We start from the raw sequence: 55,433 nt of genomic DNA, 5'->3' as shown, positions 1-55,433 counted from the left end.
GGTCGAGGATCACCACGTCGAAACGGAAATGGGCGACCTCGCGCAGCGCCTCCAGGGCCGTGCCGACGCTGCGCACGGTGTGCGCTGCGTCGGTCAGGTGCCGGATGAGGGCGGAGCGCACGAACTGGTCGTCCTCGACCACGAGCACACTTGCCATGGGCGGCACCGTACGCCATCCGGGCGTTTGCGGTCCTCCCCCCGAGTGACCGCGGACTCTGTGGGACAGCGGTGGCGGGTGTGGTGCAGTATGGCCCGCGATGCAACCGATGCCACCGCCACCGCAGCCCCCGGATCCGTCTCGGGTCCCGCACCCGATGCGCCGGGGTCTGGTGCACACGGTGGCCTGGCTGCTGGCCACCGGGGCCGCGGTGACCCTGTCGTGGTGGGGCGTGCACACGGTGATGTCCGGAACGGCGTACGACCCGCCGAGGGCGCTGCCGGTGGTCGCGGCCGACGAGTCCGACTCGGCGTCGCCTCTCTCCTCGTCCACGCACCGGCCGGAGCCGTCGCCGTCCACGACGTCGTCCACGCCCTCGTCGAAGCCGTCGAAGCCGAGCCGGACGCCGTCGGCGACGCCCCGGCCCGGTACGTCGCCGCCCGGCGCCGCGTCCTCCGCCACGGCGTCCGCCGGGAACGTGAAGAGCTATGCGACGGAGGGCGGCCGTGCGGTCTTCGACCTCGGCGAGACGTCGGCGACGCTGGTGTCCGCGACGCCGGGCCCCGGCTGGTCGGTGCAGGTGTGGAAGCAGACGACGTGGATCCGAGTGGAGTTCACGTCCGGAGAGAAGAAGGTGTCGGTGTTCTGCACCTGGCACGACCACCGGCCGACGGTGGAGATCGCCGACTACTGACCGAGGCCTGCCGTCAGCGGAACACGGAGGGCGGCGGCGCAGGGGACGCCTTCGCGGCGGCGTCCGCGACCGGCACGGCTCCGCCCGTGAAGTCCACCAGCGCCCGGCCGTGCTCCACCCGGCCGGGGTGCGGGTCGCCCGCCGCGCGCCGGGTCAGTTCGGCGACCGGCAGCGGCAGCGCCGACGCCACCAGGACCGCGTTGCCGAAGCGCTTGCCGCGCAGCACCGTGGGGTCGGCGATCAGGGCCAGTTCGGGGAAGACGGCCGCGGCGGTGGCGATCTGCGCGCGCAGATACGCGAGGGGCGGGCCGTCGGCGAGGTTGGCGACGTAGGTGCCGGCGGGCCGCAGCACGCGCCGCACCTCGGTGAGGAACTCGGTGGTGGTGAGGTGGGCCGGGGTACGGGCCCCGCTGAACACGTCCGCCACCAGGACGTCGGCCCAGTCGTCGGGCAGCTTGGCGAGGGCGGCGCGGGCGTCCGCCGTCCGGACGCGGATACGGGCTCCGGGGTCCAACGGCAGCGCGGAGCGCACGAGTTGGACGAGGGGGCCGTCGCTCTCCACGATCTGCTGGGTGGCGCGGGGCCGGGTCGCCGCGACGTAGCGGGCCAGGGTGAAGGCGCCGCCCCCGAGGTGCACGGCCTGGACCGGGCGGCCCGGGTCCGCGGCCAGGTCGAGGACGTGGCCGATGCGGCGCTGGTACTCGAAGGAGAGGTGGGCGGGGTCGTCGAGGTCGACGTGCGACTGCGGCGCACCGTCCAGGTACAGGGTCCAGCCGGCCGGCCGGTCCCGGTCGGGTATCAGCTCGGCGAGCCCGCCGTCGACGCTCTGCACGACGGACTCCCGGGATCCCCGGCCGTCCCTGTCGCCCTTGCGCCCCTGATTCCCGCGTGACCTCGCCATCCGGCCATTATCCGTGGGCGCGGTCCGAAGGGCGCCCCGAAGGGGGTTCGAGCAGGGCGCCGGCGGGCGACGGGCGGGCGGACCGGCTCAGCGGCAGTTGTCGGCGGCCTCGATCAGGCGGGCCGCCTCGTCGAGCGCGGCGCGCAGCACGGCCGGGTCGGTGACGAGGTCGCCGTCCGGCGAGGCCGCGGGGTCGGGCGGCAGCAGCCAGCCGGTGCCCTCGACGGGCGGGGCGAGCGAGAGGCCCCGCCCCTGGGTGTGCGTACAGGCGCTGCCCGGCACGTCCCAGCCGTCGGCGGTGCCGGGCGGGACGAGGAAGCCGAGGGTGTCGCCGCCGCCGTCGTGCAACACCGGGCCGACCGGTTCTGTGCTGCCGCGGCGCAGGATGTCGACCGCCTCCAGGCCCTGCCGGGACGGCACCGTCACGAGGTCGCAGGCGCCGGGCGGCTGCGCACTGCGCTCCTCGCTCGGGCAGTGCCGCGCCGTCGACAACGACGCCGCGGGTTGTGACGTCATGGGAAGTGACGCGTCCAACATGTCGGCCCCTCCTCGCTCTTCGCGTACGTGGCTCTCACGCCAGATGGGGTTTCGCCGCATGGTTCAACGCATACGGGCGTCAACGGCTACGGCGGCACGCCGCCGCAAAGGATGGCAGTTCATGGCAGATCGCGGGTGAGATATCCGTTTTGTAGCCAAACACTGCGTGTCGGGACTGTCACAGCCGGTACCTTCGAGCCTCGCCGGAACAAGGGAGTTGCCGACTCGCAGGTGCTGCCCGGCTTCCCGAGTCCGCCCAACTCCCCTGGTCTCCGGCACGGTTCGCACGGGAGGACCCGCCCATGACGTCGTCTCCGTATGTCCCGGCCGCCTCGGAACCCCAGGCCCCGCGGCCGAATCTCGCCTTCCGGCGGCTGCGCGGGCAGCGCTCGCCGGGCGAGTTCGCCGCCGCGGTACGGCGTGCGGCCCGCGAGATCGGCGAGCGGGTCAGCTGCGACGCGCGCTACATCGGCCGCGTGGAGGCGGGCGCGATCCGCTGCCCCAACTACGCGTACGAGCGGGTGTTCCTGCACATGTTCCCGGGCCGGTCGCTCACGGACCTCGGGTTCGCGCCCCGCGCCTCGGTACGCGGCCGGGGCGCGCGCCCACCCGTGGCCACCGCGCACCCGCGCCCCGATGACCCCGAAGTCCCTGAGCACACGCACCACGAGGAGAGCGACGTGCGGCGTCGCGCATTCATGACCGGCATGACCGGCTCGACGGCCACCGTGGCCGTCGCCACCCTGACGCCCTTCGGCGTCCCGCTCGGCGCCGCCCCCGGTGACGCCGCTCTCGACCGGCATCCCGCGCGGGCCGGCGCCGGCGCGGTGGAGGAGGCGATCCGGCGGATCCGGCTGCTCGACGACCGGCACGGCGGCGACGGCCTGTACCGGCGGGCGGCGACGCCGCTGCGCACCGCCTTCGAGCTGCTCGACGCGGGCACCGCGCAGGGCGACGTCGCCGAGCGGCTGACCGCCGGGGCGGGTGAACTGTCCATCTCGGTGGGCTGGTTGGCGCACGACTCGGGCCGGTTCGACGACGCGCGTTCGCACTACGCGGAGGCGCTCGCCACGTCGCGGATGGCGGGTGACGAGGCGCTGGAGGCGCACGCGTTCTGCAACACCGCGTTCCTCGCGCGCGACGCGGGCCGCCCGCGCGAGGCCGTACGGGCGGCGCAGGCGGCGGCCCGGGTGGCGGCGCCGCTCGGTTCGCCGCGGCTGCTCTCGCTGCTCGCGCTGCGGGAGGCGGGCGGCTGGGCCGGGCTCGGCGACCGCCCGGCGTGCGAGCGGTCGCTGGCGCGGGCGCAGGCGTTGTTCGCGCGGGGCGGCTCGGACGCGGACCCGGAGTGGATGTCGTTCTACGGCGAGGCCGAGCTGGAGGGTCTGGAGGCGCAGTGCTGGTCGGCGCTCGGCGAATGGCACCGCGCCGCCCGGCACGCGCGGCGCGCCGCCGCCCTGCAGGATCCGCACTTCACCCGCAACATCGCCCTGTACACCGCCGAACTGGCGGACGACCTGGCCCGCTCCGGCCGGCCCGACGAGGCCGCCGACGCGGGGTCGCGGGCGCTCGGCCTGCTCCGCGATGTGCGGTCCTCCCGGATCGAGTCGATGCTGGCGACCACGGCGCGGGTTCTTCTGCCCCATCGCCGGGCGGCCGGGGTCGCATCCTTCCTGGAGGCACACGCGACGTCGCGCCGCTAGCGGCCCCGCTCCGGTCGCCGGGTGCGGATCGCGCAGTTCGATGAGGCAGCAGCGAAGCTGCATGCCTCAGGGGCGCGGGGAACTGCGCGAGAAGCCCCACCGGGCCGCACCCGCCGACGAAACACCACCCGCAACGGCGCGGACGCGTGACCGGTCAGCCCACCGCCAGGTGCCCCGTCTCGTTCCAGCTCTCCAGCGCCGGCTCCCCATAGGCCCAGCCCAGTACGGACAGCGACGTCGGGTTGAGCCGGATCCGGGACGCGAAGTCGAGGGGGAGGCCGAGCCAGCGTGCCCCGATCGACCGCAGGATGTGCCCGTGCGCGAAGACCAGGACGTCGCGGTCGGCGGACCGGGCCCAGGCCACGACCTCGTCGGCCCGCGCCGTCACCTCGGCGAGCGTCTCACCGTCGGGCACACCGTCGCGCCAGATGAACCAGCCGGGCCGCAGCTCCTGGATCTGCGCCGGGGTGAGGCCCTCGTACGCGCCGTAGTCCCACTCCATGAGCGCGTCCCACGCGGTGGCCCGGTCCCCGAATCCGGCGAGCTCGCACGTCTCGCTCGCCCGCACCAGCGGCGACGTGCGCACCTCCACGTCGGCCAGACCGTCGTAGGGCGCCCGGTGCAGCCGTTCGCCGAGCAGCTTGGCGCCGCGCCGCCCCTCTTCCAGGAGCGGGATGTCCGTCCTGCCGGTGTGCCGTCCGGACAGGGACCATTCCGTCTGTCCGTGCCGGGCCAACAGGATGCGCGGTGCCATGCGGGGACCTTTCACGACGACAGGACATACGGGGTGAACGGGGAGCGAACGGGGAACGTTGCCCCGTCCATCATCGCGCAACCTGATTGCGGACCGCCCGCCGGGCAACCCGGTCAGTGATCTCCGCGTCTACGAGGGTCAGGGGTAAGCCTCCCAGCACCCCGCTTACACCGTAGGGTGACCGATGTGGCCGGAGGCCGCCGGACGAGGAAGAGGGGGAGCGGCCCGAAATGTCGCAGATCGACCACGCACCACGCACGGAGGCGATACCCGGCGCCCGGCTCCGCTGGTGGACCGAACTGCCGCTGCTCGTCCTCGTGTACGGCGCGTACTCGGCGGGCCGGCTGCTCGCCCGCGGCGATGTGAGCACGGCCGTCGACCACGGGCTCGCGATCCTCCGCGCCGAGAAGGCCGTCCACCTCAATCTCGAACACCCGCTGAACCGTCTCTTCACCCGCGAGGCCTGGATCGGCGTCCCCGCCGACTTCTGGTACGCCTCGCTGCACTACGTGGTCACCCCGGCCGTCCTGATCTGGCTCTTCCGCCGCCGCGCCCACCTGTACCGGGCGGCCAGGACCTGGCTGATGACCTCCACGATGATCGGCCTGATCGGCTTCACGCTGCTGCCGACCTGCCCGCCGCGGCTGCTCACCGCGAGCCACGGTTTCGTCGACACGATGGCCCAGTACAGCTCGTACGGCTGGTGGGGCGGCGCGGCCAGCGCGCCCAAGGGCCTGGGCGGCATGACGAACCAGTACGCGGCGATGCCGAGCCTGCACGTCGGGTGGGCGCTGTGGTGCGGGATCATGCTGTGGCGCCACAGCCGCAACCCGTACGTGAAGGCCGCGGGCGTCGCCTACCCGCTGATCACCACGATCGTCGTGATGGGCACGGCCAACCACTACTTCTTCGACGCGCTGGCCGGGGTCGCCGTGATGGGCGCGGGTCTGCTGCTCACGAAGCCGGTGACCAGGCTCGCGGCACGGGCCAGGGACCGGGTGAACGTCATGGCCGCGGGCGGTTCCGAAGCAGCCCCTTCCGCCACACGTTCCTCGATTGTCAGTGGAGAGTGCCAGACTTCCCCGGGTGAGCGAATTCCCCGACAGCGCAAGGCTGCCGCGCCCCGCGACTCAGGCGACGGGGCTGCGGCACCGGCTCGCTGAGCTGCGCGGCCCCGACAATCCGCCGCGCCCGCTGGACGCCCGCGCCCTGGCCGCGCTCGCGGCGAACCCGGGGTGCAGCAGGCGCGCGCTGCTGGACGGCGCGGGAGTGGACAAGGCCCGTCTCGCGGACGCGCTCGGCTCGCCCTCCGCGTTCGGCCAGTCCCAGTTCGCGCTGACCCGCGGCAATGTGTTCGAGGCGCGGGTGAAGGCGGACGGCGGCGCCCAGCTGCTGCACCTGGTGCACGCGCGCGTGGGCGGCGACGCCCCGGAGCCGGCCCCCGAGCTCGTCCGCGCCCCCGACCTGTCGGCGATCGGGCCCGAGGGCCGCACCGAGCGCACGCGCCTCGCGCTGCGCGAGGCGGTGGAGGCCCCCGGCACCTGGACGTTCCTCGACCATCCGATGCTCGCCCTGGACGTGGCGGGCAGCCCGGCGTTCCTGGAGCCGGACGCGGTGGTCGTGCATCCCGACGGGAGCTGGACGGTCGTCGAGATCAAGTCCTTCCCGATGATCGACGGCGCAGCGGACGCGGCGAAGGTGGGCGCGGCGGCCCGCCAGGCGGCGGTGTACGTGCTGGCCCTGGAGCAGCTCGCGGACCGGATGCCGGACATCGCGGTGCGGGTCCGTGACCGCGTCGTCCTGGTCTGCCCGAAGGACTTCTCGAACCTGCCGGCCGCGTCGGCCGTCGACGTGCGCCGGCAGCTGTCGGTGACGCGGCGCCAGTTGCGGCGCCTGACCCGGATCGAGGACATCGCGGCGCAGCTGCCGCCCGGCACCGTCCTCGACCCGGCCCGCTCCCCCGCCGAGCTGACGGCGGCCGTCGAATCGGTGCCCGCGACGTACGCGCCGGAGTGCCTGGCCGCGTGCGAGCTGGCGTTCCACTGCCGTGACCGGTCGCGGGCGGCGGGCGCGGTGACGGCGCTCGGCCGGCCGCTGCGCGCCGAGCTCGGCGGTCTGACCACGGTGGACGCGGTGCTCGCCGCCGCCCACGGCGAGGCGGGCGACCCCGCGGATCCGACGGTGGCGGCGCTGCGGCGGGCGGCGGCGCTGCGGGCCGAGGCATTGGCGGGGGCGCGGTGCTGAACCCTGATGTGACCGGCCTGTCCGAGGAGCCCACCCCGTGAGCCTGATCAACCACCTGGCCCGGCTGGAAGCCACCAGCACCGGCCGCGCCCAGCCCACCGCCACGGTCCGGCACCGGCATCTGTCCCAGCGCCCGCTGGTCCTCGTGCCGCTCATCACCGCGGGCGAGACGGGCGCCCCGCTCGGCGCCCTGGTCGGCACCGAGCGCACCGCACCCCGCCTGCTCGTCGTGCCGCAGCCCCGCGACCGCGACCTGCGCTTCGCCTTCCTGACGCAGCTCGCGGAGACGGTCCTGCCGTACGTCGACGGGTACACCGCCGAGGTCGAGGCCGCCGAGCGCAGCGAGACCGACCCGGAGACCGGCAAGAAGGTCAAGGTCGAGGTCGAACTGTGCGCGGACGCGCCGCAGTTGATCGTGCCGAGCCGCGCGGGCATCGAGTTCGTCCGGCTGCTCGGCCGCTCGATGCGCTTTCGCCGGACGGCCGAGCAGGATCCCGAGACGCCGTACCCGGCGCCGCCGCACGTCCCGCTGCTCGGCCGCTGGCTGACGCACTACGGCGAGCGGGCCAGGGTCCCCGGCTCCTCGCTCCTGCTCGCCATGACGGACCTGCTCTCCCGGCACTGGGCGACGGGGCAGTCGAGCCTGGAGGACCAGCACCTGGGGGCGCTGCTGGCCTGGATCGCCGCGCCGGAGGGCACGTCGGGCGCCGAGGCCGCGCTCCGCGCCGAGCTGGACCGGGGCGCGGACGGCCAGCTGCTGTGCCCGCCGGCCGGCCCGGCCACGGACCCGGCCTTCGACAACAGACTGCTGGCTCCCGCGATCGAGCGCTACGACCGGGCCCGTACGCGGCTGGCCGCCACCGAGGACGCGGTCGAGGCCGACGGCCGCCTGGCCGAACTCACCGCGGCCGAGCGGGAGATCCACGATCTGGTGGAGTCACGGACCCGGCCCACCTGGGACGCGGTGTGGCGCGGACTCGACCTGCTGTGCACGCTGCCCGAGGGCCCGCGCGCCGCGGAGCGCTGGACGCGGGACCGGTGGTCGTTCACCGGGCACCGCGACCGGGTCGCCGCGGGCGAACCGCCGCAGCCGCGCCGCGACGACGCGGTGACCGCGGCCAACAAGCTGGCGACGCGCGAGCGTGAACAGGCCCGCCTGGACGCGCAGGAGGCGCTCGACGACCCGCTGGTGATGGCGGGACGGCGGCTGTCCGGGGAGGCGTTCGCCGGAGAGGTGACCGAGGTCGTGGCGGCGTACAACGACAAGAAGCGCCCGCGGCCGCTGGTCACGGTGCGCACGGAGGACCGGCCGCATCTCGGGGAGCGCGTGAAGGTGTACCGCTCCCTGGCCGGCAAGCCGCAGGCGGCCGAGTTCGTGGGGTACGAGGACGGCGCCGACGGTTCCCCGGGCGCGGTCGTCCTGCGGGTGCTGGACAAGATGGGGCGCGGCAAGGAGCCGGAGGACGGGTCGGTGCCGGGCAAGGGGGACCGGGTGTGCTGGACGCTGTTCGAGCACGAGCAGCGCGGCGGGCCCACACTGCCGGATCCGGAGGAGACCCCGTGGACGCACGGCGGCCCGCCGGGCTCGGCCGCGGAGACACCGGACGCCGTGACCTCGGAGGACCTCCTGTGACCGTGACACCGCTGACCCCGGCCGTCCTCAGCCCGTCCGTCGCCGCCACCCGGGCGACGGAGGCCATCTTGCGCGACACGCTCCACGGCGACGCGCGCGGCGTCGTGGTGGACTCCCCGCCGGGCGCCGGGAAGTCGACCCTGGTGGTGCGGGCCGCGCTCGAACTGGCCGGTGCGGGAAGGCCGTTGATGGTGGTCGCGCAGACGAACGCGCAGGTGGACGACCTCGTCGTACGGCTCCACGAGAAGAACCCGGAGCTGCCCGTCGGCCGGCTGCACAGCAGTGACCCGGACGCGTACGACAAGGCGCTCGACGACCTGGCGAACGTGCGAACGTCGACGAAGGCGGGCGATCTGGCACCGCTGCCGGTGGTGATCTCGACCGCCGCGAAATGGGCCCATGTGAAGGGCGTCGATCCGTGGCGGCACGCCATCGTGGACGAGGCGTACCAGATGCGGTCCGACGCGCTGCTGGCCGTGGCCGGGCTGTTCGAGCGGGCGCTGTTCGTGGGCGATCCGGGGCAGTTGGACCCGTTCGCGATCGTCGGCTCGGAGCAGTGGGCGGGGCTGTCGTACGACCCGTCGGCGTCGGCGGTGTCGACGCTGCTGGCCCACAACCCCGACCTGCCGCAGCACCGGCTGCCGGTGTCGTGGCGGCTGCCGGCGTCGGCGGCGCCGCTGGTGTCGGGGGCGTTCTATCCGTTCACTCCGTTCCGCAGCGGCACCGACGAGGGCGACCGGGAGCTGAGCTTCCGTGCGGCGTCGGACGGTTCGGGCCCCGACCGGGTCATCGACGAGGCGGCCGAGTCGGGCTGGGGCCTGCTCGAACTGCCCGCCGCGCACACGCCCCGGACCGATCCGGAGGCGGTGCGGGCGGTGGCGCTCGTGGTGCGGCGGCTGCTGGACCGGGAGGGCGTCACGCGTTCCGAGCGGGGTCCGCGGGAGGCTCCGCTGACGGCGGACCGGATCTGTGTCGGCACCGCGCACCGCGACCAGGCGGCGGCGGTGCGGGCCGCGCTGGCCGAGCTGGGCGTCACGGACGTCACCGTGGACACGGCGAACCGGCTGCAGGGCCGGGAGTTCGACGTGACCGTGGTGCTGCACCCGCTGTCCGGGCGGCCGGACGCGACGGCGTTCCACCTGGAGACGGGCCGGCTGTGCGTGCTCGCGTCCCGGCACCGGCATGCGTGCATCGTGGTGTGCCGGGAGGGGGTCGCCGATCTGCTGGACGAGCATCCGTCGACGGAGCCGGTGCAGCTGGGAGTGACTGTGAAGTTCCCGGACGGCTGGGAGGCCAATCACTCCGTGCTGGCCCGGCTGTCGGAGCACCGGGTGGCCTGGAGACCGTAGGCAGGGCCCCCTTGCGTCCCCGGGGACAATGGAAGATGGCCCCGGCACGGACCGCGGGGCCGCACGTCTGCACGAGGAGGAACCACCATGGCGGAGCCCGAGCGGCCCCGTACCCCGCAGCCGCGGCTGCGGCCCGCCCCGCTGATCTTCGAGCCCGCGCAGGCCGCCGCCGACCCGGAGCACTTCTTCGACCTGGAGTCCCTGGAGGACCCTCGCGAGCTGCTGGCCCGCGCCACAGAGCTGACGCACGCGTTCCGCGCGGCGACCGACCGGTCCGTCGAGTTCCAGGCGATCGCGGCCGCCCAGCTCGCCGACCCGCGCCGCTTCGACCGGCTCACCACGGCCGACATCGCGGAGCGCGCGGAGTGGACCGAGGACTATGCGAAGAAGATGGTCGAATTCGGCCGTGACCTGCTGCGCGGCACCACCGAGCAGACCCCGTAAAGATCTTTTGGCATATGCCAGAGGGGCAAGATACTCCACCCCGCCCCCTCCTGTCCCGGTTTCCCGCAACCGTTGGGAGCTATGCGTGCACGCCCTGTAGATGTGGGTGGCATGAGCAGCGCACACCCCCACCTTGCCCCTGCCCCCGGCAACCTCGACGACCGCTTCGACGTCAGCGGAGTCACTCCGGAGGGCGCCGCCTGGCTCGCATCCGCAGGATCGTATCCGCGCTCCACGCTGGCCCACTGGGAGTCCCGGCCCACGGCCCCCGTGGTGCTGCCCTGCGGCTCCGTCTTCGACGTGGTGAACGTCCCGGCGATCTTCGGCCGCCGCATGTTAGACCGGCTCTGGGACGAAGGCCCCGGCTCCGGCCCGGTCGCCGCCCACCGCGGCCGCATGCTGCTGTTCACCGCGCCGGGCACCGCCCAGCGCCTGCCCTCGCTCCTCGAATGGGAGGAGTGGGGCCCCGCGGTGCCGCCCCTGCTCTGTCACGGCACCGGCGACGCGGTCACCGTGCCCGCGCCCGCGCCCGGCTCCGACCAGCGCCTGGAGTCCCGCTGGGTGGTCGCCCCCGACACCCGGCGCCCCTGGTTGCCGGGCCCCGAGGTCCTGCTCTGGGCCTGCGTCCGGGCGGCCCGGGCCAGCGCCCACGCGGCGGTGCGGATATCGATTTTTCCTGCCGCCGATCAGGATGCTAAGGTCTACGACGTCAGCAGGCGCCGCTAGCTCAGTTGGTTAGAGCAGCTGACTCTTAATCAGCGGGTCCGGGGTTCGAGTCCCTGGCGGCGCACAGACGATCGAAGGCCTCTCGCATCAGCGGGGGGCCTTCGGTGTTGGACCGGTTCCGCCTCGGCACCCTTCGCGGCTGGGGGTCCGGGGGTTACCCCCCGGGAGAAAGCAGCATCAGCGGGTCCGGGGTTCGAGTCCCTGGCGGCGCACGTTGTCGGTGGCGGGATGTGTTCGCGGAAAGCGCGAATCGTCCCGCCACCGTTGTTTTTGCGCGACTGCGTCGCGCGTTGTGGGGGCTCCGCCACCCACACCCCCAGCGCGGGGTCGCCGCCCGGGGCGCTGTCACTCGCACCGTCCACACACAGACGCCGCACAGGCCAGCCGGTGGCGGGAGCTCGTTGCCTCCCGCCCCCAGCAGGGCCACAGCTCAGACCGATGAGTGGCGGGCCGGATCAGCCCGTCGTCACCTTGACCGTCCAGGCGCCCGAGGCCGTCCGGTCCTCCACCTCGATCCGGACCTTCTCGCCCGCCGCCGTGTAGCTCTCCCCGACCCCGACCGGCGCGTCCGCGAGTGGTGGGTACACCGAGTCGCCGTAGCAGGCCTCGGTGTCCGGGTGGGCGTCGAGGACCTGGACGGGGCCGCCGCCGGACGAGGAGTCGCTGCGTACCCGGTAGGCGAGGACGCCCTGGCTGCAGGTGGCGCTGTCGTTGCCGCCCCCGCCGCGGGCCTCCAGGGCGATGGCGGTGGCCGGACCGGTTCGTACGACCGCCAGCTTGGTGCCGTCGCCGGTGCCGAACGGGGCGCCGGCCCGGTGCGGCGCCGTGCTCAGCGGCTCCAGCGTCAGCCGGGTCGACCCCGTACGGGACACGCACGCCACCTGCCGCGGATCGAGCCAGCCGAGCTTCCACTTGTGCCAGCCGAAGAAGTCGGGCGCCAGCCCGAACTGGCTGCCCATGACGTCCCAGTCACCGACGTAGGTGTCCCAGTCGCCCTTGCCGTCGGACGGCCGGTGGTAGAGGTCGGGCAGGTCGAAGACGTGCCCCGTCTCGTGCGCGAGGACGTTGCGGTCCGGCGGATGCTGCTCGAAGACCGTGACGATGCGGCGGATGTCCGTGCCGTCCGCCCGCATCGGCCGGTCGAAGTTCACCACCTTCGTGGCGTCCGAGTCGACGCCCGGCGCGTCCGGGTCGGCGACGAAGTAGACGACGTCGTACTTGCTGAAGTCCGTGTGCGGGTCCGCCACTCGCAGCGCGTCGCGCAGGTACGCGCTGCGGTGCGCCGCGTCCCAGTCACGCCGTATCGCGTACGCCGTCGAGTCCTTCGGCATCTCCAGCCAGGTGCGCTGCGGGTGCGGCTCCAGCCGGAACTTGCCGTACGAGGCCCGCTCGAAGAAGCGGCTGGTGGCCGGGAAGTAGTCGGCCGTCAGTTCCTCGGGCGTGGTCAGCGGGGCCGAGTCCGGGAACGAGAGGAAGACCATCACCGCGTTCAGGGTCTTCTTGGGGCGCGGATAGGCCGCGTTCCAGGTGTCCAGGCCTTCGGAGTGGTGGGCCGCGGTGCGCTCCAGTGCGCACGGGCCCGCGTACGGAGCGGCGGCCGCCGGGCCCGCTACGAGGCCTGTGGCCGCCAGGGCGGTGAGAGCGGTCAGCGCCGCCGCGGTGGCGCGCAGGCGGGGCTTGTCCACTCCCCCGGGTGGCTGCGGACGCGGCAAGTCGACCTCCGGGAGGGGAATGTGAGACACCCAACCCAGAGTGTGGGTATTTGTAGTCCTTCGCCCTGTTTATCTGGCCCGGATGAGTGAGGGACCGACACCCCGAACGGTCACGGAACGTCACAGTTGATCGAGGTGCGGCAGCAGCCCGACCGGATGCGGGCAGAAACGATCTGACAGGCCCGGGTCCGTCCGGCTGGAACCCCACTGCCCCGTGGACGAGGCTGGATAGGCCCTCCGACCGGCCTCTATGATCGGCACTCTTCCCTGCCGGGACCCGGCCGCAGCAGACCACGCGACCAGACGACGCACCATGGGAGCGAGCGGTGAGCGCACAGCCCGAAGGGCCCACGACCGCGGCGGAGGTGTCCCCGCCCGGCCCGCGCCCCGAATTCCTCACGGAGAGTGGCCGGCCACACGAGCACCGCCCGAAGGGTGTGCACGGGGCCGCGTTCCTCGCCGCGCCCCAGCCCATGCTGCTCGTCGGCCGCGACGGTGTGATCGTCGGTGCCAACGCGGCCGCGCTCGCGCTGCTGCACGGCGAGGGCACCCGGCCGCTCGTCGGCCGCGACGCCGCCGAACTGCTCGACCTGACCTCCGACCCGCGCACCCGGGACGCCTACGCCGAGGTGCTCCGCGGCCGGCAGGCCCGGCTCGGCCGCACCCGCCGCCTCAAGCACGCCGCGGGCCACTCCATGTGGGTACGGATCACGGTGTCGCCCGTGCCCGGCGCGGACGTCGTCCTGCTCTCGCTCAGCGACATCGGCGAGCACCGCGACCTCCAGGCCCGGCTGCGCCATCTGCAGATGCACGACCCGGTGACCCGGCTGCCCAACCGTGCCCTGTTCTTCGAGCGGCTGACCGCCGCCCTGGAGGCCGGTACGTACGAGGGCTCGGGCACGACCGGCCGGGTGGGCCTGTGCTATCTCGACCTCGACGGGTTCAAGGCGGTCAACGACACCCTCGGCCACCATGTCGGCGACCGGCTGCTCGCCGCCGTCGCCGAGCGGCTCACGCACTGCGCGGACCTGGCCCGGCACGCCACCGGCGCCCCGCTGGTGGCCCGGCTCGGCGGCGACGAGTTCGCGCTCCTCGTGGAGGACTCGACCGGTACGGAACAGCTGGCGGATCTGGCGGAGGCGGTGCTCAGGGCGCTGCAGGAGCCGTTCGACCTGTCCGGGCAGCGGCTGTCGGTCTCGGCCTCGATCGGGATCGTCGAGCGGCAGGTCGCGGGCACCACCGCGACGGGCCTGATGCAGGCCGCGGACACCACGCTGTACTGGGCGAAGGCCGACGGCAAGGCGCGCTGGACGCTGTTCGACCCGGAGCGCAACGCCCGTCGGATGACCCGTCAGACCCTGTCGTCCGGGCTGCGGCCGGCCGTCGAGCGGGGCGAGTTCGTGCTGGAGTACCAGCCGTTGGTGCGTCTTGAGGACGGTGGGCTGCGCGGCGTGGAGGCGCTGGTGCGCTGGCGGCACCCGCAGTTCGGCCTGCTCACGCCGAATCGGTTCATCGGGCTCGCCGAGGAGGACGGCTCCATCGTGCAGTTGGGACGGTGGGTGCTGCGGACCGCGTGCGAGCAGGCGCGGCGCTGGCAGGAGGAGCACCCCGGGGTGCCGCCGCTGGTGGTGAGCGTCAATGTGGCGGTGCGTCAGGTGTGGGACTCGGATCTGGTGGCCGATGTGGCGCAGATCCTGGAGGAGACACAACTGGCTCCCGAGATACTGCAGTTGGAGCTCACCGAGTCGGGTGTGATGGGCTCGGCCGGCCGCCCGCTGCAGGCGTTGCGGGCGCTCAGCGACATGGGCGTGAGCATCGCCATCGACGACTTCGGCACCGGCTACTCCAACCTCGCGTATCTGAGCCGGCTGCCGGTGTCGGTGTTGAAGCTGGACGGGGCGTTCGTGCGGGGGTTCCAGGACGACGAGGCGCAGGGCGCGCCCGCGGACCCGGCCGACGCGGTGATCGTGGAGGCGCTGGTGCAGCTGGCCCACCGGCTCGGGCTGACCGTGACCGCGGAGTGCGTGGAGACGGTGGAGCAGGCGGAGCGGTTGCGGTCCCTCGGGTGCGACACGGGGCAGGGGTGGCTGTACTCGCGTCCCGTCGAGGCCGAGCGGATCGCGCACCTGCTCGCCGTCGGGTCCAGGAACCGCTGACGGAGTCGTCCCGCACCGTCCGGCACGCCGCCCCGAAATCGCTCACCCCGCGCACCGGGCGGTGGGCGACGTCGGGGCGCCGGCAGAAGCGGGGCCGGCCAGCAGGGCGGCGACGTACGGCTGGTCGCGGGGCCGGTGACGGTCATGAAGATGCCGCCGCCCCTCGCCGTGCATGTGCGGCGAGGGGCGGCGCCCGTGTCAGGCCTGCGGCAACCCGTAGGCGTCCGCGATGAGTTCGTACGAGCGCAGGCGCACCTCGCCGCTGTGGGCGTTGGCGGTGAGCATCAGCTCGTCGACGCCGGTGCGCTTGTGCAGGTCGTCGAGGCCGGAGCGGACCTCGTCGACGGTGCCGTGGATGACGTTGGAGTTCCAGGAGTCGATGAAGTCCCGCTCCATCTCGCTGAACCGGTGCGCCTCCGCCTCCTCGGGCGTGGGGACCAGTCCGGGGCGGCCGGTGCGCAGCCGGACCATGTTGAGGGCGGCGGCCATCACCTGGCGACGGGCCTCGGTGCCGTCGTCGTCGGTGGCGAGCGCGGAGACGCCGATCAGGGCGTACGGCTTGTCGAGGACCTCGGAGGGCCGGAACGACTCGCGGTACAGGTCGAGCGCCGGGATGGTGTTCTGCGCGGAGAAGTGGTGCGCGAACGCGAAGGGCAGGCCGAGGACCCCGGCGAGGCGCGCGCTGAAGCCGGAGGAGCCGAGCAGCCAGACCGGCGGGCGGTGCGGGTCCTGGACGCCGCCGGGCGACGTGGCCTGGACCGGGCCCGGGACCGCGTGGATGCGGGAGTAGGGGTGGCCGTCGGGGAAGTCGTCGTCGAGGAAGCGGGTCAGCTCGGCGAGCTGCTGCGGGAAGTCGTCGGCGCCTTCGTTCAGGCGGTCGGTGCGGCGCAGGGCGGCGGCGGTGGCGCCGTCGGTGCCGGGGGCGCGGCCGAGGCCGAGGTCGATCCGGCCCGGGGCCATGGCCTCCAACGTGCCGAACTGCTCGGCGATCACCAGCGGGGCGTGGTTGGGCAGCATGACGCCGCCGGAGCCGAGGCGGACGCGCTCGGTGTGGGCGGCCAGGTGGGCCAGGATCACGGCCGGGGAGGACGAGGCCACCCCGGGCATGGAGTGGTGCTCGGCGACCCAGTAGCGGTGGAAGCCGCGGCGCTCGGCGAGGCGCGCGATGTCGACGCTGGTGCGCAGGGCCTGCGTGGCGGTGCGGCCCGCGCCCACGGTGACCAGGTCCAGGACGGAGAGGGGGGTCGGCGCGGTGCCGTGGGCGGTGCCGCGGATCTCGTCGTGGTTGGCCGGCACGGGGTCCTCCTGGTGACGTGGGTCTGTGTAACCCCGACGTAACGGAGGCTTACTCCGCTTTATTCCCCGTGCTCCCCGCCGGCTCCCGGCACGACCCCCCGGCCCGGCTACACCTGGACCACCGGCTCCTTCGTGAAGAGGGCGCCGAGCGCCGGGGCGTTCACCCGGCGGCCCACCAGGCGCAGCGCCTCCCAGACGGTGACCTGATTGGCCGTGAGGACCGGCTTGCCCAGCTCGCTCTCCAGGTCACGGACGTACGCGGCCGTGTGCAGCGCCGTGTCGGGCAGGAGCACCGCCTCGGCGTCCGGATGGTCACCGGCCCGGGCCATCGCCAGGACCTCGTCCCAGCCCCAGGTGCCGACCTCCGCGGCCGTGATGATCCCGCTGCCCCGCACCGAGAGCACCTCGGCGCCGGCGGCCTTCAGGAACGTGGCGAAATGGTCCGCGACATCCGCCGGGTACGTCGCGGCGACCGCCACCCGGCGCACCCCGAGCTCGCGCACCGCGTGGGCGAAGGCGAACGAGGTGCTGGAGGCGGGCAGGCCCGCGGTCCGGGCCAGCTCCCTGACCTGGTCGTGCGCGCCGTCCCAGCCGAAGACGAAGCTGGCGGACGTGCACGCCCACACCACCGCCTCCGCGCCGGAGAGCCTGAGCTCCTCGACGCCCGCGGCCAGCCGCCCGGCCGAGCCCATCTCGAGCAGCGCGTCGACCCGGTGCGCGTCCTCACCGATGTCCGTGTGGACGACGGACAGCCGGACGTCACTGTCGATCAGCATCTCGATGCGCGGATAGTCGTCCTCGGCGGAATGTCCTGGGTAGAGAAATCCGAGCGCGGTCATGTCCTATGCCCACCCTTCCTGGCCCTCCGGGAGCTCCGGAAGGCCTTGTCCGGGCCGGAGCCCTTGGTCCGGCAGGGGCCACTGCGCTCGCGCCGCCGGATCGAGCAGCGCCTGGTAGGGCCCCACCGCTCGCGTACCCAGTCGGCGCAGGGCTGCCCACATCGTGACCTGGTTGGCCGAGATCACCGGCATCCGCAGCTCGGCCTCCAGCTGCGGGATGACGTCGTACGTGGGCAGGTTCGTGCAGCTGATGAACAGCGCGTCGGCCGCCCCGCCCACCGCCTGCCGCGCCATCTCCGCGACGTCCCGGTAGGGGACCTTCCAGATGTGCCGGGTCAGGCCGAGGTAGGCGCGTCCGGTGACCGCGATGCCGGCCTGGGCCAGGTAGTCCTCCAGCGACTCGGTGACCGACTGGGTGTAGGGCGTGACGAGCGCGATGCGGCGCGCCCCGAGCTCGTCCAGCGCCTCCAGGAGTGCGCCGGAGGTGGTGAGGGCCGGCAGTTCGCCGGCCCGGCGCATCGCTTCGCACATGGCGCGCTCGCCCGCGATGCCGCCGACGAAGCTGCCCGAGGTACAGGCGTAGGCGAGCACCTTCGGTTCGGTGGCGCCGAGCGCCCGTACCGCCTCGCCGAGCGTCTCGTGCTCGCTGACCAGACGCGCCAGGTCGAGGCTGACCTCGACCGGGACGAACGGGGTGCGGGTGAGGTGGAGGGAGATCTCGTCGGGGACCCAGCGCCACAGCTCACGGTCGAGGGCGAAGTCGAACGGTGCGACGACGCCGACGCCGCACTGCGGCTGCGGTCCCCCCAGGAAAGAGACGTCCATAGAGCATGCCCCAAGTTCAGACGACGTGTGGATGTCGATGCGGTGCTTGAGCCGGCGGACCGCCGCCGGGACGTCGGGACAGCGAAGAGGAGGGGAACCCGCTGACGCAGTGCCCCTGTTGACGAAGGTAGGTTCAGGTGCCAGCGTGGTCAATCCGCCCATGTCAGATGGATGCCGCGAGGCGGCTCGCACGCCATGATCGCGACGTTCCCGACGTGTCTCCCCCAAGGAAAGCGGAGCTTCGTTGCGAAACGATTTCCCTGCCGTGTCCGGCCCTGACGGCTCCGGCCCCGAGGAGGCCGACCGCGACCGGCCCACCCTCCTCGTCCTGGACGCCGCGCCGCCCGCGCCGCCGCCCCGGCTGGGCAGTCTCACCGGCCGGGCCCGGGTGCTGCACGCCGCGGACGCGAGCGAGCTGCGCGCTCGACTCCCCGAGGCGGACGCGCTGTTGGTGTGGGACTTCCTTTCCGACGTGGTGCGCGAGGCCTGGCCCGGCGAGGGGCCCCGGCCGCGCTGGGTGCACACCGCGAGCGCGGGCGTGGACCGGCTGATGTTCCCCGAACTCGTCGACTCCGACGCGGTGTTGACCAACGCCCGCGGGATCTTCGACCAGCCCATCGCCGAGTACGTCGCCGCGCTGGTGCTCGCGATGGGCAAGGACCTGCCGCGCACCCTCGCCCTGCAGGCGTCCCGCGAATGGCGGCACCGCGAGTCGCAGCGCATCGCCGGGACCCGGGCCTGCGTGATCGGCTCGGGGCCCATCGGGCACGCGATCACCGCCCAGCTGAAGGCGCTGGGCATCACCTCGGCGCTGGTCGGGCGGCGGGCACGGGCCGGCATCCACGGCCCCGCCGACCTCGACCGGCTGCTCGCGCGCGCCGACTGGGTGGTGTGCGCGGCGCCGTTGACCGAGGACACACGGGGCATGTTCGACGCGCGCCGGTTCGGCGTGATGCAGCCCTCCGCCCGCTTCATCAACGTGGGGCGCGGGCAGCTGGTCGTGGAGTCCGACCTGGTGGACGCGCTGCACAAGCGGTGGATCGCGGGCGCGGCGCTCGATGTCTTCGAGCACGAACCGCTGGCCGAGGACAGCCCGCTGTGGACGGCTCCCGGACTGATCGTCTCCCCGCACATGAGCGGCGACACGGTCGGCTGGCGGGACGAACTGGGGCGCCAGTTCGTCGAGTTGTACGGCCGCTGGGAGGCCGGCCGGCCACTGACGAATGTAGTCGACAAGAAACGTGGGTATGTCCCCGGGAACTGATCCTGATCGCTGATCCATGGCGCTGACCCATGGTGTGGAGGGGCGGATGACGACCGAGCTCACCGGACTGACCGCGCAGGACCTTCTCGACGGCTACCGCAAGGGCGAGTTCAGCCCTGTCGACGCCACCCGGGCGGTGCTCGCCCGGATCGAGGAGACCGAGCCGGGGCTGAACGCGTTCGTACGGACCGACGCGGCGGGCGCGCTCGCGCAGGCGGAGGCGAGCGCGGAGCGTTGGCGGCGCGGGGAGCCACAGGGGCTGGTCGACGGTGTGCCGGTGACGGTGAAGGACATCCTGCTGCAGCGCGGCGGGCCCACCCTGCGCGGCTCCAGGACGGTGCGCGAGGAGGGGGCCTGGGACGAGGACGCGCCCTCCGTCGCCCGGCTGCGCGAGCACGGGGCGGTGTTCGTCGGCCGGACCACCACGCCCGAGTTCGGCTGGAAGGGCGTCACCGACTCACCACTGTCCGGGGTGACCCGCAATCCGTACGACACCGCGCGCACGGCCGGCGGGTCGAGCGGCGGGAGCGCGGCGGCCGTCGCGGTCGGCGCGGGCCCGCTGTCGCTGGGCACGGACGGCGGCGGCTCGGTCCGCATCCCGGCCTCGTTCTGCGGGATCTTCGGGCTGAAGCCGACGTACGGGCGGGTGCCGCTGTATCCGGCGTCCGCGTTCGGGACGCTGGCGCACGTGGGGCCGATGACGCGCAGCGCGGCCGACGCGGCGCTGATGATGGACGTGATCTCCGGCCCGGACCCGCGCGACTGGTCGGGGCTGTCCCCCGCGGCCGGGAGCTTCCGGGAGGGGCTGCGGGGCGGGGTGCGCGGGCTGCGGGTGGCGTTCTCGCCGTCGCTCGGCGGGCAGGTGGCGGTGCGTCCGGACGTCGCGGCGCGGGTGCGGGAGGCGGTGACGCGGCTCGCGGGGCTCGGCGCGTACGTGGAGGAGGTCGACCCCGACTTCACCGATCCGGTCGAGGCGTTCCACGTGCTGTGGTTCAGCGGGGCCGCCCGGGTGGTGCAGCATCTGTCGCCCGCGCAGCGGGAGTTGCTGGACCCGGGGCTGCAGGAGATCTGCGCGCAGGGCGCCCGGTACAGCGCGCTCGACTATCTGGCGGCGGTGGACACGCGAATGGCGCTCGGCCGGCGGATGGGCCTGTTCCACTCGACGTACGACGTGCTGGTGACGCCGTCGCTGCCGCTGACCGCGTTCGAGGCGGGGGTGGAGGTGCCGCGGCGCTCGGGGCTGCGGCGCTGGACGGGCTGGACCCCGTTCACCTACCCCTTCAACCTGACCCAGCAGCCGGCGGCGTCCGTCCCGGTCGGGGCCGACGGGGACGGACTGCCGGTGGGCCTGCAGGTCGTCGGGGCCCGCCATCGGGACGGGCTGGTGCTGCGGGTCGCCGACGCGCTCTACGAGGCGGGGATCGCGGCGGACCCCCGGGCGGTCGTCACACCCGCCTGAATCCGAGCGTCTCCCCCACCGCCCCGGCCCGCCACAGGTCCTGGCAGGCCGCGGCCATCTCGTCCAGTCCTTCCACCACCTGCCCCCAGACGATCCCGGGCACCCAGCCCACGTCGCCGTTCATCAACAGGTTGTTGCGCTCGTAGAACAGCGCGAGGTCGATGACGGGAGTGCCGGCCGCCAGCGCGGCCCCGCTCCCGTACCCGTAGGACTGGCTGCCCAACTGCGTCCCGTTGAAGGAGAAATAGCAGAGGTCACCCGGAATGGGAGTCACCGTCGGATTCTCCAGCGGTGGCTCCTGTTCCGCGAATGCCGGGAACAGGGCGTAGATCTCGTTGCGGGCGTATTTGGCGTGGTAGACGTCCGAGACGAGCGGCAGCGCGTCCCACACCGCCGCGCAGGTGAGCGGCGCGCGGTCGTCGAGCAGCTTCGCCGTACAGGCAACTCCCCGCTTGGCCAGGGAGACTTCGATGAATCGATCCGATGAGTCAGCCATGCGCTCCATGGTCGGCCTCATCCACCCCGGTGGGTCAAGACCGCCTCGCCCGCATCAGGGGCGTGAATTGATCGGCATAGTTCGAATCGAGTCGGGTAGCCGCGCGCCCATGGCTCCGACTCCTCAAAGACGAAACCGGCGAGATCCAAGCGGCATAGCCCGCAGAACACTTCTGGCGGGTGCCGCGGCACTCGGTACGGCGGTGGCCGTGGGCGGTGCGAGCGGCTGCAGCAGGATCGACAAGGGCAACACCCTTGAACGACTGAAGGCCCAGGGAGTGGTCCGGCTGGGCATCGCCGGAGAGGTTCCCTTCGGCTACGTCGACAAGGACGGCGAGTTCACCGGCGAGGCGCCGGAACTGGCGAAAGTGGTCTTCAAGCGGCTCGGCATCGAGAAGGTCCAGCCCGTGGCCACCGAGTTCGGCTCCCTGATCCCGGGGCTCAACTCACAGCAGTTCGACGTCGTCTCGGCGGGGATGTACATCAACGCCGAACGCTGCGAACAGGTCATCTTCGCCGATCCCGAGTACCAGATGCTGGACGCGTTCATCGTGCGCAAGGGCAATCCGCTCGGCATCCGGAACTACAAGGACGTCGTGGAGAAGAAGGCCAGGTTCGCCACCGGCACCGGCTACGCCGAGATCGGGTACGCGACGGGGGCCGGCTACCCCGAGAAGAAGATCACGATCCTCAGTGACCAGGTGGCGGGACGCGATGCCGTCGAGGCGGGCCGGGTGGACGTCTTCGCGGGCACCGCGCTCACCGTGCGCACCGTGGTGAAGGGCAGCAACAGGGTCGAGGCGACGGCGGCGTTCGCCCCGCTCGTCGACGGCAAGGAGCACGTGGACGGCGGCGGCTTCGCCTTCCGGCCCACGGACACGGATCTGCGCGACGCGTTCAACCGCGAGATCGGCAAGATGAAGAAGAGCGGCGAACTCCTCGACATCCTGCGCCCGTTCGGCTTCACCGAGAAGGAAATGACGACCCTGACGGCGAAGGAGCTCTGCGGCGCATGACGAGCGGACTCTGGCAGCACTGGATCCTTCCCGGCATCTGGATCACCATCCAGCTGACGATCTACAGCGCCGCCCTGGCGACCGCGGTGGCCTTCGGCATCGGCATGGCCCGCACCCACCGCCTCAAGGTCGTCCGGTTCCTGGCCGGCTTCTACACCGAGCTCTTCCGCGGAACCTCTGCCCTGGTGCTGATGTTCTGGATGTTCTTCGTCATCCCCGTGCTCTTCGGCTGGCAGCTGGTCCCCCTGTGGGCGGCCGTCCTCGCGCTCGGCCTGTCCTACGGGGCGTACGGCGCGGAGGTGGTGCGCGGTGCGCTCAACTCCGTGGCCCCGGCGCAGCGGGAAGCGGGCATCGCCCTGAGCTTCACGCCCTGGCAGCGGATGCGGCTGATCCTGCTCCCGCAGGCCGTCCCGGAGATGATCCCGCCGTTCAGCAACCTGCTGATCGAACTCCTCAAGGGCACCGCGCTGGTGTCCCTGCTGGGCGTCGCCGACACCTCGTTCGCCGCGAACCTGGTGCGTCTGGCGACCCAGGAGAGCGCCAAGATCTACTCGATCAGCCTGGTCATCTACTTCGTCATCGCCTTCGTGCTGTCCCGCGGGATGCGGAGCCTGGAGCGGAAGACCAAGGCGAACATCGGTCAGCCCAGTGAGCCCGGCTTCTTCAAGAACCTGTCGACGAGCCGTACGACCGACCTCGACAAGGACGTGGCCAAGACCGGAGGTGTCGCGTGAACAGCTGGGACTGGTCGGCCGTCGGCGACTTCATGCCGACCTTCTGGGACGGCGTCCTCGTCACCCTGCAGGCAGTGGTGCTGGGTTCGCTGATCTCCTTCGCCCTCGGGCTCGTGTGGGCCATCGCCTTCCGGGCGCCCACCCGGTTCGTCCGCTGGCCGGTGGGCGTGATCACCGAGTTCATCCGCAACACCCCGCTGCTGGTGCAGCTCTTCTTCATCTTCTACGTGCTGCCGGAGTGGAACATCCAGTTCTCTCCCCTGACCACCGGCATCGTGGCCATCGGCCTGCACTACTCGACGTACACGATGCAGGTGTACCGGGCGGGGATCGAGGCGGTTCCGGCGGGCCAGTGGGAGGCCGCGACCGCGCTGAGCCTGCCGGTCCGGCGCACCTGGACCGCGGTGATCCTGCCGCAGGCGATCCGCCGGGTGGTCCCGGCGCTCGGCAACTACGTGATCTCCATGCTCAAGGACACACCGATGCTGCTCGGCATCGGCGTCCTGGAGATGCTGAACGAAGCGAAGCTGGAGGGCGCCGCCACGTTCCAGTTCGCCGAGCCGATCACCGTCGTGGGCATCGCCTTCATCCTCATCGCCTACCCCGCATCCCTTCTCGTCCGAGTTCTGGAGCGTCGCCTTGTCCGCTGACAGCAGCACTTCCCAAGAGATCAGAAACCCCGCCGTCGACGGCAGCGAACTCATCCGGTTCGACCACGTCACCAAGCGGTTCGGGGCCAACACCGTCCTCGACGAGCTGGACTTCTCCGTCGCCTCCGGCAAGCACGTCACGCTGATCGGCCCGTCCGGCTCCGGCAAGACGACGATCCTGCGGCTGCTCATGACCCTGATCAAGCCCGACGAGGGCACGATCAAGGTCGGCGGCGACTACCTCACGCACGAGGAGAAGAACGGCAAGCTGGTCCCGGCCGGCGAGAAGCACGTCCGCGAGGTCCGCAAGAACATCGGGATGGTCTTCCAGCAGTTCAACCTCTTCCCGAACATGAAGGTCCTGCGCAACGTCATGGAGGCGCCGGTCACCGTGCTCGGCCTGTCCAAGGACGAGGCGGAGCAGCGGGCCCGCGAGCTGCTCGACATGGTGGGCCTCGGCGATCGCTGCGACGCGTACCCGACGCAGCTCTCCGGCGGCCAGCAGCAGCGCGTCGCCATCGCGCGGGCGCTCGCGATGCGCCCGCAGGTGCTGCTGCTCGACGAGGTGACCTCCGCGCTCGACCCGGAGCTGGTGGCCGGTGTCCTCGACGTCCTGCGGGACATCGCGCACACCACCGACATCACCATGCTCTGTGTCACCCACGAGATGAACTTCGCGCGGGACATCTCGGACCAGGTGCTGATGTTCGACGCGGGCCGAGTGATCGAGTCCGGTTCGCCGGAGAAGATCTTCACCGAGCCGGAGCACGAGCGGACGCGTGAGTTCCTGAGCGCGGTGCTGTGACCAGCCACGCACCGAATGGGGCATGACTTTGGCATATGCCACGGTGGCGCGTTCCTGCTGAGAGGCATGGAACGCGCCACCAATCTCGTCAACAGGCGCCCCGATTGGGTGCGTTGGCGGCTATCGTGGACGGAGCCAGCTGTCCGGAACCGATCCTTGCAGGGGGATGCCGTGGCGCTGAAGCACGAGCAGGACGCCTCGTCGTACCAGCCGCACCGATCGGTGCAGCGCGCTCTTCGCGTGCTGGAAGCCGTCGCCCACCGTGGCGTCGGCATCACCGACACCGAGCTGGCACAGGTCGCGGACCTGCCCGCCGACCAGCTGACCGCGCTGCTGCGCATGCTCCGCCGCGAGGGGTACGTCCAGCAGACCGCCGACGGCGCGTACGTCACCGGCGAGACGCTGACCAGGCTGGGTTCCGCCGAGGGCCGCGCGGCCGCCCTCACCGACAAGCTCCAGGACACGCTCGACGAGCTGCGCGACTCCGTCGGCGCCGCGGTCTACATCAGCCGGTACATCGACGGCGAGGTCCAGATCACGCAGTACGCGTCCGGCCCGGAGACCCCCGCGGTGAACGAGTGGGTGGACTTCCGGGTCTCGGCCCACGCGAGCGCCGTCGGCAAGAGCCTCCTCGGCCAGCTGGACCTGAACGGCCGGCGCGACCACCTCGCCCGCCACAAGATGGCCCGCCTCACCTCGCGCACCATCACGAACGAGAAGGTGCTGCTCTCCAAGCTGGCCGCCCAGCCGGCGACGGTCCCGGTCCTCGACCTCCAGGAGTACGCGGTGGGCACGGTCTGCGCGGCCGTCCCGATCACCGCGGGCTCCGCGGTCGGCTGCCTGGCCCTCTCCCTCCCGGTCGAGCACGCCCACCGCCTGCACAACGCGGCGGACCGCCTGAACAAGAGCGCGGCACCGGTACTGCTGTCACTGACGATCTGACCCCGCACACACCGAAGGCCCCTCGCTCTCACGAGGGGCCTTCGACAGATGGGGGGTGCGGGTGGCGGAGCCCCCGCAACGCGCGACGCAGTCGCGCAAAAACAACGATGGCGGGACGGTTCGCGTTTTCCGCGAACACATCCCGCCACCGACAACGTGCGCCGCCAGGGACTCGAACCCCGGACCCGCTGATTAAGAGTCAGCTGCTCTAACCAACTGAGCTAGCGGCGCGTGCTGACTCGTAAATAGTACCTGGTCCGGAGGGTGCTGGTGACCAAGATCGTCAGGGGGTCGGGAGCAGGCCCTCGCGGCCCTGTTCCCGGTAGGTGTCCACCAGGGCGGACCGCTCGTCCGGCGTCAGCCGCCGGTACGTCACCTCGCCGGCCGGGCGCCACCAGACTTCTCCCCCGCTCCAGAACCCCTCGCGGCGCAGCTCCCCGCGCCGCACCTTGTTCGTCGCCGTCACCGGCATCCGCTCCACCACGCGTACGAAGCGGGGCGCCATCTTCGTGCCGAGGTCGCCCTGGGTCAGCAGGAACTCGCCGAAGGCCAGCGGGTCGAACGCGGCCTTCGCGCGGGGCGCCACGGTCGCCATCACCTGGTCCCCGGAGACCGGGTCGGGCACCCCGTACACCGCGACGGCCGCGGCGTCGGGCCAGCGGGCGAGGATGTTCTCGATCATGGCGGGGGCGAGGTTCTCGCTGTCCACCCGGATCTTGTCGTCGCCGCGCCCCGCGAAGTACAGGAAGCCGGCCGCGTCCCGGTAGAAGAGGTCGCCCGTCCAGTACCAGCCGTCCCGCCGGACCCGCTCGGCGTACGCGGCGTCGTTGCGCCAGTACCCCTCGAACGGCGAGCGCCCGCGGTTGACCAGCTCGCCGATCGCCTCGGCGCCGTTGACCAGCCGCCCGGCCGCGTCGAACGCGGCGGGCGGGCACGGCTCCCGCGTCTCCGGGTCGAGCACCACGAGGTCGTCGCCGGGCGCCGCGCGGCCGATCGCGCCGGGCGGGGTGTCGGCGGTCCGCTGCACGGCGGCGCCGCCCTCGGAGGAGCCGTACCCCTCGACGAGCCGCACCCCGAACCGCTCCTCGAAGCGGACCGCGTCCACCGCCCCCGCCTCGGTGCCGAAGCCGACGCGCAGCGGGTTGTCCCGGTCGTCGGGGCGTTCGTCGGTGGCCAGGATGTACTGCACGGCGCGTCCCACGTACGTGAAGTAGGTGGCCCGGAACTTCCGCACGTCGGTCAGGAAGTGGGATGCCGAGAAGCGCCTGCGCAGTGCCACGCCCGCTCCCGCCGCCATCGCGGGGGCCCAGTCGGCGATGACGGCGTTGCCGTGGAAGAGCGGCATGCAGATGTAGTGCACGTCGTCGGCGCGTACGCCGAAGTGGTCGACCAGGGAGCGTCCGGCCGCGGCGAGGCGCCCCTGGGTGCAGATGGCGGCCTTGGGCGCGCCGGTCGACCCGGAGGTGAAGTAGAGCAGCATCCGGGTGCCGGGCCCGACCCCGGCGGCGCTCTCCGGTTTCGTGCCCTCGTACGGGGCGAGCAGTTCGTCGTACGCCCCGGTGTCGGTCACGAGGACGCGCACACCGGGCAGCTTCAGGCCGTCGAGCAGGGGCAGATGGGCCCGCTCGGTGACGAGGACCCGGCATTCGGTGTGCGTGATGTCGCGGGCCAGTTCGGCGCCGCGCCGGGTCGGGTTGATCCCGGCGACGGCGGCTCCGGCGAGCGCCGCCGCGCCCAGCCACTGGGGGAACTCGGGGGTGTTGTCGAGCAGCACCCCGAGGTGCGGCTCGGCGCCGCGGGGCAGCAGATCGGCGAGGAGTGCCGACCGCGCCGCCGCCCCCGCGGCGACCTGGTGGTGGCTGAGGACCTGATCGTCGTACGCGAGCCCGGGCCGGTGGTCCCCCCATCGCTCCTGGACGAGTTCCGCGAAGGTGCGCGTCATGGATCCCATGGCGGCGCACGGTAATTGACGTGTCGTCAGATGTGGAGGGGCGTGCGCCTCCGGCTCACCAGTACTGGACGGTCACCTTGGCCAGGATGATCACTCCGACCGCGATCACCACGAGGCCGAACACCGTGCCGAACATGTCCTTGCCCGGCTGCGGCTCGGAGGCGGTGGCCTTCTCGGGGTCTGCGGCCACGTAGTACACGAGCGTCTCGTCGCCCCGGCCGCGGCTCGCGGGCCCGCCGGACTCCTTGAACCGCACGGCCCGGCCGCCCTCGGTGGTGAAGTCGTACTCGTGCCACTGGATGCGCCGGGCCACGTTGTTGACCATCTGCACCCGCACGTACGCGGCCACGACCCGGGCCTGCGCGGTGAGCCCGCTCTCCCAGGCCGCCCGCCGCTCCCTGGCGCGGCGCACGATCGCGTACGCGGCCCAGATCAGCAGCACTATGAGCAGCGGGAAACATATGTGGAAGACGAAGCCGTCCATGGCCGCGGGACCCCCGGTTCAGAAGTGTTCGGTGGGCAGATCGGCCACGAAGAATACGCAGAAGGCCACGACCAGTCCCACGAATCCGAGCAGCAGCACCGTCCCCGCCACGTTCACCGCGGGGCGCGGCGCGTGGGCCGTGGCGTGCTCGGGGCGGTCCGGCGCGTAGCGCACGACCACCACGTCGCCCTGGACCGTCACGGCGGGGCCACCCGCCTCGTCGATGCGGACGGTACGGCCGTCGCCGGTGGTGAACTCGTAGACGTGGTGCTGTGTCGTGTGCGGGCGGTCGCCGCCGCTCGTCCGGGTGTACGCGCGCAGGCAGCGCGCCTCGGCGGTGAGCCCGCCGCGCCAGGCGGTGCGCAGACGCAGCGACTGCCGCGCCACCGCCCACCCCATGCACAGCGCCACCCCGGCGATGAACACCGGCACGAGATAGAAGAACAGGTCCATGGCACTCCCCCGTAGTCGTGCTTCCCCTGCACACCGCCCCGCGATCGGGCGGTGTGCGGGGAAGCTACCCGCGTCCGGGGCGAAAGCGCCTCAAGAGAACCTCAGAACGTCAGAACGTGACGTCCGAGCATGCGTAGAACGCGTTCGCCGTGTCCGCGATCGTCCACACCGCGAGGATCACGTGGTGGCCGGACTTGCCGGAGGGCAGGGTGCCGGAGTGCGAGAGGGTGGCCGGCGGCTGGCCGCTGTAGGGCACCGTGAGGAACGGGGTGGTGTCCAGGGCGGACCGGGTCAGCGCCTTGCTGTCGTCCCAGCCGTTCTTGGTGACGTAGTAGCGGAAGTCCGTGGTGGAGTGTCTGGCGGTGAACTGCCAGCGGAACGTGTAGCTCTGACCGCCCGTCACCTTGGTGGTGGGCCAGGCCGAGCCGTTCGGCTGCTTGGGCGCGTTGAGCTGCCCGAACTCGCCGTGGTTGGCCGAACAGATCTGGCCGTCGGCGGGACCGGCGGCCGGGAAGCCCTTGGGGCCCTCGACGCTCTGCGGCTCCCACTGGATGTTGCCGCAGTTGGCGACGGTGCCGTTGGCGCAGAGCTTCTGCCGGCTGATGGGCAGGTCGGTGTAGCCGTGGCCGCTCGCGCCTCCGGCCGAGAGCGCGAACGCCCCCGCGGTCGTGAGGCCGAGCAGGGCCGCGTAGGTCTTGGTACGTCGGGAGGTCTTCCGCATGCTGCCGCTCCTGGGGGTGTGGGGAGTGCCGGAAGCCGTGCGCACAGCGATATTCCAGGTCTAGACCAACCCCCAATGTATTGCCGGGAGTTGGCCGTGTCCAGACAAAGACGTGACCGTACCGATCCTTGACCGGCCCACACCCTCGGGTTCGGTGCCCGTCACTCACCCCGGCCCGTGTAGAACGCCACCGTCAGGTCCTTCACCAGCGCCCTGCGCTCGTAGTCGTCCAGCTCGACCAGACCCCGGGTGGTCAGCCTCGTCACCGTGTCCTCCACCGAGTCCACGACCGAGGTCAGCACACTGTCGCGGTGCTGCGCGTCGAGCGCCGCGATCCGGCGGCGCTGCATCGCGGCCGCCACCTCGGGCGCGTACTCGATCCGCGTCGGCTGCGCCGAGAACACCTCGATGCCGACCGGTTCGGCGTCCGTGGCCAGGCGCCGGGTGAGCAGATCGCCGACGGCCTCGGCGTTGCGCAGCGTCGGGGCGTCCGTGTGGAAGGCGTCGGCGGGCAGCTGGGACAGGACCCGGGCCAGCCCCGCCTCGACGCACTCGCGCAGGTACTCCTCGTGGTCCTCCACGCCGAGCGTGGCCCGTGCCGTGTCCTTGATCCGCCACACGACGAGCACGACGACGCGCAGCGCGACCCCGTTCGCGTCGACCGCGGGCATCGGCTCGCTGCGCCAGTGACGCAGCCGCAGGTCGACACGGCGGCGCAGCAGCAGCGGGTTCACCCACAGCAGCCCGGACCTGCGCACACTCCCCCGGTAGCGCCCGAACAGGGTGAGCACCCAGGCCCGCCCGGCCCGGCCGCGGGCGAGCCCGCCGAACCCGAACAGGGCGAGCGCGCCGGAGCCCGCGAGCGCCGCCCACTGGGCAGCGCCGAGCCCCACGCCCTCGTACCCGGGCAGCCCGGCGATCTCCGTCATGATCCGCGGCAGCGCCCCGGCCCACCCGAGGGAGACCGCGGCGCCGGCCGCGCCCACGGCCCCGCCGAACACCCCGACCGCACCGGGCAGCACCCGCCCGGCTCGCTCCCCGAGGTCCGGGTCGAGGGACGGCACCGGCCGGGCCGGTGTGCGCAGGTGCGGGCGCGGCGCGGGGCGGCCGCCGCCGGTGCCGGTGCCCACGACGGCGGGCCGCAGCGGCACCGCCACCGGTTCCGGGTCGTCCCGGAACAGCAGGTGCAGGGGGATCTCGGTGGTCGCCTCGTTGTGAATGAGCCGGGTGCCCCGGCCCGCGGGCGGTCCGGCACCCGGGACCGGCCCCGCTCCCTCCCGCCCGGACTCGGCCCGGCCGGACCGCTCGGTCCTGCCGCCGGCGCCGCTCCGGTCGTCGGCCGCGCTCCGGCCGCCCGTCGCGCGGTCGTCGTCGGCCTCCGGCGCCGGGCGCTCCGCTGCCCGTTCCGGCTGTTCCGCCGTCGTACTCATCCTCGCCTCCGTACTGAGATGTCGCCGCCTGCCGCCTGCTCACCACTGGGCCGCCTCACCGGCCCGCACCGTTCACGAGAAGAGCCGCCGCCATGTCTCCGGCCCCGGGTATCCGTCGGCCGCCGCGCCCCGCCAGCCCTGGGCCCGCTGGAACGCCTCGACATTGCGCCGGTCCGCCTCGCCCCAGCGCGGGCCCGGACCCTGGGTGTAGTACTTGCCGAAACCTTTCTTCGCGAGCTGCTTGCCGAGCTGGGTGACCGAGGCACTGCTCACGCCGGGCCGGAACGTGGCCGCCCCCGGGAACGCCGGTACCTTGCTCCCCTTGGCGCCGCCGCTCCCACCACTGCCGCCGCCGCTGCCGCTGCCGCTGCCGGGGATGTCCTTGCCCTTGCCGCTGACCAGGTACGACCAGGTCGTCGGCCCGGGAATGCCGTCCGCGTCGGCGCCGGTCCAGCCCTGCGCCTTCTGGAACGCCTGCGTCGCCTTGCGGTCCGCTTCGCCCCAGCGCGGGCCGGGCCCCTCGCTGTAGAACCGCTTGCCGCCGCGCTCCACGAGCAGCTTGCCGAGCTGGGTCACGTACGCGTTGTTCGCGCCGGGCCCGAAGGACGCGGCTCCCGGGTACTTCGTCGTCGCCGACGCGTCGGAGCCCGAGGTGGTGCCCGCCTTCACGCCTTTGTAGCGGTAGGCGAGGTACTTGCTGGAATTGCTCCAGTACGCATACGGGGTGGACTGCTTGCGGGTGCCGGGGCGGGTCTGCTCGTAGGCGATGTAGTAGCTGCGCGTGTAGTCGGTCCAGCCGCCGAAGATCGTGACGTGGGAGCCCTTCTCCGGGTCGGCGGGGTTGTGGAAGAGCAGGATGTCGCCGGGCTGCAGCTGGGCCTTGGTGATCCGGGTGCCGTAGGCGGCGAGGCTGCCCGTCCACTCGTTGCCCGGCAGGTCCCATGCCATGGAGACGAACCCCGAGCAGTCCTGGCGGTAGCCGTCCTTCCAGAACTTGTCCATGCTGTACGGCACCTTCGCCGCGACCCAGGTCTTGGCGCGGTTGATGATCGCGGCCCGGGTCGTGGTGCGCAGCGCGCTCTGCCGGGCGAGGTCTACGGTTTCCGCCGCGGAGCCGGGGGCGCCGGGTGCCCCGTGCAGCGCGCTGGTGCCGCCCTGCGGAGTGGAGGTCCCGTCGGGGCCGGGGTCCTGGGGTCTGGCCTCGTGGTGTCCGGCCGCGATCGCCGGGGCCTGCTGGAGGCCGCCGATGACGGTGCCGGCCGCGGCGGCGGCGACCAGCATGTGCCGGGCGCCGACCTTGGTGCGCACCGGGTGCGGGACGGTGCGGCGCCACTGGGCGCAGCCCGCGCAGCCGCAGTCGCCCGCCGGGTCGATCTCCTCGAAGACCGGAGTCTCCATGCGCTCCCTGCCCTCGCCGCGATCCATGCGATTCCCCTCACACTCCGGTGCCGACCGTTGGACTGATGAGCCTCGTGCTCGCACGCAGGAAGCGTCTCAACTCTCTACGCAAATCGCATGTTGACGGTCCGAATGATGGAAATCGGCACAAATCGACCCCTCCTTCGGCGCGTCGAGTGGTCAGGAGCACCCCTGGAGGTCGGGTAAAGTTATGCAGGTCAGCAGGCGCCGCTAGCTCAGTTGGTTAGAGCAGCTGACTCTTAATCAGCGGGTCCGGGGTTCGAGTCCCTGGCGGCGCACAGACGATCGAAGGCCTCTCGCATCAGCGGGGGGCCTTCGGTGTTGGACCGATTCCGCCTCGGCACCCTTCGCGGCTGGGGGTCCGGGGGGTGGCTCCGCCACCCACACCCCCCGCGCGGGGTCGCCGCCCGCACCACAGATGCCGCAGAGCCCGACCCCCGACCGGGGTCCCTGCCCCCGTCGTACGGCTAACGTGACCCCATGCCGCGTGACCTCCAGGAACAGATCAAGAAGCTGATCGTCGACCGGCGGCTTCCGCCGGGGGCCTCGCTGCCCACCGAGCCCGAGTTGATGGAACTCCTCGGCGTCAGTCGCAACTCCGTTCGGGAAGCGCTCAAGGCCCTCCAGGCGATGGGCATCGTCGAGATCCGGCACGGTTTCGGCACCTACGTGGGGTCCATGTCGATGGCCCCGATGGTCGAGGGCCTCACCTTCCGCACCGTCGCCGCGCACTACCGCGGCGAGGACGGCCTGCTCCAGCTGCTCGAACTGCGCGAGGCCGTGGAGACCGGGCTCGTGGCGCGCCTCGCGGGCAAGGTGCCGGACTCCGACCTCGCCGAACTCGACGCCCTGGTCGCGCAGATGGAGAAGGAAGCCGCAGCCCCGGACGCGGCGGTCGCTGCGGCCACCGACCGCGCCTTTCACGCCACCCTCTACCGCAGCCTGGGCAACCCGCTGCTCGGCGAGGTCATGGAGGCCTTCTGGGAGGCCTTCCACCGGGTGCGCACCGACCTCGTGGACGTGCCGCAGGACCCGGTCGTGACCTGCCGTCAGCACCGGGAGATCCTCGACGCGGTGCGCTCCGGGGACATGATCCGGGCGGAGCGGGCGATACATGATCACTTCGGGAACATTCGGCTCCGATTGGCAGCAACCCCACAGCAAGACCGGTAAACACCATGTTTCGCTGCGTATCGCCCTTGCGATCATGATGCGGGGCGCAGCACCCTATCCTGGAGCCATTGGCTCCAATGAGGCTTACGGTGCAAGGCAGTTGGAGGCCGCACCGAGGCCCGTACGGCGGGAACACGGCACGATCCGGTTGCTGAAGGCACGGGTATGGGGGTCCCGTTCATGAAGCGATGCCGAGGGGGGCATCATGCAACCGGAAGGTTGTCGTTCCAGTCTTAGAGAGGGTGGGACGGTGGCCTGCCACTGATACGCCCGGAACGGTCGAGGGGGACCGGCCCGGGTGCGAACCGACGACCACGCGGTGACTCGCGTGCGGGGGGATGACTCATGACGTCGACGCCGACCGGCGCCCGGCACAACTTCGACGCGTCCGAAACGACCCAGCTGCGCGTACCGCCGCACCGCACCGGCGGCTTCAGACGCATCAAGAAGTCGCTGCCGCGGTACGACTACGAGCACTACAGCCGCCTCGCCGGACCCCTCACGCAGCCCGATCCGACGAAGCCGTACGAGGTCCAGTACCGCTCCCTGCTCTCGCAGGAGCCGCACCGGCTCCGTGCCGCGCTCATGCTGGGCGCCGCCCCGCTGCTCTCCCTCGTGCTGCTGTTCTGGCTGCTGCAGCCCGAGCACTGGACCGAGCGCGACTACGTGAAGTACGACTTCCTGCCGGCGCTCGACATCGTCATGCTCGTCTCGATCGGCCTGATCGAGTTCTTCCGCTGCATGAACGTGCTGTCGAACGCGCACGCCACGCTGGTCGCCCGCGACCCGATCCCGGTGGTGCCCGAGACCGGCACGAGAGTCGCGTTCCTGACCTCGTTCGTGCCCGGCAAGGAGCCGATCGAGATGGTGACGAAGACCCTGGAGGCGGCGGTCAAGCTGCGCCACCGGGGCCTTCTGCACATCTGGCTGCTCGACGAGGGCGACGACGCCGAGGTCAAGGCGGTCTGCGAGCGGCTCGGCGTGCACCACTTCTCCCGCAAGGGCGTCGCGAAGTGGAACCAGCCGAAGGGCCCGCACCGGGCCAAGACCAAGCACGGCAACTACAACGCCTGGCTGGACGCGCACGGCGACGACTACGACTTCTTCGCCTCGGTCGACACCGACCACGTGCCGATGCCCAACTACCTGGAGCGGATGCTCGGCTTCTTCCGCGACCCGAACGTCGGCTTCGTCATCGGCCCGCAGGTCTACGGCAACTACGACAACTTCGTCACCAAGGCCGCCGAGTCCCAGCAGTTCCTCTTCCACGCGCTGATCCAGCGCGCCGGCAACCGCTACGGCGCGCCCATGTTCGTCGGCACGTCGAACGCCGTGCGCATCAAGGCGCTCAAGCAGATCGGCGGCCTGTACGACTCGATCACCGAGGACATGGCGACCGGTTTCGAGATCCACCGCCACAAGAACCCGGCCACCGGCAAGAAGTGGCGCTCGGTCTACACGCCGGACGTGCTCGCCGTCGGTGAGGGCCCGAGCGCCTGGACGGACTTCTTCACGCAGCAGATGCGCTGGTCGCGCGGTACGTACGAGACGATCCTCAAGCAGTACTGGAAGGGCTTCTTCACGCTCCCGCCGAGCAAGCTCTTCAACTACACGATGATGATCATCTTCTACCCGATGGCGGCGATGAACTGGATCCTGGCGGCGCTGAGCTGTGCGCTGTTCCTGGGTCTGGGCGCCTCGGGTGTGAACATCGACCCGACCATCTGGCTGATGCTGTACGGCAACGCGTCGGCGCTGCAGATCGGCCTGTACATCTGGAACCGCCGGCACAACGTCTCGCCGCACGAGCCGGAGGGCTCCGGCGGCGTCGCCGGTATGGTGATGTCCGCGCTGTCCGCGCCGCTGTACGCGAAGGCGCTGATCGACTCGATGCTGCGCCGCAAGAGCAAGTTCGTGGTCACCCCCAAGGGCGACTCGGCCAGCCCCGACCGGTGGTTCGGGACGTTCCGGTACCACTGGTACTTCATCTTGATCTTCGCCGGGTCGATCGCCGCCGGCTTCGTGTTCGGCCACTCCCACCCGGCGATGATCACCTGGGCGTGCTTCGCCCTGCTGATCACCGCGCTGCCGATGTTCGCCTGGCGGTACATGCTGCGGCAGGACAAGAAGAAGCCGAAGCACGCCGCCGAGGCGCCCCAGCAGCCGGGGCTGCCTCAGCAGGCCGCGCAGCCGCACGGTGCGCCGCAGCCGAAGCCCAGTTGGGCCGCGGACGGGGGCAACGACCAGACCATGCAGATCTCCCTGGGGGGACGTAACAAGTGAAAGACGGTGCGAGCCGCCGCCGTGCCCGACGGATAGCCATCGGCACGGTGGTGGTACTGGCGCTGGCCGGGATGAACGGACCCTGGCTGTATCGCTTCGGGTCGGCCAAGTACCACGACTACAAGATCAACAGACCCGAGTACAAGGCCGAGAACGGCAAGTGGGACGTCATCGACTTCCCCAAGGACATGCGCCTCAACACGATCCACGCGGCGCTGCTCCGCACCGGCAAGATCCTGCTGGTGGCCGGTTCGGGCAACAACCAGAAGAACTTCGACGCGAAGAAGTTCGACACCCGGTTGTACGACCCGGTGAAGAAGACGATCAAGAAGATCCCGACGCCGAGCGACCTGTTCTGCACGGGCCACACGCAGCTGGCCAACGGGAACCTGCTGATCGCGGGCGGCACCAAGAAGTACGAGAAGCTCAAGGGCGACGTCACCAAGGCCGGCGGCCTGATGATCGTCCACAACGAGGACCCGGACGCGCCCAAGACCATCAAGGCCGGTACGAAGTTCACCGGCAAGGAGAACGGCAAGACGTTCGTCTCGGACATCAACATCACCGTCGAGCGGGCCAAGAAGGTCTTCGACCCGCAGACCGGCAAGTTCCTGCGCAACGACCCGGGGATCGGCCGGGTCTACGTCGAGGCGCAGAAGAGCGGCACCAAGTACGAGACCGGCACCCAGGACAACTACCGGGTGCAGGGCCTCACCGGCGCCGACGCGCGCAATGTGTACGGCATCGCGCAGAAGCTCGCCCTCGACAAGAAGGACTTCCAGGGGATCAAGGACTCCTACGAGTTCGACCCGGTCGCCGAGAAGTACATCAAGGTCGACCCGATGAACGAGGCGCGCTGGTACCCCACGCTGACCACGCTCTCGGACGGCAAGGTCCTCTCGGTCTCCGGCCTCGACGAGATCGGGCAGCTGGTGCCCGGCAAGAACGAGGTGTACGACCCGAAGACGAAGAAGTGGACGTACCTCAAGGACGTCCGCCAGTTCCCGACGTACCCGGCGCTGTTCCAGATGGAGAACGGCAAGATCTTCTACTCGGGTGCCAACGCGGGCTACGGACCGGACAACGTCGGCCGCAAGCCCGGCATCTGGGACCTGACGACGAACAAGTTCCAGAAGATCCCGGGGCTCTCCGACGCCAACATGATGGAGACGGCCAATACGGTCGAGCTGCCGCCCGCGCAGAACCAGAAGTACATGGTGGTCGGCGGCGGCGGGGTCGGCGAGTCCAAGCTGTCCAGCAAGAAGACCCGGATCGTCGACCTCAAGGCCGCCGACCCGACGTTCGTGGACGGCCCCGAGCTGGAGAAGGGCACCCGCTATCCGCAGGCCTCGGTCCTGCCCGACGACAGCGTGCTGATCTCCGGCGGCTCCGAGGACTACCGCGGGCGCGGGGACTCCAACATCCACCAGGCGCGGATCTACGACACGAAGACGAACTCGTTCAAGCGCGTCGCGGACCCGCTGGTGGGCCGCAACTACCACTCCGGGTCGCTGCTGCTGCCCGACGGGCGCGTGCTGTTCTTCGGCTCCGACTCGCTCTACGCGGACAAGGCGAACACCAAGCCCGGCGAGTTCGAGCAGCGCATCGAGATCTACACGCCGCCCTATCTGTACCGGGACTCGCGGCCCACGCTGCAGGGCGGCGAGAAGACGATCGCGCGGGGCTCCTCGGCGACGTACCGGACGGACCACGCGTCGTCGATCACGACGGCCCGGCTGATCCGGCCGAGCGCGTCGACGCATGTCACGGACGTCGACCAGACGTCGATCGCTCTCGACCTGAAGAAGTCCGACGACTCGGTCACGGTGACCGTGCCGAAGAACCGCTCGCTGGTCGAATCGGGCTGGTACATGCTGTTCGTGACGGATGATCAGGGCACGCCCAGCAAGGCCCAGTGGGTGCACGTGCCGTAACAGGCTTCAGGGGCGCGGGAGTTGTCTCCCGCGCCCCTGCATCGTGTCTGCCTGCCCGGTCAGTTGGCGGCGTCGGCGAGCTTCATCGCGTACGCGCCCCACCACTCCCCGGCCTTGGGGCCGCCCTTGCACGTGCCGTCGGACTCGCCGGGACGCTTGACCCAGAGGTACGCCTTCACCAGCGGGTCGCCGGTCTTCGTGGTCGGGGTCTCGCCCAGCGCCCGCCCGGGCGGATTGCACCAGCGCTCGTCGGCGGAGCCGGCCGTGTACGGTCCGTTCCCGTTCCGGCTGGTGTCGATGACGAACGGCTTGTTGCCGACCTTCGCCGACAGTTCCTTGCCGTACTTCACGGAGTCGTCGGTGGTGTAGAAGTTCGACACGTTCACCGAGAAGCCGTCGGCCTGGTCGATGCCGGACCACTGCAGCGGCTGGAAGATCTGGTCGGGCTTGCCCCAGCCCGCGTTGCCCGCGTCCAGGTAGACCGTCGTGTTCTTCAGCGACTGGAGCTTGCCGATGGCGCCCTTGAGCAGGTCGTAGCGCTCCTCGTGGAACTGCTCCGGCGTACAGTTGTCCACCATGTGCTGGACGGCGTCCGGCTCCAGGATCACCGTGGCGGGCCGGTCGCCGATGCCCGCCGCCACCTGGTCGATCCACTCCCGGTACGCGTTCCCGTCGGCGGCGCCGCCGCCGGAGTACTGGCCGCAGTCGCGGTGCGGGATGTTGTAGAGGACGAGCAGCGCGTCCCGGTCCGCCTTCTCGGCGGCCTCCGTGTAGCCGCGCGCCTGCTCCTGCGCGTTCTCCGGCAGGATCCACTCGCCGCTGGGCTGCTCGGCGATCTTGCGGACCTTGTCGGCCTCGTCGCCCTTGCCGTCCTCCTCCAGGGCCGCGACGGCCTGAGCGGCCTTGCTGTCCGGGTTGACCCAGAACGGATCGGCGCTCTTCGGCTGCTGCTTCACCGGAGGGCTCGATGAGCCGTCCTTGTCCTTGCCTCCGGAGGAACACGCGGACACCAGCAGCGCCGCCCCCACGACGACTGCCCCGGCCCTCAGTTTCCGGTACATCCACTCCCCCTTGGGTGCACTGTCTGGTCTCCAATCGTGACATACGTCCAGCTCGGACCACGAGGTCGGACCTCGCTTGTCAAAGACCTGTTACAGCCCGCCGCAACGGGGTAGGCGGCGATCAGCGGACGTCTCTCCCGAGGGACGAAAGGGGCAGGGCCATGGCGGAGGGAACCCTCGAACTGCGGTTGGCTTCAGCCCTGCTGGAGTGCGTGGACACGCTCCTCGACGACTTCGACGTCGCCCGCTACCTGCGGCGGCTGGCCGACTCCTGCGCGGAGCTGGCCGGTTCGCGGGGCGCCGGCGTGTTCCTGCGCCGCCCCGAGGGCCCCGTGCTGGTCGCGCAGAGCACCGAACAGGACGCCTGTGCCGGGAGGTTGCTGCGGGGCGACTGGTCCACGAGTCCGGCGCGCGACAGCCTGGAGACCGGGAAGGCCGTGCCGCCGGTCGCCCTGGACTCCGAGGAGGCCGTGGCCCGCTGGCCCGCGTTCGCGTCGGCCGCCCACGGGGTCGCCGCCGCCTGCGCGGTGCCGCTGCGCCGGCGCGAGGACGTGTTCGGCGTGCTCGGCATCACGCTGCCCGAACTCCCCCGGAGCGAACGCGGATTGGCATTCGCACAGACACTGGCCGACGCCGCGGCCGTCGGTCTGTACAACCAGCGCGCTTACGCCCAGTACAAGGAGCTTTCACGGCAGCTGCAAGGGGCACTTGCCAGCCGCGTGCGCATCGAGCAGGCAAAGGGCATACTCGCCGAGCGCTGGGACAGTACACCGGACGCGGCCTTCACGATATTGCGCCAGTACGCACGCAGGAACCGGCTGCCCATGGGCCAGGTCGCGCACTCCGTGATCCATCGCACCCTGACCGACGGGGAGTTGCGTCACGACAAGTCCGGACCTTCCTGAAAAGTGCCGTCCACCTGCGATGACCACGCTGTGCCACCAGCCTCGTACTTGGCGTCAAACGCCCTCTAGGCTGCGCGCCCCATCCGTTCTAAAGTCGGTGCCAGTGGCCCAAGACCTCGGCCCGCAGGACCGGACGACCCCTCGAACCTCCCGCGCCGACGCCGGGTTACTCCCGCAACCCGTAGCGCGCGCGGTCGAGGACCAGCCCGGCCGACGGCTCCGGGGGGAGCGGGTCGTCGGCCGGGCCGGGTGCCGCATATGTCAGCTCTCCCGCTTCGGCGCCTCGTCGATCCCGGTCAGATAGGCGGAGACGACGACGTTCGCGGTGTACGTACGCGACGCCTTGTCGAAGGTTCCGCCGCAGGTGATCAGGCGCAGTTCGGCGCGGTCGGAGCGGTGCTGTCCGTACGCCCGGTGCGGGTCGAAGGAGTCGCGGGAGAAGACCTGGACGTCGTCGACGGTGAACTCGGCGACCGAGCCGTCGTCGCGCACCACCCGCACCGTGTCGCCGGGTTTGGCCTCGCTGAGGTGGAAGAAGACGGCGGGCTTGCTCTCGGTGTCGACGTGCCCGACGAACAGGGATGTGCCGCGCTCGCCGGGCCGGGCGCCGGCGCCGTACCAGCCGACGACTCCGGCCTGGCTGTAGGGCGGCGGGTCGACGGCGCCGCCGCCGTCCAGGCCACGGGCCACGACGGGGGCCTGGATGCGCAGGGCGGCGACGTCGATGCGCTGCGGCTTCGCCGCCTTGACGGGTTTGTGGGCGGCGGGCAGCTCGACGCCGAGGGGGCGGCCGACGGCGGCCGCGTCGCCGGTGGTCGGCGAGGAGAGGTTCACGTCGGTGATGCCGCGGCCCCACAGCCACAGGCCGAGCAGCAGGACCGCCCAGGCGACGCCGGTGATCAGCCGCCCGACGCCGTGCGACGACCGGTCGCTCATGGCGCGCTCACTCCTGCGGGGTCCGGCGGCGCCGGACGCTGCGGAAGGCCACGGCCACGGCGGCGATCGCGGCGAGCACCAGGCCGATGACGGCGTGCCGGGTGCCGGGGCCGTCGGCCATGGCGGCGCGCGGCGCGGTGTGCGCGGCGGCGAGTCCGGTGGCCGCGCCGCCGCCTCCGGCGTGCACGGGCGCGGTCGGCGTCGGTGCCGGCGAGGGGCTGTTCGCCTGCACCCGGACGGTGCCCTTGACCTTGGCGTCGACGCCGTCGCAGGTCACCTTGATCTCGTAGTCGCCCGGGGCGGTGGACGACTTCACGCGGGCCTCCGCGAACAGCGTCGGCCGGTCCGCGGAGGGGGCGAGCACGCCGGGCGTGACGAAGGCGTCGGAGGAGGCGCGGCCGGTGGTGCCGTCGCAGCCGCTCACGCGCAGGTCGACCTCGGTGCCGGCGGGTACCGCGGCGGGGGTGACGGCGACGGAGCCGCCGCGGTCGGCGGCCCGGGCGGTGGCGACCGGCCCCACCGGCACGGTCACCAGGGCGACGGCCGCCGCCGCGGCACTCAGAGCAAGCAGACCAGCACGCATCGTGAACCTCCTGATACTGGCAGGTTCACGCGTCCGGCGGCTTTCCGCATCCCGGGAGGGGCCGGGCGCGGGTCAGACCAGGTCGACGAGGTCGGCGATGGAGTCGACGACGTGCGAGGGGGTGAACGGGTACTTCGCGATATCGGCGTCACTGGTCAGACCGGTGCGCACGAGGAAGGTCTGCATGCCCGCCTCCAGGCCGGCCAGCACGTCGGTGTCCATCCGGTCGCCGATCATGGCGCTGGTCTCGGAGTGCGCCCCGATGGCGTTCAGCCCGGTGCGCATCATCAGGGGGTTGGGCTTGCCCGCGAAGTAGGGCTGCTTGCCCGTCGCCTTGGTGATCAGGGCGGCGACGGCGCCGGTGGCGGGCAGCGGGCCCTCGGTGGAGGGGCCGGTCTCGTCGGGGTTGGTGCAGATGAAGCGCGCGCCGCCGTTGATGAGGCGGACGGCCTTGGTCATGGCCTCGAAGGAGTAGGTGCGGGTCTCGCCGAGGACCACGTAGTCGGGGGCGTGGTCGGTCAGCACGTAGCCGATGTCGTGCAGGGCCGTGGTCAGGCCCGCCTCGCCGATGACGTACGCGGTGCCGCCGGGCCGCTGGGCGTCCAGGAACTTGGCGGTGGCCAGGGCCGACGTCCAGATGTTGCCGACCGGGACCTCCAGGCCCATGCGGGTGAGGCGGGCCTGGAGGTCGCGGGCGGTGTAGATGGAGTTGTTGGTCAGCACCAGGAACGGCTTGCCGGAGTCGCGGAGCTTCTTGATGAAGGCGTCGGCGCCCGGGATCGGGACTCCTTCATGGATGAGCACCCCGTCCATGTCGGTGAGCCACGAATCGATGGGCTTGCGCTCTGCCATGGGGTGCACTCCTGCGGTTCGCCGTGAATCTAGTGAGCTGAGGGGCGCCGGGACGACTCTGTGCCGACGCCCACAGCCTAATCAGGAAGTGCTGATCTTGACCCCGTCGATCGTCCAGAACCAGTTGTTGCCGCCCGTGTACCGGAAGCGGACCTTCGCCCTGGTCACGCCGCTGGGAACGGACAGGGCGACGGTCTCGGTGCGGGAGGGGACGTCGGCGGTGTACGTCTTCACGGAGACCGGGGTGCCGCCGTCGTAGGAGACGAGGACCTCGCCCTTCTGCGGCGACTCCTGCCGGTAGAAGGTGGTGTACGTGAGCGTGGCCGGGCGCCCGCCGGTGACCGGGAAGTCGGGGCTGACCAGGGTGGAGTCGAAGGTGCCGGAGACGGTCCTGTCGGACCATTCGTCGCCGTCGGCGACCGCGAAGACGTTCCGGGCCCGTACGTTGCACTCGCGCTGCTGGTCGCGTTCGGCCTTGGTCCAGAACTCGTCGGTGGTGAAGGACCAGCCGCGCCACTCGGTGACGCCGCCGGTGCCCATCGCGGAGTTGTCGACGCTCCAGCCGCTGGGCGGGGTGTGTGTGAAGCCGACGGTGCCCGCGCCGATGCCGGTCTCGTCCACCGGGCCGGTGAGCCGGGCGCGCAGGGTGTCGAAGTCGTCCGGGGCCGGCTGCTGGACCGGGCGGCCGTCCAGGCCCCAGGCCGGGTCGATCGCGATGCCGAGGTGGGCGAGGGCGGTGGCGGCGATGTCGGGCATCTTGACGTCGTAGCGGGTGGAGCCGGCGGTGATCGTGCCGCCGACGGCGATCATGAACGTCTGCCGTTCCTGCCAGGTGGAGCCGCCGTGGCCGCCCGGGTCGGTGTGCCCGTGGTCGGCGGTGACGAGGATCAGCCAGTCCTCGTTGCCGTACGTGGCACGGGACTTCACCGCGTCGACCAGCTGCCCGACCTGCCCGTCGACGCCGTGGATCGCGTCCAGGTACTGCCGGCTGGCGGCGCCGTAGGAGTGTCCGGCGTGGTCGACGTTGTCGAGCTGGACGAAGACGGCGTCGGGGTTCGCGCTCGTGAGCCGGTCCACGGCGCGGCTGGTGGTGCCGGTGTCGTACTCGGCGCTCGGGGTCGAGACGCGGGTGTCGACCTTCGACGAGAAGACCGTGTCCGTGAGCGGCGCCCAGGAGGAGACGGCGTACGTCGACAGGTTCGGCTTCGCGGTCTCGACGCGGGTGAGGAAGTCCGGGTACTGGGCGAACTTGTGGCCGGTGAAGTTGTTGTCCTTCACGTGGTGCTTGTCGGGCCAGACGCCGGTGATCAGCGTCGACCAGCCGGGCCCCGACATGGTGGGCGCCATCGGGTCGGCGTAGATCGAGCTGGGCGCGGTGAGGCCGGCCGCCATCAAGGCCTTCAGGCGGGGCGCGTCGGCGTCCTTGATTCTGCTGAGGAGCGTGCCGTCGAGGCCGATGACCAGGACCTTGGGGGCCTTGGCCGCGGCGAGCGCGCTGTTCGCGAGGGGGCCGGCCACCGCGAACGCGGCGACGGTGGCGGACAGGACGGTGCGGCGGGATATGCCGTGGCGGGACATGTCTTCCTCCAGGGGCGTACGAGTACGGGTCCGGGCCAACTCCCCCAGTACAGCGAGGATTTGGACCAGACCCGTTATCTTCTGGTGACGTGGGAGCGAAGGGCCATGGACATTCGTGCCGGCCCGATGGACTCGGGCCCGGTGGACCGGCGGACAGGTCTCAGCTGCCGGTCGCGGACTTCCAGTCGTCGACGTACGTCTGGAGGTTCTTGTCGATGTCGTTCCAGTCCGGCTCGAAGATCTCCACACCGTCCATGATCTTGGCGAGCGCGAGGGCGTTCTCGTCGGTGGCCTTGACGTCCTTGCGGGCCGAGAAGCCGCCGCCGACGGCGCTGACCTGCCGCTGCTGCTCGGCGGCGAGCATGAAGTCGAGGAGCTTCTTGCCGTTCGCGGTGTGCGGGGCGTTCTTCACGAGGCCGGCCGCGTACGGGAGGGCGAAGGAGGTGGGCTTGCCGCCTTCGGCCTTCGGGAACCAGATGCCGAGGTTCGGCATGTCCTTGGACTGGGCGTAGTTCATCTGCACATCGCCGTTGGCGACGAGGAGTTCGCCCTTGTCGACCTTGGGGGCGAGCTTGCCGGTGGAGGCGGACGGGCCGACGTTGTTGGCCTGGAGCTTCTTCAGGTAGTCCATGGCCTGCTGCTTGCCGCCGAGGTCGTGCATGGCCTTGACGACGACGGCCGTGCCGTCGCCGGCCACGCCCGGGGTGGAGTACTGCAGCTTGTTCTTGTACTTCCCGTCGAGCAGTTCCTCCCACGTCGTGGGCGCCGTCTTGAGCTCCTTCTTGTTGTAGATGAAGCCGAAGTAGTTGTTCACGACCGAGGTCCAGGTGCCGTCGGCGGCCTTGTCCGCGCCGTCGACCTGGTCGGAGCCCTCGGGCGCGTACGTGGCGAGCAGGCCCTTGCCGTCGGCCTGCTGGATGAACGGCGGCAGGGTGACGAGGACGTCGGCCTGGGTGTTGGTCTTCTCGCGGACGGCGCGCTGCACGACCTCGCCGGAGCCGCCCTCGACGTACTTGACCTTGATGCCGGTCTTCTTGGTGAAGTCCTTGAAGACCTGGTCGTACCAGCCGTCGCCGTTCTCGCCCTTGAGGCCGTCGGCGCTGTAGACGGTGACGGCCTTCTCGTCGGAGGCGGCGGAGCTGCCGCCGCAGGCGGTCAGGGAGGCGGCGAGGGCGAGGCTGCCGGTGACGGCGCCGATGGTGGTGAGCGTGTTTCTGCGCATGGCGAGGTGAACTCCGTTGCGTGATACGAGGGTCAGCGGTACGAGGCCTTGGTGCGGATCCGGGAGACGGCGAGCAGCACGATCAGGGTCGCGGCCATCAGGACCACCGCGATCGCGGATCCGGTGAACAGCGAGCCGCGGTCGGTGGTCGCGTAGATCTGCACCGGCAGCGGCATCCAGTCCGGCGGGTAGAGCATCATGGTGGCGCTCAACTCGCCCATGGACAGGGCGAAGCAGAGCCCGGCGGCCGCGTTCAGGGAGGGCAGCAGCAGGGGCAGCTTCACCTTCCACAGGACGTACGCGGGCCGGGCGCCGAGCGACGCCGCGGCCTGCTCGTACGCCGGGTCGAGACGCACGATGGCCGCCGAGACCGACTGGTAGGCGAACGCGGTGACAAGAATCGTGTGCGCGATGATGACGATCCAGCGCGTGCCGTTGAGCAGCATCGGCGGCTTGCTGAACGCGACGAGCACGGCGAGGCCGACGACGACGGACGGCACGGCGACGGGCAGCATGAACAGGGCGTCCATCGCCCGGCGCCCGCCCTTCCTCAGCGACGCGGCGGCGAGCGCGGCCCACCCGCCCACGACCAGCGCGAGCACACTCGCCGTGACGGCCGTGACGAGGCTGGTGGTCAGCGCGGTGAGCGAGTCCCCGCTGGTGGCGGCCTGGTAGTGCCCGCCGGTGAACCCGGAGGGCAGGGCCCCGGACCAGTTCGTGGCGAACGAGGCGGCGACGATGACGAGAAGAGGCAGCGCGAAGAGCGGAAGGAAGAGGAGGAAGAAGACGGCCCAGGTGGCCCACTTGCCCTTCTTGCTATGCACCAGCATGAGACTTCACCCCAGGGAGGACAGCGCCCTGAAGGGGCGCGGGGAACTGCGCGCTCAGCCACGACGAACCCGCGGACAAGGAACACTCACGCGCCGGCACGACGGCTCACCACCCGGTAGAGCCCGTAGAGGCCGACGGATATGAGGACGTTGACCACGGCCACGACGCAGGCCCCCGGATAGTCGGACTCCAGGATCGCCTTGCTGTACACGAGCATCGGAAGCGTCGTGACCCCCTTGGCCCCGGTGAACAGCACGATGCCGAACTCGTTCAGGCACATGACGAGGACCAGCGAACCGCCGGCGGCCAGCGCGGGCAGCGCCTCGGGCAGGATGACCTGCCGCACGATCCGCGCGGGCCGCGCGCCCAGCGACGAGGCGACCTCCAGCTGAGCCGTGTCGACCTGGGAGAACGCGGCGAGCAGCGGCCGCATCACGAACGGCGTGAAGTACGTGACCTCGGCGAGCAGGACGCCCCAGGGCGTGGTCAGGAACTGGAAGGGGCCGGTGGCGGCGCCCGTCACGTCCGTCCACAGCCCGTTGGCCATGCCGACCTGCCCGTAGACGAAGAGCAGGGCGAGCGTGATGAGGAAGGACGGGAAGGACAGGAACACGTCGATGAACTTGGCGACGGCCTTCCCGCCGGGGAACGGCACGAACGCGATGACCAGCGCGAGCACGAACCCGAGGACGAGGCAGCCGACGGTCGAGCCGACGGCGAGCCACACCGTGGTGCCGAGCGCCTCGCGGAACGCGGACGAGGCGAACACATCGGCGTACGGCTCGATCGACGTGCCGCCGGTGTCGGGCCGGAGGGACTGCTGGACGACGAGGCCGAGGGGGTAGAGGAAGACGACGGCGAGGGCGGCGACCGGCGGCACCGCCCACACCCAGCCGCCCGCGATGCGGCGCGACGTGGTGACGGTCCCGGCCGGCGTGGCGAGGGCGGCGCTAGCCATCCTTGCTCACCCCCGCGGCGACTTCGGCGGCCAGCAGCACCGCGTCCTGGGGCGCGAAGTGCACGGTGACCCGCTCGCCCAGGGCGGGCGGCTCCCTCAGCTCGCGCAGGTCGGCCTTGACGCGGTGCCCGTCCACGTCGACGTAGAGCCGGTGCGTCGAGCCGCGCCACTGGACCTCGGCGACCTCGCCCGTCAGGGAGTTGGGGCCGTCGCCGAGTCCGACGAGGTGCGGGCGCACGCACAGGGTGGCCGTGACGCCGGGCGCGACGTCGCCGGTGGGCACCTCGAGCTCGGCCTGTCCGAAGGAGACGGCGCCGGAACCGACGGTGACCGGAAGGAGGTTGGCGTTGCCGACGAAGGAGGCGGTGAACTCGGTGCGCGGCCTGCGGTACAGGTCCTGGGGCGTGCCCACGTCCTGCAGCCGTGCCTTGTCCATGACGGCGATCCGGTCGGCCAGGGTGAGCGCCTCGACCTGGTCGTGGGTGACGTAGAGGATGGAGACGTCGGGCAACTCGCGGTGCAGGCGTGCCAGTTCGGCCAGCATGCCGGACCTGAGCTGTGCGTCGAGCGCGGACAGCGGCTCGTCGAGGAGCAGGACGCCGGGGCGGATGGCGAGCGCGCGGGCGATGGCGACGCGCTGCTGCTGTCCGCCGGAGAGTTCGCGCGGGTACCGCTTGGCGTAGGCCGCCATGCCGGTCAGGTCCAGCGCCTCGGCGACGCGCGCCGGGATCTCGCCCTTCGGCACCTTCTGCGCGCGCATCCCGAAGGCGACGTTGTCCTCGACCCTCATGTGCGGGAACAGGGCGTACTGCTGCACGACCATGCCGATGCCGCGCCGGTGCGGCGGCAGGCCGGTGACGTCGCGCCCGCCGATGAGGACGCGCCCGGCGGCGGGCCGTACGAATCCGGCGACCGCGCGCAGGGCCGTCGTCTTGCCGGAGCCGGAGGGCCCGAGGAGGGCCATCACCTCGCCCGGTTCGACGGTCAGGTCGAGGGAGTCGAGGACGGTGTTCCCGCCGTAGGCGACGGAGACCCGGTCGAACCGGATGCCGCTGCGGGGGTCGGGTATCGGGTCGGTCACCTTTCCCACCGGTCCTGCTCGTCGGCGGTCTGTTCGGTCGGCACGACCTCGCGGCCGCATTGCTCTGCGTGCCGGGCGTGCGTGGTGCCCACCACGCCGGCTCCTACGACGATGACTCTCACGGCGGCAACGCTCCTTGGGGCGGGTGTCCCGCAGGGGTCCGGGCACCAACGGGACGGTGAACGGCCACCCAAGGTTGGCCTAGACCCGTTACGCTCTCGTTATCGACGTGAGTCGTGGAGAGTCAACTGACCGCGATATATGCGTAGTTACCGCTCGTCGCCGCCCAAACGCGTGGTGAACGAGAACCGGTCCCCGCGGTAAAGCGTTCGCACGCGCTCGGTGGCCCGGCCCCCGGTGTCGTACGAGACACGGTGGATCAGCAGCATCGGCAGGGCGGGCGGTGTCCCGATGAGCAGGGCCTCGCGCGGCGTCGCGAGCACCGTCTCGATGCGTTCGTCGGCCGAGCCGAAGTCGATGCCGAGGCGTTCGTGGACGTACGAGTAGAAGGACGAGTCGGGGTCGAAGTCGGTGTCGAGGCGCGGCATCCGTGCGACGGCCACGTACGTGGACTCCAGGCCGACCCGCTCGTCGTCGGCGAGCAGGACGCGCTCCATGTGCCAGACGGGCTCGCCGCGCTCCAGGCCGATCTCGGCGGCGAGCGCGGGCGGGCACGGGAAGCGGTCGAGGCCGATGAGGTTGCGGCCCGGCCGCCTGCCCTGGCGGCGTACGCCCTCGGTGTACGAGGCGAGGGAGAGGGGCTGTTCCAGCTTGGGGCCCGCGACGACCGTGCCCCGGCCCTGGCGCCGCAGCCGTCCTTCGAGCAGCAGCTCGCGCAGGGCCTGCCGCACGGTCTCCCGCGAGACCTCGTAGCGGACGGCGAGGTCGCGCTCGGTGGGGAGCGTCTCGCCGCCGGCCAGCTCCCCGATGAGGGTGCTGAGCCGGGCCTTCACCGCGTAGTACTTCGGGATGCGGCCGTGCTCGGGGATGCCGTCGCGCACGGGGGCGCCGGGTGCCTGGTCGTTCGGGTAGTCCACGCAGGGATGGTCGCAGACGCCGGTGAACGCCCCGGGGCGGGACGTGGTGCGGGCCGGGTGCCGGGGTCAGCGCCGGCCGGGGCGCAGGCGGCGGGATCCGGCCATGAGGGCGACGCCGCCGAGGAGCAGGGCGACGGAGGTGGCCCCGAGTCCGAGCAGTGCGCCGCCCGGTCCCGTCCTGGCGAGCTGCCCCGGGAGGCCGGAGCCGAGGCGGTCCCCGTACCCGTCGCCGCCCTCGTCCGGGACGATGTCGAAGGGGTAGTCGTCGGACTCCCCCACCCAGTCGCCGTCGTCGTCCCGGCGCTGCACGAGCGCGGCGTCGACGACGACGTGGTCGGGCCGGGTGTCGGAGGTGAACGCGAGCCGGACCTGCACGGTGACCGTCTCGCCGGGGCCGACCGAGAAGCCCGGGAAGCCGTCGTCGAAGACGCCCACGTGCTCGTGCCGGCCGGTCTCCTCGAACCGCACCGGACGCCAGCGCGTGCCGTCGTCGAACTCCAGCTGGATCTGCCGGGGCCGCAACGACCGCTGCCGGTCGACGAAGACGAGGACCGGGTGGACGGCGCTGCAGGCGGAGGCGGTCGTGTTGGTCAGATCGAGCGACCAGCGCCCGTACCCGCCGCCGGGGTGGTAGTCGCTCGGCCCCTTGTGGATCTCGGTGTCGATCGGGAAGTCGCCGCTGTCGGGGGAGATTTCGCAGACGGGCTCCCGGACGGGGGCGGCCGGGCCCGCGTCGCGCGCCCTGGCGTCCGCCCCGGCCGCCGCGCCGCAGCTCGCCGCGCACGCCCGGCCGGGCAGGAGCCCGTCCGCCGCCGGGGCGGGGCCCGCCGGGGCGAGGGCGAGGGCGGCGGCGGTGAGGCCGAGGACGATCGGGCGGCGCAGTCGCATGCAGGGCCTTTGCTGGTCGCGGGTCGGTCGCGGATCCGGTCGACGACCAGCGCGGACCCACGGGCCCCGGTGGTCGTGGCCCAGGAATCTGCCACGCGCGCGCGACGCGACGGCCGCGCCACGGCCCGTTGCGCCCCGAAGTCCCCCCGATCAGATCATTTTCTGTTCATGACGATGGGCGGGGACGGTCGCCTTCCCGCGCCCGAACAGGGGCGCCAGGATCAGCTGCGCGGCGCCCTCGACGACGAGGGTGGCGCCACCGGGCGCGGCCCGCACCGGTATCGCCGGCCCGCCGCCCTCGCGCCGCGCACGGGCGTCGAGCACTTTGGCCACGCCTCGGACGAACCGCTCCTCGGCGGCGAAGACGGTCCGGCCGCCGAGCAGGACGGCGTCGATGTCGAGCAGGCTCACCAGGTTCCCCGCGCCCTCGCCGAGCACCCGCGCGGCCTCGTCGAGCGCGCCGTCCGTGACGGCGGCGAGGCAGAGCGCCTCGATGCAGCCGCGGTTGCCGCAGCCGCACTCCGGGCCGTCCAACTGGATGACCTGGTGGCCGAATTCGCCTGCCCCGGTGCGCGCGCCGCGATGGAGCACGCCGCCGAGCACCAGCCCCGCGCCGAGCCCGGTGCCGAGGTGGAGGTAGGCGAAGGACCGCTCGCCGTCGCCCGCCGCGCCTTCGAGGGCGAGGCCGAGGGCCGCCGCGTTCGTGTCCTTGTCGACGACGACCGGGAGCCCGAGCCGCTCGGCGAGCGCGGCGCGCAGCGGGAACCCGTCCCACTGCGGGAACCCGGTGACCCGGTGCAGCACCCCGTCGGCGTGGTCGAGCGGTCCGGGCACGGCGACGCCGACGCCGAGCGCGGAGCCGCCGTCGACCAGCTCGTCCACCTCGCGGGCCGCGGCGGTCAGGACCGCGTCGGAGCCGGCGCCCAGATCGAGCGGGGCGCGCCGGGCCGCGACGACGGTGCCGGACAGGTCGGTCAGGACGATGCGCAGCTCGTCGCGGTCCAGGTGCAGGCCGACCGCGTGCCCGGCGCCGGCGACCAGCCGCAGGACGGTGCGCGGCTTGCCGCCGGTGGAGGCCCGCCGCCCGGCCTCGACGACGAGCCCGTCGCCGCGCAGCCGGGCCGTGATCTTGCTGACGGCCTGCGGGGTCAGGCCCGTGCGCTCGGCCAGTTCGAGGCGGCTGATGCCCGCCTCGCCCGCGGTGCGCAGCAGGTCGAGCACGAGCGCGGCGTTGTGCCCGCGCAGAGCGGTCAGGTTCACGCCCGCGGTGGGCCGTGCATGCGTGTTCACCGGTCCATTGTCCCCCGCGCTTGCACTTTGGCAACACCGTTGCTTAAGTGGAGGCATGACTGGTAACAGCTCCCCGCTCACGGTGGGCCTCGTCGGCTACGGCCTGGCGGGCTCCGTCTTCCACGCCCCGCTGATCGCCGCGACCGAGGGTCTGGCCCTCGACACGGTCGTCACCTCGAACCCGGAGCGGCAGGCCCAGGCCCGTGCCGAGCACGGCGACGGCCTCCGGTTCGCGGCCTCCCCCGACGAGCTGTGGGAGCGGGCCGACGAGCTGGACCTGATCGTCATCGCCTCCCCGAACAAGACGCACGTACCGCTCGCGACGGCCGCCCTCAAGGCGGGCCTGCCCGTCGTCGTCGACAAGCCGGTGGCGGGCACGGCGGCCGAGGCCCGCGAGCTCGCGGGCCTCGCCGACGAGCGCGGCCTGCTGCTGTCCGTCTTCCAGAACCGCCGCTGGGACAACGACTTCCTCACCCTGCAGAAGCTGCTCGCGGACGGCGAGCTGGGCGACGTCTGGCGCTTCGAATCGCGCTTCGAGCGCTGGCGCCCGCAGCCCAAGGGCGGCTGGCGCGAGTCGGGGAACCCGGAGGAGATCGGCGGTCTCCTCTACGACCTCGGCAGCCATGTCGTCGACCAGGCGCTGGCGCTGTTCGGCCCGGCCGTGTCCGTGTACGCGGAGTCGGACGTGCGCCGCGCGGGCGCCGAGGCCGACGACGACACGTTCATCGCGATCACCCACGCGAACAAGGTGCGCTCGCACCTGTACGTCTCCGCGACCACGGCCCAGCTCGGCCCGCGCTTCCGCGTCCTGGGCTCCCGGGCGGGCTTCGTGAAGTACGGCCTGGACCCGCAGGAGGCCGCCCTGCGCGACGGCAAGCGCCCCGAGGCCGGCGAGCCGTGGGGTGTGGAGTGCGAGTCGATGTGGGGCCGGGTCGGCTCCGGCGAGTCCCCGCTGACCGGCGGCGGCCGCCCGCTGCCCACGGTCGACGGCGACTACCCCGCGTACTACGCCGCGATCGCCGCGGCCCTGCGCGACGGCGCCCCGAACCCGGTGCCCGCCACGCAGGCCGCCGCCGCGCTCGACGTGCTGGAGGCGGCCCGCCGCTCGGCCCGCGACGGTGTGACGGTGACGCTGTGACGAACCCTCAGGAAGCTCCTGGCGTCCCCGAGCTGGAGGAGCAGGAGCGCCGGCTCGTGCTGGACTCCTTCACGTACGACGACGCCTGGCGGCTGGGCTCGCTGCTCGTCGAGCTGGCCCGTGAGCGCCGGGCGCCGGTGGCGATCGACATCACGCGCGGCGGCCAGCAGCTGTTCCACGCGGCGCTGCCCGGCTCGACGCCGGACAACGACGCGTGGATCGCCCGCAAGCGCCGCGTCGTGGAGCGCTACCAGGCCTCGTCCTACCTGGTCGGCAGCCGGTTCCGGGCCAAGGGCACGACGTTCGAGGACTCCTCGCGCCTCGACCCGGACACCTACGCCGCGCACGGCGGCGCCTTCCCGCTCTCCGTACGGGGAGCGGGAGTCGTGGGCGTCGTCGTGGTCTCGGGCCTGCCGCAGATCGAGGACCACGCGCTGGTCGTCGAGGCCCTGGAGCGGTTCACCGCCGGCCGCTGACCGCCCGTTGCCTGCGGGCCACGAGGACGATCGCCGCGCCCGCCGCCGCGGTGGCCGCGGCGATCGAGCCCAGCACGACACCGCCCTCGGCCGACGCGCCGGTCTCGGCGAGCTCGCCGCCGGTGCCGCCGGTGTCACCGGTCCCGCCGCCCGAACTCCCGCCCGTGGAGCCGCCGTTGTCGTCGCCACCGGTCGTCCCCGGAGTGCTGTCGGTAGGACTCGGCGTGGGGGTGGGTGTGGGGGTCGGTGTGGGAGTGGGCGAGTCCGTGGGGGTCGGTGTGGGCGTCGGCGAGTCCGTCGGTGTGGGAGTGGGCGTGGGAGTGGGCGTGGGCGAGTCCGTCGGCGTAGGGGTCGGCGTGACCGTGGGAGTGGGCGACGGGGTGTCGTCGCACGTCGGCAGGTCCCCTTCGAAGGGGTAGGCGTGGAACTCCTGGCCTCCGCCGCCTCCGGCCGACGACGCGTGGGTGAGCGAACCAGCCGTGTAGAAGCGCCCGTTGAACCCGGACATGGTCACCGTCGTCGTGCTCGCGGGGTTGCCCACCAGGGTGCTTCCGGAGAACTGCGCGGCGCCGCTGAGCGTCACGTCCGTCGCGTCGGGGAAGTTCCACAGCAGCCTGTTGCGCAGCTCCGCGGGGAGCAGCCCCTCGTACGTGCTGATCTCCCGCGCGTCCCCGTAGATGTTGACGAGGACGGTGGCCCCTGCGGGGATGCCGTCGAACCGGAAGCCTTCCTGGCCGCCGCTACGGCTGATCATGTCGAAGTCGACGTCGAAGACCTGGATCGGGGAGCTGCCGTCGCCGGTGAAGACGGTGGTGCTGCCGTCGTTGACGGCGGTGCCGGTGGCCGGGCGGTGCGCGGCGCCGACGTACGCGTAGCAGTGGCTGGCGTCGGTGAGCTGCTGCCGCAGGGCCTTGTACGGCGCGGCCGCGTCGGGGTCGGCGATCTTCTCCGTCTCGACGGTGCCGGTCAGCGTGCCCCCGTACCGCACGTCGCCGGTGGCGCTGGCGTCCTCGACCAGGAGGCGCTCACCCGAGCCGACCGACACGTTCCCGCCGACGGTGAGGAAGTCGGTGCCGTCGTCCGGCGGGACCCGTGAGCCGACGCCCGCGACGCCCACGTTGTAGACCTGCGAGACCCCGGCGTCCTTGTCCTGGTCGAAGTTCCCGAGGACGACGACCTTGCCCTCGGCCTCCGCGGCGGAGCGGCGCACGAGCATGTCGCCGCCGACGAAGACGTTGATGTTGTTGTCGCGGCCGGTCGGGGTCCCGTTGTTCGGGTCCGGGTACGCGTCCGGACAGTTGCTCCCCTTGCAGGGCCCGAGCCCGCCGGGCAGCGGATCGGCGTGGGCGACGCCTGCGACGACGCCGACGGTCAGGGCCACTGCGGCGGCCACGGTGACTGCGCGGGTTTTTCCCATAGGCGCACTATGGGAAAAACCCACCTCAACCCCCGGCAGACACGCGAGGGGCGCCCCCGAACGGAGGCGCCCCCGAAGATGCCGCACGAAGTGCGCATCCCAGGGGCGCGGGGAACTGCGCGACAAGCCACGACAACGCCGCACCCGCCAACACACCACACAACCCCAACAGCGCACAGGCGATCCCCCCGCCCCCCCCCAGCGGAGCGCCTACGCCCCCTTGAGTTCCTGCCGCTGCCGCCCCCGAAGATGCCGCACGAAGTGCGCATCCCAGGGGCGCGGGGAACTGCGCGACAAGCCACGACAACGCCGCACCCACCAACACACCACACAACCCCAACAGCGCACAGGCGATCCCCCCGCCCCCCCAGCGGAGCGCCTACGCCCCCTTGAGTTCCTGCCGCTGCCGCCCGAGCCCCTCGATCTCCAGCTCCACGACGTCCCCGGCGCGAAGGTACGGCTTCGGCTCGGGCTGCCCCATGGCCACACCCGCCGGAGTACCGGTGTTGATCACGTCACCGGGGTACAGCGTCATGAACTGGCTGACGTAGCGCACCACTTCGGCCACCGGGAAGATCTGCTCGGCGGTGGTGCCGTCCTGCTTGAGCTCGCCGTTGACCCAGAGCTTCAGGCCGAGCGCCTGGGGGTCGGCGACCTCGTCGGCGGTCACCAGCCACGGGCCGAGCGGGTTGAACGTCTCGCAGTTCTTGCCCTTGTCCCAGGTGCCTCCGCGCTCGATCTGGAACTCGCGCTCCGATACGTCGTGCGCGACCGCGTACCCGGCGACACAGGCGAGCGCCGCCTCCTGGGACTCGACATAGCGGGCCGTACGTCCGATGACCACGGCCAGCTCCACCTCCCAGTCGGTCTTGGTGGAGCCGCGCGGCACGAGCACCGTGTCGTCCGGCCCGACCACCGTGTCCGCCGCCTTGAAGAAGACGACGGGCTCGGCGGGCGGCTCGGCACCGGTCTCGGCGGCGTGGTCGTGGTAGTTCAGACCGATGCACACGACCTTGCCGATCCGGGCCACCGGCGGGCCGATGCGCAGCCCCGCCGCGTCGAGTACGGGCAGCTCGCCCGATGCGGCGGCGGCGCGGACCCGGTCGAGCGCCGCGTCGTCCGCGAGCAGCGCCCCGTCGACGTCCGGCACCAGACCGGACAGGTCGCGCAGGGCACCCTCGGCGTCCAGGAGCGCGGGGCGCTCGGCTCCGGCCGGACCGACTCGCAGCAGCTTCATGGTGTAACTCCCTCTGATCTAGGAGGAGCCTCCCTGGCGAGGTGCGGCCTTCAACCATCGGAGGTCTGGTCGATCCTCCAAGTTCGGCGTCCAGTCCGCAATACCCCGTTCACGGACTGGACCGGACCGACCGGTCAGATCGCGGGTGCCGCGGCCGCCGCCCCGTACGGCATGTCGCGGTACAGGACGGCCCGCTCGACCGCGCTCCACGTCGTCGACGTGACGACGTACAGCGCGGCGGCGAGCGGCACCACGGCCACCGAGAACAGCGTCATGAACGACATCAGCGGCATGTACTTGGTCATCGTCGCCATGCCCGGGACCTGCGGCTGGTCGGTGGCGGGCGTCGCGGCGGCCGAGAGGGCCATCTGCCGCTTCGTCCGCCGGTAGTTGAAGGTGGCCACGGCCGCGACGAGCACGAACAGGGCGACGTAGACGAGGCCCTGCGCCCCGAACAGCCCGCCGTGCGCGAGCGCGTCCTTGAAGTTCCCGCCGAGCGGGGCGGCGCCCAGGGTGTGGCCGAGCAGCGCGTTGGGGTCGCCGCCGATGCTCTTGCTGGAGAACAGGTGGTAGAGCAGGAAGAACGCCGGCATCTGGAACAGCATGGGCAGGCAGCCCGAGAGCGGGGAGACCTTCTCCTCGCGGTGCAGTTCCATGATCGCCTTCTGCAGCGCCTCGGGGTTCTTCTTGTGCTTCTTGCGCAGCTCGGCGATGCGCGGCTGCAGCTTGAGCCGGTCGCGCTGGCCGCGGGCCCCGGCGCGCG

Annotated in this window: 53 protein-coding genes and 3 tRNA genes (2 of these 56 running past the window's edge); 24 read left to right on the top strand and 32 right to left on the bottom strand. The window is 71.8% G+C overall.

The window, feature by feature from the left end; all coding sequences use genetic code 11:
• A protein-coding gene (locus tag ACQUQD_RS25795; RefSeq protein ID WP_428954502.1) for a response regulator transcription factor crosses the window boundary here: on the bottom strand, positions 1-157 show its start. It extends 548 nt beyond the left edge of the window; only the first 157 of its 705 coding nucleotides appear in the window; it begins with the start codon at positions 155-157; its stop codon lies off the left edge, out of view.
• Between the two features lie 157 nt (positions 158-314).
• Between ACQUQD_RS25795 and ACQUQD_RS25790 the strand changes: the two genes are divergently transcribed.
• A complete protein-coding gene (locus ACQUQD_RS25790) occupies positions 315-851 on the top strand; it encodes a hypothetical protein (protein ID WP_428954501.1) in 537 nt (178 codons plus the stop codon).
• Positions 852-864: 13 nt separating this feature from the next.
• Here the strand turns inward: ACQUQD_RS25790 and ACQUQD_RS25785 are convergent, their stop codons facing one another.
• Positions 865-1,752, bottom strand: coding sequence for a spermidine synthase (locus ACQUQD_RS25785; protein WP_428954500.1), 888 nt, complete (start codon positions 1,750-1,752; stop codon positions 865-867).
• 87 nt (positions 1,753-1,839) lie between these two features.
• Positions 1,840-2,268: a hypothetical protein gene (locus tag ACQUQD_RS25780; RefSeq protein ID WP_428954499.1), complete on the bottom strand. Its 429-nt coding sequence runs from the start codon at positions 2,266-2,268 to the stop codon at positions 1,840-1,842.
• A gap of 323 nt (positions 2,269-2,591) precedes the next feature.
• Here ACQUQD_RS25780 and ACQUQD_RS25775 point away from each other — a divergent pair, with 323 nt between their 5' ends.
• Positions 2,592-3,989 (top strand): tetratricopeptide repeat protein, encoded by a 1,398-nt coding sequence (locus ACQUQD_RS25775; protein ID WP_428954498.1) that lies wholly within the window; start codon positions 2,592-2,594, stop codon positions 3,987-3,989.
• 154 nt (positions 3,990-4,143) lie between these two features.
• Here the strand turns inward: ACQUQD_RS25775 and ACQUQD_RS25770 are convergent, their stop codons facing one another.
• Entirely contained in the window at positions 4,144-4,743 is a 600-nt protein-coding gene (locus ACQUQD_RS25770) for a histidine phosphatase family protein (protein WP_428954497.1), read from the bottom strand.
• 230 nt (positions 4,744-4,973) lie between these two features.
• On the opposite strand from ACQUQD_RS25770, the gene ACQUQD_RS25765 reads away from it, so the two are divergent.
• The 7 genes from ACQUQD_RS25765 to ACQUQD_RS25735 all read left to right on the top strand — a co-directional run bounded on the left by ACQUQD_RS25765 (position 4,974) and on the right by ACQUQD_RS25735 (position 11,203).
• On the top strand, positions 4,974-5,906 hold the full coding sequence (locus ACQUQD_RS25765) for a phosphatase PAP2 family protein (protein ID WP_428954496.1): 933 nt from the start codon (positions 4,974-4,976) through the stop codon (positions 5,904-5,906).
• On the top strand, positions 5,857-6,987 hold the full coding sequence (locus ACQUQD_RS25760) for a hypothetical protein (RefSeq protein ID WP_428957658.1): 1,131 nt from the start codon (positions 5,857-5,859) through the stop codon (positions 6,985-6,987). Before ACQUQD_RS25765 ends, ACQUQD_RS25760 begins: the two co-directional genes overlap by 50 nt.
• A gap of 37 nt (positions 6,988-7,024) precedes the next feature.
• Positions 7,025-8,620 (top strand): hypothetical protein, encoded by a 1,596-nt coding sequence (locus ACQUQD_RS25755; protein ID WP_428954495.1) that lies wholly within the window; start codon positions 7,025-7,027, stop codon positions 8,618-8,620.
• Positions 8,621-8,622: 2 nt separating this feature from the next.
• A complete protein-coding gene (locus ACQUQD_RS25750; protein ID WP_428957657.1) occupies positions 8,623-9,969 on the top strand; it encodes an AAA domain-containing protein in 1,347 nt (448 codons plus the stop codon).
• An 87-nt stretch (positions 9,970-10,056) separates the two neighbouring features.
• Positions 10,057-10,413 (top strand): hypothetical protein, encoded by a 357-nt coding sequence (locus tag ACQUQD_RS25745; protein ID WP_428954494.1) that lies wholly within the window; start codon positions 10,057-10,059, stop codon positions 10,411-10,413.
• A gap of 111 nt (positions 10,414-10,524) precedes the next feature.
• Positions 10,525-11,139 carry a bifunctional DNA primase/polymerase gene (locus ACQUQD_RS25740; protein ID WP_428954493.1) on the top strand — a complete coding sequence of 205 codons (615 nt, stop codon included), beginning with the start codon at positions 10,525-10,527 and terminating at the stop codon, positions 11,137-11,139.
• Positions 11,130-11,203, top strand: a tRNA-Lys gene (locus ACQUQD_RS25735). Before ACQUQD_RS25740 ends, ACQUQD_RS25735 begins: the two co-directional genes overlap by 10 nt.
• Before the next feature lie 391 nt (positions 11,204-11,594).
• Here the strand turns inward: ACQUQD_RS25735 and ACQUQD_RS25730 are convergent.
• Positions 11,595-12,881: a M6 family metalloprotease domain-containing protein gene (locus ACQUQD_RS25730; RefSeq protein ID WP_428954492.1), complete on the bottom strand. Its 1,287-nt coding sequence runs from the start codon at positions 12,879-12,881 to the stop codon at positions 11,595-11,597.
• 296 nt (positions 12,882-13,177) lie between these two features.
• On the opposite strand from ACQUQD_RS25730, the gene ACQUQD_RS25725 reads away from it, so the two are divergent.
• Complete coding sequence (locus tag ACQUQD_RS25725) at positions 13,178-15,007, top strand: putative bifunctional diguanylate cyclase/phosphodiesterase (RefSeq protein ID WP_428954491.1); 1,830 nt, start codon at positions 13,178-13,180, stop codon at positions 15,005-15,007.
• A gap of 198 nt (positions 15,008-15,205) precedes the next feature.
• Here ACQUQD_RS25725 and ACQUQD_RS25720 read toward each other — a convergent pair whose 3' ends face one another.
• From ACQUQD_RS25720 to ACQUQD_RS25710, 3 genes are all read right to left on the bottom strand, one after another.
• Positions 15,206-16,303, bottom strand: a complete 1,098-nt coding sequence (locus ACQUQD_RS25720) for an LLM class flavin-dependent oxidoreductase (protein WP_428954490.1) — start codon at positions 16,301-16,303, stop codon at positions 15,206-15,208.
• A 107-nt stretch (positions 16,304-16,410) separates the two neighbouring features.
• Positions 16,411-17,142, bottom strand: coding sequence for a maleate cis-trans isomerase family protein (locus ACQUQD_RS25715; RefSeq protein WP_428954489.1), 732 nt, complete (start codon positions 17,140-17,142; stop codon positions 16,411-16,413).
• Positions 17,143-17,145: 3 nt separating this feature from the next.
• Entirely contained in the window at positions 17,146-17,967 is an 822-nt protein-coding gene (locus tag ACQUQD_RS25710) for a maleate cis-trans isomerase family protein (RefSeq protein ID WP_428954488.1), read from the bottom strand.
• A 265-nt stretch (positions 17,968-18,232) separates the two neighbouring features.
• Here ACQUQD_RS25710 and ACQUQD_RS25705 point away from each other — a divergent pair, with 265 nt between their 5' ends.
• Together ACQUQD_RS25705 and ACQUQD_RS25700 are read left to right on the top strand one after the other, a co-directional pair.
• The gene (locus ACQUQD_RS25705) at positions 18,233-19,231 is read left to right on the top strand and encodes a D-2-hydroxyacid dehydrogenase (RefSeq protein WP_428954487.1); all 999 of its coding nucleotides are present in this window, start codon (positions 18,233-18,235) and stop codon (positions 19,229-19,231) included.
• Positions 19,232-19,277: 46 nt separating this feature from the next.
• Entirely contained in the window at positions 19,278-20,690 is a 1,413-nt protein-coding gene (locus ACQUQD_RS25700) for an amidase (protein ID WP_428954486.1), read from the top strand.
• Here ACQUQD_RS25700 and ACQUQD_RS25695 read toward each other — a convergent pair.
• Entirely contained in the window at positions 20,677-21,186 is a 510-nt protein-coding gene (locus ACQUQD_RS25695; protein WP_428954485.1) for a DUF3830 family protein, read from the bottom strand. The genes ACQUQD_RS25700 and ACQUQD_RS25695 overlap by 14 nt on opposite strands.
• Positions 21,187-21,295: 109 nt before the next feature.
• On the opposite strand from ACQUQD_RS25695, the gene ehuB reads away from it, so the two are divergent.
• The 5 genes from ehuB (at position 21,296) to ACQUQD_RS25670 (ending at position 25,332) form a co-directional block, all read left to right on the top strand.
• Complete coding sequence (ehuB, locus tag ACQUQD_RS25690; protein WP_428954484.1) at positions 21,296-22,201, top strand: ectoine/hydroxyectoine ABC transporter substrate-binding protein EhuB; 906 nt, start codon at positions 21,296-21,298, stop codon at positions 22,199-22,201.
• The gene (gene ehuC / locus ACQUQD_RS25685) at positions 22,198-22,935 is read left to right on the top strand and encodes an ectoine/hydroxyectoine ABC transporter permease subunit EhuC (RefSeq protein WP_428954483.1); all 738 of its coding nucleotides are present in this window, start codon (positions 22,198-22,200) and stop codon (positions 22,933-22,935) included. The genes ehuB and ehuC overlap by 4 nt, the downstream gene beginning before the upstream one ends.
• A 32-nt stretch (positions 22,936-22,967) precedes the next feature.
• Positions 22,968-23,585 carry an ectoine/hydroxyectoine ABC transporter permease subunit EhuD gene (gene ehuD, locus ACQUQD_RS25680; RefSeq protein ID WP_428957656.1) on the top strand — a complete coding sequence of 206 codons (618 nt, stop codon included), beginning with the start codon at positions 22,968-22,970 and terminating at the stop codon, positions 23,583-23,585.
• Complete coding sequence (gene ehuA, locus ACQUQD_RS25675) at positions 23,575-24,390, top strand: ectoine/hydroxyectoine ABC transporter ATP-binding protein EhuA (protein ID WP_428954482.1); 816 nt, start codon at positions 23,575-23,577, stop codon at positions 24,388-24,390. Before ehuD ends, ehuA begins: the two co-directional genes overlap by 11 nt.
• Before the next feature lie 171 nt (positions 24,391-24,561).
• The gene (locus tag ACQUQD_RS25670; RefSeq protein WP_428954481.1) at positions 24,562-25,332 is read left to right on the top strand and encodes an IclR family transcriptional regulator; all 771 of its coding nucleotides are present in this window, start codon (positions 24,562-24,564) and stop codon (positions 25,330-25,332) included.
• A 157-nt stretch (positions 25,333-25,489) separates the two neighbouring features.
• Here ACQUQD_RS25670 and ACQUQD_RS25665 read toward each other — a convergent pair.
• The 7 genes from ACQUQD_RS25665 to ACQUQD_RS25635 all read right to left on the bottom strand — a co-directional run bounded on the left by ACQUQD_RS25665 (position 25,490) and on the right by ACQUQD_RS25635 (position 31,769).
• A tRNA-Lys gene (locus ACQUQD_RS25665) sits at positions 25,490-25,563 on the bottom strand.
• A gap of 52 nt (positions 25,564-25,615) precedes the next feature.
• Complete coding sequence (locus ACQUQD_RS25660) at positions 25,616-27,283, bottom strand: AMP-binding protein (RefSeq protein WP_428954480.1); 1,668 nt, start codon at positions 27,281-27,283, stop codon at positions 25,616-25,618.
• Between the two features lie 55 nt (positions 27,284-27,338).
• Positions 27,339-27,767, bottom strand: a complete 429-nt coding sequence (locus ACQUQD_RS25655) for a hypothetical protein (RefSeq protein ID WP_428954479.1) — start codon at positions 27,765-27,767, stop codon at positions 27,339-27,341.
• A gap of 18 nt (positions 27,768-27,785) precedes the next feature.
• Positions 27,786-28,220 carry a DUF3592 domain-containing protein gene (locus tag ACQUQD_RS25650; RefSeq protein WP_428954478.1) on the bottom strand — a complete coding sequence of 145 codons (435 nt, stop codon included), beginning with the start codon at positions 28,218-28,220 and terminating at the stop codon, positions 27,786-27,788.
• Positions 28,221-28,329: 109 nt separating this feature from the next.
• The gene (locus tag ACQUQD_RS25645) at positions 28,330-28,941 is read right to left on the bottom strand and encodes a lytic polysaccharide monooxygenase auxiliary activity family 9 protein (RefSeq protein WP_428954477.1); all 612 of its coding nucleotides are present in this window, start codon (positions 28,939-28,941) and stop codon (positions 28,330-28,332) included.
• Between the two features lie 161 nt (positions 28,942-29,102).
• Positions 29,103-30,371: an SPFH domain-containing protein gene (locus ACQUQD_RS25640; protein WP_428954476.1), complete on the bottom strand. Its 1,269-nt coding sequence runs from the start codon at positions 30,369-30,371 to the stop codon at positions 29,103-29,105.
• A gap of 72 nt (positions 30,372-30,443) precedes the next feature.
• A complete protein-coding gene (locus tag ACQUQD_RS25635) occupies positions 30,444-31,769 on the bottom strand; it encodes a peptidoglycan-binding protein (protein ID WP_428957655.1) in 1,326 nt (441 codons plus the stop codon).
• Between the two features lie 225 nt (positions 31,770-31,994).
• Between ACQUQD_RS25635 and ACQUQD_RS25630 the strand changes: the two genes are divergently transcribed.
• From ACQUQD_RS25630 to ACQUQD_RS25615, 4 genes are all read left to right on the top strand, one after another.
• A tRNA-Lys gene (locus ACQUQD_RS25630) sits at positions 31,995-32,068 on the top strand.
• Positions 32,069-32,270: 202 nt separating this feature from the next.
• A complete protein-coding gene (locus ACQUQD_RS25625) occupies positions 32,271-32,963 on the top strand; it encodes a FadR/GntR family transcriptional regulator (RefSeq protein ID WP_428954475.1) in 693 nt (230 codons plus the stop codon).
• Positions 32,964-33,308: 345 nt separating this feature from the next.
• Complete coding sequence (locus ACQUQD_RS25620) at positions 33,309-35,246, top strand: glycosyltransferase family 2 protein (RefSeq protein WP_428954474.1); 1,938 nt, start codon at positions 33,309-33,311, stop codon at positions 35,244-35,246.
• Positions 35,243-37,180 (top strand): galactose oxidase-like domain-containing protein, encoded by a 1,938-nt coding sequence (locus tag ACQUQD_RS25615; protein WP_428954473.1) that lies wholly within the window; start codon positions 35,243-35,245, stop codon positions 37,178-37,180. The genes ACQUQD_RS25620 and ACQUQD_RS25615 overlap by 4 nt, the downstream gene beginning before the upstream one ends.
• A gap of 59 nt (positions 37,181-37,239) precedes the next feature.
• Here ACQUQD_RS25615 and ACQUQD_RS25610 read toward each other — a convergent pair whose 3' ends face one another.
• The gene (locus ACQUQD_RS25610) at positions 37,240-38,241 is read right to left on the bottom strand and encodes a glycoside hydrolase family 6 protein (RefSeq protein ID WP_428954472.1); all 1,002 of its coding nucleotides are present in this window, start codon (positions 38,239-38,241) and stop codon (positions 37,240-37,242) included.
• A gap of 161 nt (positions 38,242-38,402) precedes the next feature.
• Here ACQUQD_RS25610 and ACQUQD_RS25605 point away from each other — a divergent pair, with 161 nt between their 5' ends.
• Positions 38,403-39,146, top strand: a complete 744-nt coding sequence (locus tag ACQUQD_RS25605) for an ANTAR domain-containing protein (protein ID WP_428954471.1) — start codon at positions 38,403-38,405, stop codon at positions 39,144-39,146.
• Between the two features lie 261 nt (positions 39,147-39,407).
• Here ACQUQD_RS25605 and ACQUQD_RS25600 read toward each other — a convergent pair whose 3' ends face one another.
• The 12 genes from ACQUQD_RS25600 to ACQUQD_RS25545 form a co-directional block, all read right to left on the bottom strand.
• On the bottom strand, positions 39,408-40,082 hold the full coding sequence (locus tag ACQUQD_RS25600; RefSeq protein ID WP_428954470.1) for a class F sortase: 675 nt from the start codon (positions 40,080-40,082) through the stop codon (positions 39,408-39,410).
• Positions 40,083-40,089: 7 nt separating this feature from the next.
• Positions 40,090-40,665: a hypothetical protein gene (locus ACQUQD_RS25595; protein WP_428954469.1), complete on the bottom strand. Its 576-nt coding sequence runs from the start codon at positions 40,663-40,665 to the stop codon at positions 40,090-40,092.
• Between the two features lie 72 nt (positions 40,666-40,737).
• Positions 40,738-41,478: an HAD-IIA family hydrolase gene (locus ACQUQD_RS25590; RefSeq protein ID WP_428957654.1), complete on the bottom strand. Its 741-nt coding sequence runs from the start codon at positions 41,476-41,478 to the stop codon at positions 40,738-40,740.
• A 120-nt stretch (positions 41,479-41,598) separates the two neighbouring features.
• Positions 41,599-43,095 carry an alkaline phosphatase family protein gene (locus ACQUQD_RS25585; RefSeq protein ID WP_428954468.1) on the bottom strand — a complete coding sequence of 499 codons (1,497 nt, stop codon included), beginning with the start codon at positions 43,093-43,095 and terminating at the stop codon, positions 41,599-41,601.
• A gap of 160 nt (positions 43,096-43,255) precedes the next feature.
• Positions 43,256-44,317 (bottom strand): 2-aminoethylphosphonate ABC transporter substrate-binding protein, encoded by a 1,062-nt coding sequence (locus ACQUQD_RS25580; protein ID WP_428954467.1) that lies wholly within the window; start codon positions 44,315-44,317, stop codon positions 43,256-43,258.
• A gap of 32 nt (positions 44,318-44,349) precedes the next feature.
• Complete coding sequence (locus ACQUQD_RS25575) at positions 44,350-45,147, bottom strand: ABC transporter permease (RefSeq protein ID WP_428954466.1); 798 nt, start codon at positions 45,145-45,147, stop codon at positions 44,350-44,352.
• Positions 45,148-45,233: 86 nt separating this feature from the next.
• Complete coding sequence (locus ACQUQD_RS25570; RefSeq protein WP_428954465.1) at positions 45,234-46,106, bottom strand: 2-aminoethylphosphonate ABC transporter permease subunit; 873 nt, start codon at positions 46,104-46,106, stop codon at positions 45,234-45,236.
• On the bottom strand, positions 46,099-47,187 hold the full coding sequence (locus ACQUQD_RS25565; RefSeq protein WP_428954464.1) for an ABC transporter ATP-binding protein: 1,089 nt from the start codon (positions 47,185-47,187) through the stop codon (positions 46,099-46,101). Before ACQUQD_RS25565 ends, ACQUQD_RS25570 begins: the two co-directional genes overlap by 8 nt.
• Entirely contained in the window at positions 47,184-47,309 is a 126-nt protein-coding gene (locus ACQUQD_RS25560; RefSeq protein ID WP_428957789.1) for a hypothetical protein, read from the bottom strand. The genes ACQUQD_RS25565 and ACQUQD_RS25560 overlap by 4 nt, the downstream gene beginning before the upstream one ends.
• Before the next feature lie 147 nt (positions 47,310-47,456).
• The gene (locus ACQUQD_RS25555; protein WP_428954463.1) at positions 47,457-48,224 is read right to left on the bottom strand and encodes a GntR family transcriptional regulator; all 768 of its coding nucleotides are present in this window, start codon (positions 48,222-48,224) and stop codon (positions 47,457-47,459) included.
• 66 nt (positions 48,225-48,290) lie between these two features.
• Complete coding sequence (locus ACQUQD_RS25550; RefSeq protein WP_428954462.1) at positions 48,291-49,112, bottom strand: hypothetical protein; 822 nt, start codon at positions 49,110-49,112, stop codon at positions 48,291-48,293.
• Positions 49,113-49,262: 150 nt separating this feature from the next.
• Positions 49,263-50,459: an ROK family transcriptional regulator gene (locus ACQUQD_RS25545; RefSeq protein ID WP_428954461.1), complete on the bottom strand. Its 1,197-nt coding sequence runs from the start codon at positions 50,457-50,459 to the stop codon at positions 49,263-49,265.
• Between ACQUQD_RS25545 and ACQUQD_RS25540 the strand changes: the two genes are divergently transcribed.
• Positions 50,458-51,540, top strand: a complete 1,083-nt coding sequence (locus ACQUQD_RS25540) for a Gfo/Idh/MocA family oxidoreductase (protein WP_428954460.1) — start codon at positions 50,458-50,460, stop codon at positions 51,538-51,540. The genes ACQUQD_RS25545 and ACQUQD_RS25540 overlap by 2 nt on opposite strands.
• Positions 51,537-52,016, top strand: a complete 480-nt coding sequence (locus ACQUQD_RS25535; protein WP_428954459.1) for a heme-degrading domain-containing protein — start codon at positions 51,537-51,539, stop codon at positions 52,014-52,016. Before ACQUQD_RS25540 ends, ACQUQD_RS25535 begins: the two co-directional genes overlap by 4 nt.
• Here the strand turns inward: ACQUQD_RS25535 and ACQUQD_RS25530 are convergent.
• The 3 genes from ACQUQD_RS25530 to ACQUQD_RS25520 all read right to left on the bottom strand — a co-directional run.
• Complete coding sequence (locus ACQUQD_RS25530) at positions 52,000-53,433, bottom strand: choice-of-anchor A family protein (RefSeq protein WP_428954458.1); 1,434 nt, start codon at positions 53,431-53,433, stop codon at positions 52,000-52,002. The genes ACQUQD_RS25535 and ACQUQD_RS25530 overlap by 17 nt on opposite strands.
• A gap of 379 nt (positions 53,434-53,812) precedes the next feature.
• Complete coding sequence (locus tag ACQUQD_RS25525; RefSeq protein ID WP_428954457.1) at positions 53,813-54,670, bottom strand: fumarylacetoacetate hydrolase family protein; 858 nt, start codon at positions 54,668-54,670, stop codon at positions 53,813-53,815.
• A gap of 134 nt (positions 54,671-54,804) precedes the next feature.
• Positions 54,805-55,433: the 3' portion of a YidC/Oxa1 family membrane protein insertase gene (locus ACQUQD_RS25520; RefSeq protein ID WP_428954456.1), read on the bottom strand. 139 nt of this gene lie beyond the right edge of the window; only the last 629 of its 768 coding nucleotides appear in the window; its start codon lies off the right edge, out of view; the stop codon is at positions 54,805-54,807.

The sequence above is a fragment of the Streptomyces sp. cg35 genome, from assembly GCF_050410835.1.
Taxonomy (GTDB): Bacteria; Actinomycetota; Actinomycetes; order Streptomycetales; family Streptomycetaceae; genus Streptomyces.
This window is presented reverse-complemented; position numbering and strand designations above follow the sequence as displayed.

Excerpts from the sequence above, each read along its gene's own strand:
- ACQUQD_RS25575 (WP_428954466.1), bottom strand. The coding sequence starts at position 45,147 with ATGCTGGTGCATAGCAAGAAGGGCAAGTGGGCCACCTGGGCCGTCTTC.
- ACQUQD_RS25570 (WP_428954465.1), bottom strand. The coding sequence starts at position 46,106 with ATGGCTAGCGCCGCCCTCGCCACGCCGGCCGGGACCGTCACCACGTCG.
- ACQUQD_RS25590 (WP_428957654.1), bottom strand. The coding sequence starts at position 41,478 with ATGGACGGGGTGCTCATCCATGAAGGAGTCCCGATCCCGGGCGCCGAC.
- ACQUQD_RS25780 (WP_428954499.1), bottom strand. The coding sequence starts at position 2,268 with ATGACGTCACAACCCGCGGCGTCGTTGTCGACGGCGCGGCACTGCCCG.
- ACQUQD_RS25550 (WP_428954462.1), bottom strand. The coding sequence starts at position 49,112 with ATGCGACTGCGCCGCCCGATCGTCCTCGGCCTCACCGCCGCCGCCCTC.
- ACQUQD_RS25645 (WP_428954477.1), bottom strand. The coding sequence starts at position 28,941 with ATGCGGAAGACCTCCCGACGTACCAAGACCTACGCGGCCCTGCTCGGC.
- ACQUQD_RS25785 (WP_428954500.1), bottom strand. The coding sequence starts at position 1,752 with ATGGCGAGGTCACGCGGGAATCAGGGGCGCAAGGGCGACAGGGACGGC.
- ACQUQD_RS25775 (WP_428954498.1), top strand. The coding sequence starts at position 2,592 with ATGACGTCGTCTCCGTATGTCCCGGCCGCCTCGGAACCCCAGGCCCCG.
- ACQUQD_RS25710 (WP_428954488.1), bottom strand. The coding sequence starts at position 17,967 with ATGGACGTCTCTTTCCTGGGGGGACCGCAGCCGCAGTGCGGCGTCGGC.
- ehuC (WP_428954483.1), top strand. The coding sequence starts at position 22,198 with ATGACGAGCGGACTCTGGCAGCACTGGATCCTTCCCGGCATCTGGATC.
- ACQUQD_RS25595 (WP_428954469.1), bottom strand. The coding sequence starts at position 40,665 with ATGCGTGCTGGTCTGCTTGCTCTGAGTGCCGCGGCGGCGGCCGTCGCC.
- ehuB (WP_428954484.1), top strand. The coding sequence starts at position 21,296 with ATGGCTCCGACTCCTCAAAGACGAAACCGGCGAGATCCAAGCGGCATA.
- ACQUQD_RS25695 (WP_428954485.1), bottom strand. The coding sequence starts at position 21,186 with ATGGCTGACTCATCGGATCGATTCATCGAAGTCTCCCTGGCCAAGCGG.
- ACQUQD_RS25765 (WP_428954496.1), top strand. The coding sequence starts at position 4,974 with ATGTCGCAGATCGACCACGCACCACGCACGGAGGCGATACCCGGCGCC.
- ACQUQD_RS25600 (WP_428954470.1), bottom strand. The coding sequence starts at position 40,082 with ATGAGCGACCGGTCGTCGCACGGCGTCGGGCGGCTGATCACCGGCGTC.
- ACQUQD_RS25585 (WP_428954468.1), bottom strand. The coding sequence starts at position 43,095 with ATGTCCCGCCACGGCATATCCCGCCGCACCGTCCTGTCCGCCACCGTC.
- ACQUQD_RS25700 (WP_428954486.1), top strand. The coding sequence starts at position 19,278 with ATGACGACCGAGCTCACCGGACTGACCGCGCAGGACCTTCTCGACGGC.
- ACQUQD_RS25635 (WP_428957655.1), bottom strand. The coding sequence starts at position 31,769 with ATGGAGACTCCGGTCTTCGAGGAGATCGACCCGGCGGGCGACTGCGGC.
- ACQUQD_RS25620 (WP_428954474.1), top strand. The coding sequence starts at position 33,309 with ATGACGTCGACGCCGACCGGCGCCCGGCACAACTTCGACGCGTCCGAA.
- ACQUQD_RS25640 (WP_428954476.1), bottom strand. The coding sequence starts at position 30,371 with ATGAGTACGACGGCGGAACAGCCGGAACGGGCAGCGGAGCGCCCGGCG.
- ACQUQD_RS25715 (WP_428954489.1), bottom strand. The coding sequence starts at position 17,142 with ATGACCGCGCTCGGATTTCTCTACCCAGGACATTCCGCCGAGGACGAC.
- ACQUQD_RS25625 (WP_428954475.1), top strand. The coding sequence starts at position 32,271 with ATGCCGCGTGACCTCCAGGAACAGATCAAGAAGCTGATCGTCGACCGG.
- ACQUQD_RS25580 (WP_428954467.1), bottom strand. The coding sequence starts at position 44,317 with ATGCGCAGAAACACGCTCACCACCATCGGCGCCGTCACCGGCAGCCTC.
- ehuD (WP_428957656.1), top strand. The coding sequence starts at position 22,968 with ATGCCGACCTTCTGGGACGGCGTCCTCGTCACCCTGCAGGCAGTGGTG.
- ACQUQD_RS25525 (WP_428954457.1), bottom strand. The coding sequence starts at position 54,670 with ATGAAGCTGCTGCGAGTCGGTCCGGCCGGAGCCGAGCGCCCCGCGCTC.
- ACQUQD_RS25745 (WP_428954494.1), top strand. The coding sequence starts at position 10,057 with ATGGCGGAGCCCGAGCGGCCCCGTACCCCGCAGCCGCGGCTGCGGCCC.
- ACQUQD_RS25740 (WP_428954493.1), top strand. The coding sequence starts at position 10,525 with ATGAGCAGCGCACACCCCCACCTTGCCCCTGCCCCCGGCAACCTCGAC.
- ACQUQD_RS25790 (WP_428954501.1), top strand. The coding sequence starts at position 315 with ATGCGCCGGGGTCTGGTGCACACGGTGGCCTGGCTGCTGGCCACCGGG.
- ACQUQD_RS25770 (WP_428954497.1), bottom strand. The coding sequence starts at position 4,743 with ATGGCACCGCGCATCCTGTTGGCCCGGCACGGACAGACGGAATGGTCC.
- ACQUQD_RS25655 (WP_428954479.1), bottom strand. The coding sequence starts at position 27,767 with ATGGACGGCTTCGTCTTCCACATATGTTTCCCGCTGCTCATAGTGCTG.
- ACQUQD_RS25660 (WP_428954480.1), bottom strand. The coding sequence starts at position 27,283 with ATGGGATCCATGACGCGCACCTTCGCGGAACTCGTCCAGGAGCGATGG.
- ACQUQD_RS25605 (WP_428954471.1), top strand. The coding sequence starts at position 38,403 with ATGGCGGAGGGAACCCTCGAACTGCGGTTGGCTTCAGCCCTGCTGGAG.
- ACQUQD_RS25540 (WP_428954460.1), top strand. The coding sequence starts at position 50,458 with ATGACTGGTAACAGCTCCCCGCTCACGGTGGGCCTCGTCGGCTACGGC.
- ACQUQD_RS25545 (WP_428954461.1), bottom strand. The coding sequence starts at position 50,459 with ATGCCTCCACTTAAGCAACGGTGTTGCCAAAGTGCAAGCGCGGGGGAC.
- ACQUQD_RS25530 (WP_428954458.1), bottom strand. The coding sequence starts at position 53,433 with ATGGGAAAAACCCGCGCAGTCACCGTGGCCGCCGCAGTGGCCCTGACC.
- ACQUQD_RS25650 (WP_428954478.1), bottom strand. The coding sequence starts at position 28,220 with ATGGACCTGTTCTTCTATCTCGTGCCGGTGTTCATCGCCGGGGTGGCG.
- ACQUQD_RS25610 (WP_428954472.1), bottom strand. The coding sequence starts at position 38,241 with ATGTACCGGAAACTGAGGGCCGGGGCAGTCGTCGTGGGGGCGGCGCTG.